Below are 46,039 nucleotides of genomic sequence, written 5' to 3' on the forward strand. Positions count from 1 at the left end.
AAAGCCACCGACTGACCTTGCGGTCACTCGGTGGCCTGGCATTGTAAAGACCTCAGGCGGCGATGGGTGTGCGCCAGTCATCAGAACCGGAGGTTCCTGAGACTTCGTGGGTCCAGACGATTTTGCGGTAGGTGAAGTAGACGTCTTCCAGGTGGGTGAAGTGCGCCATGTTCGGGTCTTGGCAGTTGGGCATTTGCGACTGCACGTCGACGATGATGGCGTCGTGCAGTTCGATGGTGAAGTAGTGCTCCTGGGTGCCGGTGGCGGAGGTGCGGTACCACTCCAGGCGGCACTTGCTCAGGCGCTCACCGGAGGTCAGGGCGTTGAAGATCAGCGGTGAGGACTTGTCGAACACCTTGGTGATCATCAGCGGCTTGTGTACGCGCTGGCCGGTGGGCTGGCCGGACTGCGGATCACGCGGGATGATGACCTGGTGGTTGTAGCCCTGGACCAGCACCTGGTCTTCGTGGCCTTCCTGGAAAATGTTGCCGACGGAGTCTTCGGTAAAGGTACCGGCGGTGATCAGGCCCTGCTTGGTGCCTTCGATGGTCAGATACGCGGGTGTTGGCATGCTGCTCTCCTTGCTTGAAATGGGGTTACCGGTTGATCCGGTTGGCCAATGACAAACAAGCGCTGTGCCAGAAATGAAAAACGCAGTTAAATCAAAGAACTAGAATCACAAGACAGGGGACGAAAAAGCCGTTTGTGATGTCGGTCACGCAAAGTTGCGCAGGATGTTGCGCAGTGCTGTGCAAGTTATTGCGCAGTGGGGTGGAGGCGCCGTAGTGCGGGGGTTGCAGGCGGTGTTAGCAGGTTGGCGGCGTGGCAGCTGCGCCAATAGTTGCCAGACTAAGCACACACACAAACCGGTAGCCGACCTCAGTGGGGAGCGGTCACCAGCGCACACAGCTTGGCCACACCTTCGACCACACGGGGAGTGGGTCGCACCAGCTGATCGCTGGCCAGCACATAAAGACGCTCATCGGCCACCGCCTTGAGCTGCGGAAAGCGTCGCCAGTCGTCCAGCCAGGGCTGAGCCGAAACAGCCTGGTCGGCCAGGGCAATGATGATATCCGGGTTGGCCGCCAGCACCCCTTCCCGACCCACCTGGGGTGCCAATCCGGGCAGCTCGGCAAACACGTTCTGCGCGCCGCAATGCTGCAAGGCATCCGACACCAGCTGGCCGCCGGCGACCGTATACAGGGGGTTATCCCAGAGCTGGATAAAGACGCGTTTAGGTAGCTGCCCCGCCGGTGGCGCAAGGGCCTGCAGCCGTTGATGATAGTCGCTCAGCACCTGCTCCGCTTGCGCCGCCTGCCCGAGCAGCTCGCCCAGGGCCTGCGTGGCGCTGGCAATATCCGCCAGGCTTTGCGGGTCGAATTCGACTACCTGGATATGCCAGCTGCGCAATCGCTGCAGCAATTCCGACGGATTGCCGGAGGTCCAGGCCAGCACCAGATCCGGGCGCTGAGCCACTATGCTCTCGGCAGATAGCGTCTGGTAAGCACCGATGCGCGGCACCTGAGCCAGCTCTGGCGACAACTGACCATCATCCAACACGCCGACCAGGCGGTCGCCAGCGCCAAGCAGTTGCACCATATCGGTGAGAAAAGGAGCGAGACTGACGATACGCTGCGCCGCTGCCTGCGCTGGCAGCGAGAACAGACAGACCAGCACGGCTGCACACAGGCAGATCCGCAGCCGGTGCAACATCTACTTCACCCAGGCAGCCGGCGGGCGATAGAGCGCCATGGCACCGAGACTGACCAGCACCAAAAGCAACAGCGGAATCCATTCGCCAGTGCAGAAGAAGTGAATAACACCTATAAAGCCAGGCAATTCCGCAGCGAGCAGTCCGAGCATCTGCTCGCGGTGCAGCACCGACCAGGCCGCCTTGGCGCCCTCTTCATTGCCCAGCGCTTCGGCCTGGATCAGCGCCAGCTTGTAGCGACGGAATCGCCATAGGGTAACAAACAGGCTAACCATGGCCAGCGTAAACAGGGGAAGGGCTGCGGATTGAAACACACCGTCCCAGTCGCCCATCACCCAGACCACAATGATGGGAATCAGCAGCGCACTGGCGCTTTGCATGCGCCAGACCGTGCGCAGGGTGCGCCACTGCGGCTTAGCGTCAAACATCGTCGGGCTCGGTTTCGGCCTGATGCAGTTGCCCCAGCATGTGACCGAGCTTGCCGGCCTTGGTCGCCAGATATTTGCTGTTGTGGGGGTTCTTGCCAAACTGTAGCGGCAACCGCTGCGCAACCTCGACACCAAAGCCCTGCATGGCCTTGACCTTACGCGGGTTGTTGGTGAGCAACTTGAGGCTGGTGATCCCCAGGTGTTCCAGCATCGGTTTGCAGATGCCGTAGTCGCGCTGATCGGCGCCAAAGCCCAGCAGCTCGTTGGCTTCGACCGTATCGGCCCCGCCGTCCTGCAGGTGATAGGCACGGATCTTGTTCATCAGGCCGATGCCACGGCCTTCCTGACGCAAGTACAGCAGCGCGCCACGTCCTTCCTTGGCGATGGCGGCAAGAGCTGCTTCGAGCTGAAAGCCGCAATCGCAGCGCAGGCTGAACAGCGCATCGCCGGTCAGGCACTCGGAGTGCAAACGGCCCAGCACCGGCTCGCCATCGGCTACGTTACCCATGGTCAGGACAACATGCTCCTTGCCGGTCTCCTGCTCGAGAAAGCCGTGCATGGTGAATGTGCCCCACTGGGTGGGTAGCTGGGATGACGCAATAAAGGTGACTGTCACACCGGTCTCCTGTACAGCTGCTGCATAAAGGGGCAGCTATATTAGCAGGAGAACGCCGTCCGGGCGATGTTCTAGAGACCTGAATCAGCCCGGTGAATGCATCCAGGCCGCCTAGAACTTGCGTTCCAGCACCAGGCTGCTGCCCTGGTCATCCATGCGCACCCGGCTGAGCCAGCTCATGCCCAGCAGTACATCCGTCGGGAAGCTGCCCTCCAGCACCAGGCCCTGCACATCGCGGAGCTCGATATCGCCGACCTTGACGCGGTCGAGTTGCACACGATAGGCCTTGACGTTGGCACTGGCGGTATTCGCTCGCACCTCGGTACCGGAAACCAGAAAGTCGATACCCAGACGCCGTGCCTGAAAGGCATTCATCGCCACGCTGGTAGCGCCGGTATCCACCATAAACTGCACGTTATGGCCATTGATGGAGCCCTGCGCGATGAAATGACCACCATCGCCCCGCGCAATGCTCACCTGCTGGGTATCACGTTCGGCGAAGCCTTCGGTGTATTCGCGTTGCAGCCCGTACTGGCGCCGCTGGCCGTTGATACTGATGGTCGCACTCTTGCTGTCGGCCGAAATCAGCGTAACGCCCTGCGGCCCCGGCTTGCCAGCCCGCAGCATATGCCGCTGACCATCAATATTCACCACCGCCGCATTGGCGAACAAACCGACCACACGTACCACCGGCTCAGCCGAGGCGACGCCGGACAACAGCACGAGCGGCAAGAGGCCGGAGGTGATCAGCTTGGTGACTGTGTTGTGCATGCGATTATCCTTTTCTGCGTGCGGGAATGCTGGCCGAAGCGCCGCGTTAGACCATAGCCAATAGGTACTCGGCAAGCAACAGCACAGCCAAGGCCATGAAACCGGCGATGATGTCATCCAGCATAATGCCAAAGCCGCCACCCACATGGTGGTCAATCCAGCGAATGGGCCAGGGCTTCCAGATATCAAACAGGCGGAAAAGCAGAAAGCCGGCCAGCAGCCAGGCCCACCCTGCCGGCGCCAGCCAGAGCGCGATCCACAGGCCGACAAACTCGTCCCAGACGATGCCACCGTGATCATGCACGCCCAGATCTACTGCGGTTTTATGGCACAACCAGATGCCCAGCAAGGTACTCAGCACCAGAACTATTTCATAGCCCCAGGGTGGCAACTGCTGCCAGAGCAGCACAAAGGGCAACGCCGCCAGCGTGCCCCAGGTACCGGGCGCCCTCGGCATGGCCCCACTGCCAAAACCGAAGGCCAGAAAGTGAATGGGGTTGCGCCATACCGAGGCGGGTGCGTGCTCCTGCGAATCAGTCATCCGAACTCCTGAAATGTTGATAACCGCGCTCACCGCTGAGCGGGGCGTAACCCTTGCCAACGTCCAGCAGCACGCCGCTGCCGGTGTGCACACTGCCAATCACGCTGACGGCATACCCGGCCGCGCGCCATTGGCTCACGCGGGATTTTTCCGCGGCTGGCAGGGTGAACAGCAGTACATAGTCGTCCCCACCGCGCAGCATCCAATCGAGTTGCTGACGCTCGGGCCAACTGACCAGCGCCTCACTGGCCGGCAGACGCGCCGCATCAATATGCAGCGCCACGCCGCTGGCCCTGGCGATATGCTCGGCATCGGCCAGCAGCCCGTCGGACACGTCCAGCCCGGCGGTAGCGACACCGCGCAGCAGTTGCCCCAGGGCCAGCTGCGGCTGCGGCCGCCAGAAGCGCTGCTGCAGATAATCCTGAGCCGCCAGCGGCAGGCCACCGGGCAGGCTGTCATCCTGCACGACCGCCAGGCCTGCTGCGCCATCACCCAGCGGGCCGCCCACACACAGCAGGTCACCAGCGCGTGCGCCGTCACGGCGCAAAGCGTGGCCACGCGGTACCTGACCGAAGACGGTCACGCCGAGGTTCAAGGGGCCACGGGTGGTATCGCCACCGATCAGGTTGATCGCAAAATCCCGAGCAGCAACCGATAGACCACGGGAGAAAGCCTGCAACCAGGCTTCATCCACCTGGGGCAGGCTCAGGGCAAGGGTAAAGGCAAGGGGGGTAGCCGCCATGGCGGCGAGATCGCTGACCGCCACGGCCAGCGCACGATAACCCAGTTCGGCGGGCGGATATTGTGCTGGGAAGTGCACGCCCGCCAGCAGCGAGTCGGTGGAAATCACCAGTTGCTGATCGGCGGCCACCTGCAACAGCGCGGCATCGTCGCCGATGCCAAGCACCACCGCAGCAGAGTCGGTAGCCCGCTCCAGCTGCGAGGTACGAAAGTAGCGGCCGATCAGCGCAAATTCATCCAATGCCATGCCGCCCTCTCCCACCGCTCTAACGGCTCAACGGTTGCGCGCGGCGCTGACCTCTGCCTTGCGCAAGCGGGGTGCCAGCTTGTCGAGGATGCCGTTGACGTATTTGTGCCCGTCAGTCGCGCCAAACGACTTTGCCATCTCGATGGCTTCGTTGATGACCACGCGGTAGGGCACGTCGATGCGCTTGAGCAGTTCGTACACGCCAATGCGCAGGACGGCCAGCTCGATCGGATCAAGCTCCTTGATGTCGCGGTCCAGCACGACGCCCAACTGGTTGTCCAGCTCGTCGAGATTGCGCGGCACGCCGGTCAGCAGTTCATGAAAATAGGCGCTGTCGACCTTGCTGAAGTCGTTGTCGGTGCGAAATTGCGCTTCGATATCCGACAGCGGCTGATCGGCCATGTGCCAGGAGTACAGCGCTTGCAGCGCAAGACTGCGGGCCTTGCGCCGGGCCGACGCCTTGGGGCGGCCGGCGGCTGCGGGTTGCTGCTCGTGGTTGTCCACTCAGGCCTCCAGCTGCTTGATCACGCTGACCATTTCATAGGCGGACATGGCGGCTTCTGCGCCCTTGTTGCCTGCCTTGGTGCCGGAACGCTCGATGGCCTGCTCGATGCTGTCGACGGTCAGTACGCCGAAGGCAACCGGAATACCGTATTCCAGCGAGACTGAGCCAACGCCCTTGACGCATTCACCGGCAACGTACTCGAAGTGTGGCGTGCCGCCACGGATAACCGCGCCCAGGGTGATGATGGCGTCGTACTTTTTCAGGTCGGCGACCTTCTTCACCATCAGGGGAATTTCAAAGGCGCCCGGTACGCGGACGATGGTGATATCGGACTCTTTCACGCCGTGACGCTTGAGTGAGTCTACGGCGCCCTCGACCAGGCTCTCGACGACAAAGCTGTTGAACCGGCCAACAACCAGTGCATAGCGGCCTTGGCCAGTTACAAAATCGCCTTCGATGGTACGGATAGTCATGGGCACTCTCTCTCAATTAAAGAACCGGCAGTGCGCTTGGGCACTGCCGTGAATCAACGCGTTTATTCGCAGGGCAGGTATTCTACTACTTCCAGGTCAAAGCCGGATATGGCATTGAACTTCATCGGCGCAGAGAGCAAGCGCATCTTGCGCACGCCCAGATCACGCAGAATCTGTGAACCGGCCCCTACGGTATTGTAGGTCGAAGGACGACGCGGCGCCGCTTTGCCTTCCCCCAGATTGCTGACGTGCGCCAGCAGCGATTCGCTATCGACCTGATTACCCAGCAGCAGCACCACACCACGGCCTTCGGCAGCCACCCGACGCATGGCGTCCTGCAGACTCCAGCGGCCACCTTCCGGGACCAGAAACAGGTCGCGCAGCGGATCCACGTTGTGTACTCGCACCAGAGTTGGCTCTTCCGGTTGAATGTCGCCCAGCGTCAACGCCATATGCACCACATCGTCGGTGCGATCACGGTAGGCGACCAGATGGAACTCGCCCAGCTCGCTTTTCAGCAATTTCTCGTCGGCGCGCTCGACGGTACGCTCATTGAGCAGACGGTAGTGAATCAGATCGGCGATGGTGCCAATCTTCAGATCGTGCTGCTTGGCAAAGTTCTCCAGATCTGGACGACGCGACATGCTGCCGTCGTCGTTCATGATCTCGCAGATCACCGCGGACTCGCCAAAGCCACCCATGCGCGCCAGATCACAGGACGCCTCGGTGTGGCCAGCCCGCGCCAGCACGCCACCGGGCTGCGCCATCAGCGGGAAGATATGGCCGGGGCTGACAATGTCCTCGGCAACCGCATTCGGCGCTGCCGCGGCCTGCACGGTACGTGCGCGATCAGCTGCGGAAATGCCGGTAGTGACACCTTCTGCCGCCTCGATGGAGACGGTGAACTTGGTACCAAAACCGGAGCCATTGCGCTGTACCATCAAGGGCAACTTGAGCCGTTCGCAATGCTCCAGACTCATTGGCATGCAAATCAGCCCACGGCCGTAGCGAGCCATGAAGTTGATGTGCTCCGCTTGGCAGGCCTCGGCGGCCATGATCAGGTCGCCTTCATTCTCGCGGTCCTCGTCATCCATGAGGATGACCATCTTGCCCGCACGAATGTCTTCAATCAGTTCTTCAATGCTGTTCAGTTTCATCCGGCCCTCCAGGGGCTGGTTAATCAGGATTTCAGAAAACCGTTCTCGGCCAGAAAAGCCATGCTGATGCCACTGGCGGTCGGCTCCGCGGCCTTCTCGCCAAGCAGCAGGCGCTCGAGATAACGGGCGATGAGGTCAACTTCAAGGTTGACCGGGCTGCCATTGGCATAATCGCCCATGATGGTTTCCTGCAGGGTATGCGGCACTATATTCAGGTGGAAGACCGCGCCTTCCACAGCGTTGACGGTCAAGCTGGTGCCGTCGACGGTGATCGAACCTTTCTCGGCGATGTACTTGGCCAGTTCCGCCGGCGCCTCGATGCGAAAAAGCCAGGAACGCGCATCCTCCTGCATCGACAGCACCTTGCCGACGCCATCCACATGACCGCTGACCAGATGTCCGCCCAGGCGCGTAGTCGGCGTCAGCGCCTTTTCCAGGTTGACTCGGCTGCCCGGCTTGAGCCGCGACAGCGCGGTACGACGGATGGTCTCCTGACTGACATCCGCCCAGAAGCCGTCGCCGGGCAACTCGACCGCCGTCAGACACACGCCGTTGACCGCAATGCTGTCACCCAGCTTGACGTCGCCCAGATCCAGCTTGCCGGTTTTTACATACAGGCGCACGTCGCCGCCACTGGGCTGCATGCTCTGAATCTGACCAACCGCTTCGATGATGCCGGTAAACATAAACTGCCTCTTGCTTGTTCAGTGCCGGTCAAGCGACCAGCAGACCCAACCCGTATACGCCAATGAAGCCGAAAGCAAAGGCCATCAACAAGAGACCAAAGCTGCGCAGGTAGGTAATGAATGTGAGGCCGGGCATCTTGCTCATGGCGACGATGCCGGCGGCGGAGCCAATTATAAGCAGGGAACCACCCACACCGACAGCGTAGGTCAACCCCATCCACTCGGCGACACTCATCTGCAGGTCGGCCTTGAGCAGCGCAGCAGTCAGCGGAACGTTATCGATCAGCGCCGAGAGCATACCCATCAGGAAGTTAGCCAGCAGGCTCGGCATCACGTCATACAACGAGGTCAGGCTCTGCAAGGTCCCGATGAACTGCAGCATACCGACCAGCAGCAACACACCAAGGAAGAACAGCAGGGTCTCGAACTCGATGACGCGGATGTATTCCAGAATCGGGTCGTTGTCGATGTCTTCATTGAAGAAGCGTGCCAGCAGGAACATGCTGGCCAGGCCGGTCAGGAAAGTCAGTACCGGTGGGATGGCGAAGAACAGACTGAGCAAAATGGTGGCGAGGATGGTCAGCAGGAAGAGCGCGCCAATCAGCTTGTCGACACCGCGCAACTCGTGCAGGGCGCTCTTTTCGATCACCACTTCACTGTTCAGCCCTACCGACAGCAGCGCCGCCAGTAACAATACCGCCAACAGGGCCGGGGCGCTGAGCAGCAGCAGGTTGGTGATCTCGACTTTATCCGCCATGAAAATCATCAGGGTGGTTACGTCGCCAGTGATCATCGCCACGCCGCCGGAGTTGACCGCGAACACCACCAGGGTGGCAAAGCGCAGCATTTTGCGCAGCTCCAGATTGAGGCTCAGCACCAGGGCAACCGACACCAGGGTCGCCGTAATATTGTCGGCGATCGAGGAGAACACGAAACAGAAGATACCGGTTAGAAACAGCAGTTTCCGCTCGGTAATCCGACCTGGCAGAATCCGGTAAATGATGTTTTCAATCAGGCCTTTCTTGTTCAGGTAGGCAACGAAGGTCATGGTTGCCAGCAGGAACAGCCAGAGGCTGGCGATGTCGGTGATGTTCTCGTTCAGCGCCTCCTGCACTCGCCCGCGCATGGCCTCGTCGGGCGCTGCGATAAACAGCACCACCCACGACAGCGCGCCGAACAGCAGCACCACCTTGGCCTTGTTTACATGGATGACTTCTTCAAGAACCACGCCCAAAAAGGCGATGACTGCCATCACCAATAGCAGTAGCTGTACGCTGCTTTGCATTGTTTAACACTCTCAGGAAGGGAAAATCGGGCGTGCGGTGATGCGCCAATCCTGGCCTATGGCTCGCATATCGGAAACGGCGACGTCCATCGCCTCGCTCATGCTCTCGAAGGGGAGCTGCATCAGGGGGCGCGCCTGGCTTCCCAGCAGGCGCGGCGCCATATACACAATCAGTTCGTCTACCAGGCCGGCACGCCAGAAGGCGCCCGACAGCGCGGCGCCGGCCTCGACCAGCACCTCGTTGCAGCCGCGCTGGGCCAGTGTGCGCAGGACGGTGGGCAGATCCACCTTGCCATCCTCACCGGGTAGCGCCAGCAGCTCGCTGCCAATGGCCTGATAGGACTCCGCAGCCTGCTCGGCACTGGTGCTGATCACCAGCGTGGGGCCGGCCTCGCGGAAGAAACGTTGTTCCAGCGGCACGCGCCGCAGGCTGTCGATCAATACGCGCAGTGGCTGCCGCTGCACGGCGGCGCGCGCCTCGTCCGCTGGCAACCCCAGTTCGCTGGCCCGCACGGTCAGTGCCGAATCATCCAGCAGCACGCTGTCGGCGCCGCTAATCACCGCGCCGCTGCGCGCGCGCAGGCGCTGCACGTCGGCGCGCGCGGCGGGGCCGGTAATCCACTTGCTTTCGCCGCTGGCCATCGCGGTGCGGCCATCCAGGCTCATGGCCAGCTTGACCCGTACCCAGGGCAGCCCCTGCTGCATGCGTTTGATAAAACCGGGGTTCAGTTCACCTGCCTGCGCCTCCAGCAGGCCGCACTCGACGGCGATGCCGGCGTCTTTCAGGCGCTGCAGGCCCTGCCCGGCGACCAGCGGATTGGGATCCTGCATGGCGGCCACCACGCGGCTGACGCCGGCCTTGATCAGCGCATCGGCGCAGGGCGGTGTCTTGCCGGTATGGCTACAGGGTTCCAGGGTGACGTAGGCGGTCGCGCCGCGCGCCAACTCGCCAGCCTGAGCCAATGCGTTGACCTCGGCATGACCTTCCCCCGACCTTACGTGCCAACCCTCACCGACCAGGGTCTCGCCCTGCACCAGCACACAGCCGACCCGCGGATTGGGTTCGGTGGTATAGAGCCCACGCGCGGCGAGCTCCAGGGCGCGGCTCATCCATTCACGGTCGACGCTACTCCACTCAGGCATCGGTATCGTCCTGCTCGCGGCGCGACAGCCGTTCGATTTCTTCGCGGAACTGGTTCAGGTCCTGGAAACGGCGGTATACGGAGGCAAAGCGGATATAGGCGACTTCGTCGAGCTGCTTGAGCTCGCGCATGACCATCTCGCCCACCACCATGGCCTTGACCTCACGCTCGCCGGTAGCGCGCAGGCGGTGCTTGATGTGGCCGATGGCGGCCTCGATCTGCTCGACGCTGACCGGGCGTTTTTCCAGCGCTCGCTGGAAGCCGGCACGCAGTTTGTCTTCATCAAAGGGCTGGCGGCGGCCATCCTGCTTGATCACACGGGGCAGCACCAGCTCAGCGGTTTCGAAGGTGGTAAAGCGTTCCTGGCAGGCAAGGCATTCACGGCGACGGCGCACCTGGTCACCCTCCGCCACGAGGCGAGAGTCGATCACCTTGGTGTCATTGGCGCCACAGAATGGACAATGCATGTAAGAATTCCCGGAAGGATAAAAGCGGCCTACATCTTACTCTCTTGTAGGCCGCGATAAAAATGTATCCTTACATTTCCAAATCAAAAGCCCGGCGGGAAGGCAGATACTCCGGGCTTTCGGGCTCAAGATGCAACAAAGCGTTCGCGCAGCCGGCGCTTGGCCACCTTGCCGTTGTCGTCACGCGGCAGCGCCTCGATCAGCTCAACCCGGCGCGGCACCTTGTAGCCGGCCAGACGTTCGCGCACGAACTGCTGCACCTGCTCTGCGCTGAGCAGCCCCTCTGGCGCGGCAACCACCGCCATCAAGGACTCACCGTACTCCGCATCGGGCATACCGACGACCGCGCAGTCGATCACCCCGGGCATGGCAATCAACACATGTTCGATCTCGGCGGGATAGATATTTACCCCGCCAGAAATCACCATGTCCGACTTGCGATCGCAAACGTAAAGATAACCTTCATCGTCCAGATAACCGATGTCGCCAACGGTCGCCAAGTCATCCAAGCCGGCTTTTTCCCGCGCGTCTTCATTGTTCAGGTAAGTAAAGTCCGGCACGGCGGGCTGACGTACGTAGATCACGCCGGGCTCACCTGGCGGACACTCGTTGCCCTGCTCGTCGACTATGCGGATGCGCGTCTGACCAATCGGCCGCCCGACGCTACCCGGCTTGCGCCGCGCCGAGGCCGGATCCTGAATGGTGATCATGCCGGTTTCACTGGAGGCATAAGTTTCGTAGATCACCGGGCCCCACCAGTCGAGCATCGCCAGCTTCACATCCGGGGCGCAGGGCGCGCCGGTAGAGGCGACAAAACGCACTGACGACAAATCGTATTTGGCTCTTGTCTCGGCCGGCAGACGCAGCAGCCGCACGTACATGATAGGCACCAGAAAGACCGTGTCGATGCGGTACTGCTCAATCAGCGCCAGCGTTTGCTCGGCGTCAAAGCGCGGCATCACCACCATCAGCTCGGCCTGCAGAATCGACTGCTGGGCAAAGGAGCTGGGGGCGCTGTGATACAGCGGTGCCGACACCAAAGTCCGCACGCCGGGCTCAATCCCCCAGGCCGCACGCGACAACCCCTGCATAGCCGCCGCCATGGCCTCGCGCTCTTCCGGTGCCGGGGCCAGGCGCTTGACGCCCTTGGGCCGGCCGGTGGTGCCCGAGGTGTAGGCCATATGCGCGCGTGGCGTGCGCGGCTCCCCGGCGTAGGGCGCCTGTTCCACCAGCCAAGGCTCGTAGGGCAGACGGCCAGCGGTCAAGCCAGCCTCAACGCCATTTACCAGCACCACCACGCCCTCGGGAATAGCACCGGCCAGCGCGTCGAGCAGATCGGCCTCGACCAGAAACACCTTGGCCGCCGAGTCCTGCAGCAGAAAGGCGACTTCATCAGCCTTGAAGTGCCAATTGACCGGACAGTAGTAACAACCTGCCGTCTGGCAACACTGAATCGCGTCGATAAAAGCCGGCCCGTTACGCAGCATCACGGCAATCACATCGCCGTCTTCCACCCCCAACCGAGCCAGACCGCCCGCCAGCTGCAGTGCACGTTGGGCTACCTGATCACCGCTACGGTCAAGCTCCCCGCAGATCAGGCGCGCCGTCATGCCTTGTCACCGGTCTTGGCAACATAGGGGCTGGCGATCTGCTGCATCCGCGCCCGGGCGGCCGCGTATTCCTGCTCCAGCTGGCTGACCGCCTCGGCGGTGGAAGTAATGGCGCCGATGCTGCCCACGCCCTGCCCCGCGCCCCAGATATCCCGCCACGCCTTGCTCTTGCTGCTGCCACCGGAGCCGAACTTCATGGTGCTCTTGTCGCCTTCCGGCAGGTTGTCGGGATCCATGCCGGCGTTCTGAATGCTAGGTTTGAGGTAGTTGCCATGCACCCCGGTAAACAGATTGCTGTAGACGATGTCGTCCGCACTGGTGTCCACCAGCATCTGCTTGTAGGCCTGGTCAGCGTTGGCTTCGTGGGTGGCGATAAAACGGGTGCCCATGTAGGCCAGGTCGGCGCCCATGGCCTGCGCCGCGAGAATCTGCTCGCCCTTGGCGATAGAGCCGGAAAGGATGATGGGACCGTCGTAGAAAGCACGAATCTCCGACACCAGGGCAAACGGGCTGAGCTGTCCGGCGTGACCACCGGCGCCAGCACAAACCAGGATCAGACCGTCCACGCCCGCCTCGATGGCTTTCTTCGCGTGCTTGACGTTGATCACATCATGGAACACCAAGCCACCGTAGCTGTGGATCGGGCCAACCACGTCATTGGGGGCGCGCAGGCTGGTAATGATGATCGGCACTTTATACTTCACGCACATTTCCACATCGTGCTGCAGGCGATCATTGCTGCTATGCACGATCTGGTTAACCGCGAAGGGCGCCACTACCGCATCCGGGTTGGCCGCCTGGTATTCAGCCAGTTCGCTGGTAATGCGTTTGAGCCAAACCTCCAATTCTTCCGCCGGCCGCGCATTGAGCGCCGGGAAGGACCCGACCACGCCAGCCTTGCACTGGGCGATGACCAGATCCGGGTTGGAAACGATGAACAGGGGTGAGCAGATAACCGGCAGCTTGAGTGAGTTCTGCAGAACGCTGGGAAGACTCATTGTTGTTCTCCTTGGATAAGTCGTGCGATGACAGCACCAGAATGTTCGAGTGCTTGGACTATAGAAGCCGACCAATTGATCTACAATACCCGCCAGCAAGCCCAAACTGTTTACAGATAGGCAACAATCAGTGGATATAAAAACCCTGCAGTTTCTCAGCGCCGTGGTGGAAGCCGGCAGCATGAGCAGTGCCGCGCGGCGCCTGGGCACCTCTCGCTCGCACGTCAGCCGGCGACTCAAGGCACTGGAGCAGAACATGCAGGTGCAACTGTTTCGCCGTACCACGCGCAGAGTAGAACCCACGCAGATCGGCTGGGCACTGTACGAGCATGCTGCGCGCATCAGTCAGGAGCTCAGTGCCCTGCAGGCCACCGTCGACGATCTGGGCCAGAACCTGCGCGGGCACATTCGCCTCAGCGTGCCGGTTGCCCTGGGCCAGCAGGTGGTCGGGCCACTGCTGCTGGAGTTCGCCGCGCTCTATCCTGAGGTTAGCCTGCAACTGACCTTCAGCAACCGCATCTTCGACCTGGTGGCTGCAGAGATCGATGTCGCCATTCGGGTGACCTCCACACCGCCCGATACCCTGGTCGCGCGTGATCTGGGGCCGGTCGACTGGGCGTTATGCGCCAGCCCAGCCTATCTGCAACAACACGGCACCCCGCAGCAGCCGGACGATCTGCTGCAACTGGATATGGTCAGCGTCAACCTGCCCGAGCAACGGCTGCCGCTGGAGCTGTTCGACGGCCGCCAGACCCGCACGCTGACGCTGCGCCCGCGCCTGCAAACCGAAGACATGCTGTTCCTCAAGCGCGCGGCACTGGCCGGCATTGGCTGCGCCCTGCTGCCGCTGTACAGCGTGCAGCAGGAACTGGACAGCGGCGAGCTGATACGCCTGCTGCCCGACCAGCGCGTGCGCGTCAGCGCCTGGGGCGACCAGCTGTACCTGCTCACCGCACCCAACCTTTATCCCACCCTGGCCACCCGCACCTTGATCGAGTTTCTGCACAGCCGGCTGCGCAGCGAGTTACCGGTCTGACAGGGCTGCCGACAGACCGCCGCCAACGTTACAATGCTGCCGAGACCACTGCGGACCAACCCATGACCCTTGCTGCCCTGAACGCCGAACTGAACAAGGTGCTGAGCGACGCGCAACTGCTGCCAGCGCGCCTGCCCGGCCTGGAAGAGCTTGAACTCTGGCTGCTCGACCCGGCGAATCTGGACCGCGCCTTCGACAGTGAAGAAACTCGCCGCCTGCTGGAGCATCCTCCTTACTGGGGCTTTTGCTGGGGCAGCGGCCTGGCGCTGGCGCGCTGGGTACTCGACAACCCGCAGCAGGTGCGCGGCAAGCGGGTACTGGATTTTGGTGCCGGCTCTGGCGTAGTTGCCCTGGCCTGCAAGCTGGCCGGCGCCCAGAGCGTGATTGCCTGTGACCTGGATCAGCCCGCGCAACTGGCCTGTGCACTGAACGCCAGACTCAACGACATGCAGGTCGAGATCGCCAGCGACTATTTTGCTGTCAGCGGCCCGCTCGACCTGATTATCGCCGCTGATGTGCTCTACGACGCCGAGAACCGCCCGTTTCTCGATCACTTTATCGACCGCGCGGCCGCCGTGCTGATTGCCGATTCACGCGTGCGCGAGCTGCACCACCCGCCCTATCAGCGCCAGCAGATACTGCCCGGTCGCACCTGGCCGGATCTGGGCGAGCCGCTGGAGTTTCGCCATGTCAGCCTCTACGCCGCCGGCGGCGCACTCGGCACTACTTGATATAGCCCCACGCCAGCCCTATAAAGGCAACCAGACTTGGGGCGCTGCTGCGCCCACCACCCCTTGTATCGGAATCGCCATGTCATCGCCCTACCTGTTTGATGTCACTACCGACACCTTCGATCGTTACGTGCTCGAAAACTCTTTCCACAAGCCGGTTCTGGTCGACTTCTGGGCCGACTGGTGCGCCCCATGCAAGGCGCTGCTGCCAACCCTCACCGCCATTACCGACAGCTACGCCGGCGAGCTGCTCATGGCCAAGGTCAACTGCGATGAAGAAGCTGCCCTGAGCGAGCGCTTTGGCATCCGCAGCCTGCCCACCGTGGTGCTGTTCAAGGACGGCCAGCCGGTAGAAGGTTTTGCCGGCATTCAGCCGGAAAGCGCCATTCGCGAACTGCTGGTGCCGCACATTGGCGCCGTGCCTGCAGCCCCAGCGGCAGCACCCGAGCCGAGCGATCCTGCAGCCCATGCCACCGAGCTGCTGGCCTCCGGCGCTGCTGCCGAGGCCATCACAGTGTTGCAGCAGGCGATTGCCGAGCAGTCGAGCGACGCGCTGCTGTTGTTGCTCGCCCACGCGCTGGCAGAAACCGGCGAGCTGGATGACGCCGAGCAGGTATTGGGCGCGATCAGCAAGCCCGACGCGCACAAGCAGGCCATCACTGAATTGCGTACCCGCCTGGTGTTCCAGCGCCAGGCCGCAGAGCTGCCTGCAGCCGAGCTGCTCACCCACCGCCTGGCCAATGACCCGGGCGACAGCGAGGCGGCTTACCAGTTGGCGATCATCAGCCTGGGCCGACAGGAATACGACACCGCCATGGGCGGGCTACTGGCACTGATGCAAAGTGATCGCGGCTATGCCGACGGCATCGCCCAGAAAACCCTGATGCAGGTGTTTGATTTGCTCGGCGCCGCCAGCCCCCTCACCATCCAGTACCGCCGCAAGCTGTATCAGATCCTGTATTGATCCAACCCGGGCGGCACCATGGCCGCCCGCCCACCTGAATTACAGACACTCGCGCCACGGCATCAAAGCAAGTCCGATCGCAAGCGGATCTTTACAAAAATGAAATAAGATAACATTATGTGGACCACCAGTTATCAGTCCAGGACCCTCACCATGACGCGCCATCTGCTCGCCCTCAGTATTGCCCTGCCACTCAGCCTCAACGCACTGGCCCACGACCATGAACATGAAGAGCACCCCAGCCTTGGCGCACACGAGCATGGCGTTGCCAGCCTGAACCTGGCAATTGAAGGTACTCTGGTGCAGCTCGAGCTGGATAGCCCCGCCATGAACCTGCTGGGCTTTGAGCATGCGGCCAGCACGCCGGAAGACATCGCCAAGGTCAAGTCAGTACAAACACAACTGCAGCAGGCAGAGCAGCTGTTCCGCTTCCCGAGCGCTGCCGGTTGCACCCTGACCTCGGCGCAGCTCGACAGCCCGCTGTTCTCAGCAGACCATGACCCTGAGCACGAGCACGATGATCATGACCACGACGCGGCGCACGACCAGCAGCATGACGAGCATGACCATAAGCAAGCGCACGACCATGCCGACATCGAGGCGAGCTACACCTTCAACTGCGCACAACCGGATGAACTCACCCGGCTGGAGCTGCCGCTCTTCGCGGTCTACCCCGGGCTGGAGCGTCTCAACCTGCAAGGCATAACCGCCAAGGGACAAATGGGTGCCGAGTTGAGCCGTGAGCGCGCCAGCGTGCAGCTCGACTGATATCCTGAACGTTGACCCACGCCCAAGGACTTTCAGTGCCATGACCCGCCCCCTGCTAGAACTCAATGAGCTGCGCTTCGCCTGGCCGCAACAGCCAGTGTTGTTGGACATCGCGCACTTTTCATTGCCGGCCGGGGAGCGGCTGTTTCTGAAAGGCCCCTCCGGCAGTGGCAAAACAACCCTGCTCGGCCTGCTCGGCGGCGTACACCTGCCGCAACAGGGCGAGGTCAGATTGCTAGGGCAGTCGCTCGCCAGTCTCTCGGCCCGCCAGCGCGACCGTTTTCGTGCCGAGCACACCGGTTATATCTTTCAGATGTTCAACCTGCTGCCCTACCTCTCGGTACAGGACAACGTGCTGCTGCCCTGCCGTTTCTCCGCTCGCCGCCGGGAACGCGCCCTACAGCGTCATGGCAGCCTGGACGCGGCTGCAGCTCACCTGTTGAGGGGGCTGGGGCTAAACGACCCGGCCTTGCTGCGTCGCCCAGCCACCGCACTGTCCATCGGCCAGCAACAGCGGGTCGCCGCGGCCCGGGCGCTGATCGGCAACCCGGAACTGGTGATCGCCGACGAGCCCACCTCGGCACTGGATGCCGATAGCCGCGAGGCTTTTCTGCAGCTGCTGTTTGCCGAGTGCAGCGAAGCCGGCAGCAGCCTGCTGTTCGTCAGCCACGATACCGCTCTGGCGCCGCTGTTCGATCGCAGCCTGGCGCTGCCCGATCTGAACCGCGCCACGCGCCTGGAGACCTTGTGATGTATCTGCTGCGCCTGGCTCTGCAGAGCCTCAACAACCGTCGTGTCACCGCCCTGCTCACCATCCTGGTGATTGCCCTCAGCGTTACGCTGTTGCTGACCGTAGAGCGCGTGCGCAGTGAAGCGCGCGCCAGCTTTGCCAGCACCATCAGCGGGACCGACCTGATCGTCGGCGCGCGCTCCGGCTCGGTGCAGTTACTGCTGTACTCGGTATTTCGCATCGGCAACGCCACCAACAATATCCGCTGGGACAGCTACAACGACATCAGCACGCTGCCCCAGGTGAAGTGGGCTATCCCCATTTCACTGGGCGATTCGCACCGCGGCTTCCGCGTCATGGGCACCGATCAGAGCTATTTCACGCATTTTCGTTTCGGCCGCGACATCCCCCTGAGCTTCGCCCAGGGCAAGCCCTTCGACGATCTTTACGACGCAGTGATTGGCGCCGACATCGCGCGTGAACTGGGTTATCAGGTTGGGACCGAGCTGGTGCTGGCGCACGGCGCCGGGGCGGTGAGCTTTGTCGAGCATGCCGACAAACCCTTTCGCGTCAGTGGCATCCTGGCCAAGACCGGCACGCCGGTTGACCGCACCATTCACGTTAGCCTGCAAGGTATTGAAGCGCTGCACGTCGACTGGCAACAGGGCATGCCGGCGCGCGGCGCCGGCCACGTCAGCGCCGCGCAGGCACGCGAGCTGGATCTCACACCCAACGCCATCACCGCCATGCTAGTGGGGCTGAACCGACGCATCGACACCTTTGCGGTGCAACGCCAGGTCAACCAGTTCAGTGGCGAGCCGCTGCTGGCGATCATGCCGGGCGTCGCACTGCAGGAGCTATGGAGCCTGCTCAGCGTGGCAGAAAAAGCGCTGCTGCTGGTGTCTGCCTGCGTGGTGCTGACCGGCCTGGTCGGCATGCTCAGTGCCATCCTTGGCAGCCTGAACGAGCGCCGCCGGGAAATGGCCATATTGCGCTCCGTTGGCGCCAAACCCTGGCATATTTTCAGCCTGCTGGTACTCGAGGCCATGGCCCTGGCCGCCGCGGGTATATTGCTCGGCCTCGGCTTGCTGTACATTGGCCTCGGGCTGGCAAGGCCAGTACTTGAGCAAGAGTACGGCCTGTTCATGCCCTTTGCCTGGCCCAGCCCGGCGGAACTGAAACTGTTGGCGGCCATCCTGCTGGCAAGCCTGTTACTGGCCTGCATCCCGGCTTGGCGCGCTTATCGCCTGGCGCTGGTAGATGGCCTATCGATCAAGACCTGAGGATGCACTATTTTGCGCGCACTGATACCGGCTTTCATGCTCTGTACCCTGCTATTGGGCAGTACCTGCGCGCAGGCGGCCCGCGAGCTTAGCTGGGAGGCACTGATTCCTCCGGGCAGCGCCGGTCAGTTCGGCATGCCGCAGCCGATGCACGACCTATCGCAACTGGCTGACGTGCTCGACGAGAACGCCAACGCAGATGCTGGCGGTAGCTCGGTCATCGAACAACAGCAGCCGCAGGCGCCAACAGTGCCCGAGCTGGATGGTCAGGAAGTGAAATTACCCGGCTACATAGTGCCGCTGACGCTAAGCGACGATAACCGGGTCACCGAGTTCTTGCTGGTGCCGTATTTTGGCGCCTGTATCCACGTACCACCGCCACCGTCCAACCAGATTGTGCTGGTGCAGAGTGAACAAGGGGTCGCGCTGGATGCGGCCTATATCCCGTTCTGGGTTACCGGCACCTTGCACGTCGAGCAAAGCGACAGCGAGCTGGCCAGCGCCGGTTACCGCCTCAGCGCCAGCCAGATCGAGATTTTCGAGTACTGATTGCAATCGCCCGCCGCACCTGCCTTGCCGAGCAACGGGCCACGTCCAGCGCTGCAAACTGGCGCTCGACCAAAGCGCCAAGCCCCCGCCCCCAACACCTTGCTTAGAACCCGGCCTGAGCCGCGGCAGCGGCGTTACGCAGTGATTGCACCTGGCGCCGCTGTTCAGCGTTAGCGGGTCGGAACTGTCCCAGCGTCGCCTGCATCGCGGCCCAGTCGTTCTGCTGGTACTGCAGATAGGCTACCTGCAGCCAGTAGCGCGCATCACCGCTTTGCCGCGCCAACTGCTGCCAGGCAGTGAGTGCCTGCTCACGGTCACGCGATGCCTGCCACAGCTGCGCCAGACGCAATTGGTGCTCGCGGTCTGCCGGTAGCAGCTTCTGCTTGAGCAAGGCATCCAGCAACCGCGCGGCCTGCCAGGGCGCCCCGGCCTGGGCATGCAGCGCGACCAGGTTATCCAAGTCCGTCGCGCGCAGCCCCACCCCGCCCTCATGCGCCAGACGCAGGGTTGCGGCAGCTTCCACCTGCTGTCCAGCCATGCTCTGCATGCTTGCCAGCTGTCGCCAGTTTTCGCTGCGCCCGGGCGCCCGGCGCACCAGCACTTGCAACCACTCGATGGCATCGCCGTAGCGCTGCAGCTCATAGTTCATGCCCGCCAGGAGCTGATACCAGACATCCTCCGCGCCCGGGTTGGCGCGCACGATCTGTTCTGCCAGCGGGATAGCCTTGCGGTATTGCTTGAGCTCACGGTACGCCTGCACCAGAAGGCGTCGGGTCTCCAGCGACAGACCATTCACGCCGCCAGCCTCCAGCAGCCTGACCGCCTCCTGATAGCGCCCCTCCTGCACCAGCAACTGAGCGAGGTTACGGCGATCCTGCTGCACTGCCTCGTCACTCAACTGCTCGTGCGCCAACCCTTGCTGCAACCAGCGGATCGCCGCGCCATAGTCCTTACGCTCAATCGCCAGATAGCCGAGGCGTTGCTGCAGCAGTGCCTGCTCAAGCGAGCCGGCACTGCTATCCGGCAGCGCTTGCTCCAGCGCACGCCGCGCGGCGCTCAGATCACCCGACTGTTGCGCCGTGCGGGCGCTTTCCAGTGCCATAAATACCTTGGGATCGATCTGTTGCGCCTGCGCCATGGGCGCCAGCAGGCACAACACCAGCAATAATCGCCTCATCTGCGCCGCCCCTTTTCCATGCGGAAATACAAGGTCTTGGTGGCGTCCCGCGCCACCGCGCGGCCGTTCTCGCGACGCGGCGAAAAGCGCCAGCGGCTGACCGCGCGGCGCGCTTCACGCTCGAACACACCCGGTGGCTCGGCCGACTCCACCCGCAGGTTCTCCACCTTGCCATCCGGAGTGATGGTAAAGCGCAGGGTAACCTCCCCCTCGATGCCGGCCTGCATCGCACGCCGCGGGTAATTGGGCGGGATATCCACCAGCGGGGTCACTTCCTCTGCGGTTCCCGGCGGCGGGGCCGCAGGTGCCGGACTCGGTGCGGGGGCCGGCGCGGGAGCAGCCGGGGCCGGACGCAAATCGCTCTGCGCGGGGGCAACACTCAGGCTCAGCGCGTTCTGCAGCTGTGGCACCTCTATCTGCAGTTGCAGGTCGGGCATCTGCTGCGCTGTAGGCGCATCAACCTGGGGTTCGGTCACCGGCTCCGGCGGCTCGGGCCGCTCCGGCCGTTGCAGCTGCTGGCTCGGGTCTTCGCTGGCGGTATCACTGACACTGCGCACCACGCCAATGCGCAGCAGCTCTTGCGGCGCCTGGGGGTCGTCATTGGGCGGCATGATCAGCAGCACCATGAGGGTGAACAGGGCCAGCGCCACCAGCACGGCGCCGAGAAAACTCAGCAGCAAGCGCATCAGCGGCTTTCCGCCGTGGCCGCCAGCGCCACCGCCTCAACACCCGCCAGCTTGGCCTGATCCATAACCCGAATGACCAGGCCACTGCGGGCATCCTTGTCGGCCTGCACCACCACGGTACTGTCGGGCTGATCTACCCGCATGCGCTCGACGGCGGCGCGTACGGCGCGGATATCTACCTGTTTGCGGTCAATCCAGATTTCACCGTCGGCACTGACCGCAATCAGGATGTTGCCCTTGGGCTGCTCCGCCGCGCTGGCAGCAGAGGGCCGCTCAACCGTAATACCTGATTCCTTGATGAAGGAGCTGGTTACGATGAAGAAAATCAGCATGATGAAGACGATATCCAGCATCGGCGTGAGGTCGATGCCGGCTTCTTCATCGGCAGTGCTGTGATGTCGGCGCATACGCATGGCGTAACTTCCTATTCGTGACGCAGGCGGTCAGACAACCGCTGCAGGGCCCGACGCGACTGCTGATCAAGCCGCGCCAGACAAAATAATCCACTGATGGCAATCACCATCCCGGCCATGGTCGGCACGGTGGCGCGCGACACGCCGGCCGCCATCGCCCGTGGGTTGCCGTTACCACTCAAGGCCATGACGTCGAACACCTCGATCATGCCGCTGACGGTACCCAGCAAACCGAGCAGCGGGCATAGCGCAATCAGTACTCGCACCATCGGCAGATAGCGGTTGAGCCGCTGCTGCGCCTGCGACAACCAGGCGCTGCGAATGTGCCGTGCGGCCAGGCTGCGACGTTCGCCACGCGCCAGCCAGGCTTGCTGATAATCCTTGGCCTCGGTGGGAAACACCCGCCCCAAAAACCACAACCGTTCCAGCATCAGGGTCCACAGCAGTACGGTGGCGAGCAGGATGCTCCAGAGCACCCAGCCGCCGCTGTCGAGGAAATCCTGCAGATGCCAGAAGGCGTCAATCACGCGGCTTGTCTCCACCACCCAGATGCAGGGCGATCAGCCCCGCGCTCTGCTGTTCCAGTAACTGGATCAAGGCTTTGCTGCGCGCCGCTACCAGGCTGTGCAGAAACAGCAGCGGAATGGCCGCCACCAGACCCAGTACCGTGGTGACCAGAGCCTGGGAAATACCATCGGCCATGAGTTTCGGGTCACCGGTGCCGTACTGAGTGATGGCCTGGAAAGTGGCGATCATCCCGGTCACGGTACCCAGCAGGCCGAGCAGTGGCGCTACCGCCGCCAGCAACTTGATCAGTCCCTGCCAACGCTCCAGCGCGGGCGTTTCCTTGAGGATTGCCTCATCCAGCTTGAGCTCCAGGGTGTCCAGCTCTTCCAGCCGCGGGTTGCTGCCGATGACGCTGAGCACACGGCCCAGGGGGTTGTTGGCCTGCAGGTTATCGAGGTCGGCAGCCTGACGGTCGACCCGACTCTGCACTTTCTGCAACCAGGCCAGGCGCGCCAGCGCCAGCAGAATACCCAGCACACCCAGTGCAATGATCACGTAGCCAACGATACCGCCCTGCATGACTCGCTCAAGCAACTGCGGCTTACGTTGCAACTGGTCAAGCACGCTGCCGCGCGAGGGATCCAGCCAGAGGTCAGCCAGCCCTTCACGCGGGCCGACAAAATCAGCAATCAACCCCGTGCCGTCAGGCTGGCGCTCAAGGGTAACAAGTTGTTGGCTGTCCGGCTGGTAACTCAGGTACTGCTGCTCGCTGAGCGCCACAAAGGGCCCCACGCTGATCACCTGTTGGACGCGCGTCTGTCCGTGACGGTCGACCACTGGGGCGTTATCGCGGCTGATCTCGCCACTGGCGGTCATGTCCTGCTGCAGGCGATACCAGAACTGCTCAAGCTGCTCGACCTGCGGAATACGTTGGCTTTGCGCCAAGGCATCCAGCTCTTTCAGGCGCTCGGGAAAGCGGCTATTGAGCAGTGAATCCTGCCACTGGCTGCGGGTGTCACCGGCGCCTTGACGTACCACGCCAAAGAGTTCACCAAGATTGCCACTGCGCTCGTTCAACTCAGCCTTGACTGCCGCCAGCGCTTCGCTCTGTTGCTGGAACTTAGCATCCAGGGCATCGGCGGCAGCCTGCAACTGATCACGTTCGCGCACGGCAGCGGCCATACGCTGTTGCTGCCGGCCCTGCTCCTGCACAAAGGCCTGCTCGCGGGCGCGCATCTGCGCTTCTTCAGCGCTGCGGGTTTCGCGAATGCTGCGCAGCAAATCCTGTTTGCTGGGCGCTTGCGCCTGCGCCTGACCCAGCGGTAGCAGCGTCAACAACAGACAACCTAGCCATAGCCGCTTCATGGCGTTTCCTCCTGACTGACCGCAGGCAACGGCAAGCGCAACATCACCGGCATCTGTTCGGTACGGGCGATTGCCAACCCCTGATCCAGCGTGCGCCGGTAGCCACTGGGCAATACCTGCCAACTGCGCGCTGCGCTGTCCCAGTAACCCTGTTCCTGGCCATCCAGCGTTTGGTAAAACAGCATCAGGCGACCCAGGCGCAGAAACTCGACCACCCGCGCCTCGTCGCCCTGCACCAGCTCACCGCGCCAGGCTTCCAGCGTGCGGCCGTAGTCACTCTCGATCTGGTACGCCTCGAGCACTCGACGGTAGAGCTCGGCGATGCTGACCTCGGGGTCCACCAGCAGGTCCTGCAAACGTGCGACCCGATCCTCGCGCTCTTCGGGCAGAAAAGGCAGATCTACGGCGATAAACTGCTCCAGCGACTCGACCATACGCCGAATCAATGGACGCATCTCCGCCTGAGTGTGCTCAATGCTCCCCAGTTGCGCCTGAAGGCTGGCTAGCTCTTGCTGCTGCTGCGCCACCACCTTTTCCATACGGCTGTTGTATTCGCCCAATTGGCTAATTTGCTGGTTGGCCTGCCGGTAGGTCTCCAGGGCGCTGCGCGTAGCGTCGTCCAGTTGGTCGATACGCTGCTGGGAGTCCACCGCGGCGGCGGCCAGCTCACTGCTTTGCTGCTGCGCTTGCTGAACCGACTGCGCCTGCACCGCCATCGGCAGGCTCAGCAATGCCGTTAGCCACACTGCTCTCATTCACATTCTCCCCAGAGGGTGATGGCCGAACCCGGCCTAAAAGAGAACCATTATCATCTTTGCGCCAGCATACTTCAACCGCACTGCGGCAGCCCGCCGCAGGCGGTGATGCGTGTCTCTTGCTCCAAATCAATATCTGCTTCGTGCCGACTGATTAAAGTCGTCCCTGTTCACTTATCGAGGAGACTGACCATGTCACGCTTTGCCACCCAATTGTCCGCCAGCCTGTTGCTTGCTCCCGCACTCCTGGCGGTGTCAATTACCGCTCAGGCTCACCAGGCCGGCGACATTCTTGTGCGCGCCGGTGCGATCACCGTCGACCCACATGAAGACAGCTCCGGTATCAAGAGTGCCGCGCTGGGCGATCTGGGCGGCAATGCCACCCTGGACAGCGACACCCAGCTGGGTTTGAACTTTGCCTACATGGTGACCGATCACGTCGGCATCGAGTTGCTCGCCGCTACCCCCTTCAGCCACGATGTTGGCGTCAGCGGATCACCAGCTGGCATTTCTGCGCTGAATGGCAAACTCGGCACCCTGAAGCACCTGCCACCCACCCTCAGCGCCATCTGGTATCCAATGCACAGCAGTTCGGCTTTCCAGCCGTACCTTGGCGGCGGTATCAACTTCACCTGGTTCTTTGATGAAGACGTCAGCAGCTCGGCCGAGGCCAAGGGCTTCGATGGCCTGAGCATGGATAACTCCTGGGGACTGGCGGCGCAGGTCGGCGCAGATTACATGCTGAACGACAAACTGATGCTCAACGCACAGGTACGCTATATCGACATCGAGACCACCGGCCACACCAACCTGGCCGGCGTCGGACGCCTCAAGGTCGATGTTGACGTCGATCCAATGGTCTACATGGTGGGGTTGGGCTACAAGTTCTGATCAGAACGAAAGGGGCAATACAGCTCACTCGGCAAGGGGTTGCAGCAAATCGCTCAACCCCGCACGCCAGGCTCGGGGCTTGATGCCAAATACGTGCAACAGACGCCGTCCGTTCAGGGCGGCGTTTTGCGGTTCAAACTGCGCAGCCACCTGCTCGCTGTAGGCAACCGGCTCAATAACCGGTTCCTGCGGCAAACGCTCCAGCAGGCGCAGCTCCTGCCCCAGGCCCATGGCCAAACTGATCCAACTGGAGACTTCGGCGCTGCCATAGTGGTAGACGCCGTAGACCTCCGACTCGCAGTCCAGCTGCTTGATCGCCGCCAGTATCACCCGCGCAGCATCGTGCACCGGCGTCGGATTGCCACGCCACTCTTCCGCTAGCGCGACCTGCTGACTGGCCTGCAGCTGACTGATCAAACGCCCCAGCAACCCATCGACCGAGGCATCCAGCAACCAGCTGAACCGCAGCAGTAGGTGCCGCCGGCAACGTTCGCGCAGCAGCGCATCCAATGCCGCTTGGGTGGCGCCCTGCTCACCGATGGGAGTCAGCTCATCCTTTTCCGTGTACGCGGTGCTTTTCTCGCCGTCAAATACACGGGTATTGGACAACATGCACAGCAACAGATCGCGCTGCGCACAGGCCTCGATCAGCCGTTCACTGAAAGCCTGCAACACGGCCAACTGCTCAGTGCTGGGTTGCACCAACTGGAACTGCTGATGGTAGTGCGCCAGATTGATCACCGCATCGGGGGCCAGCTCATCCAGCCAGCCGTCAATCGCCTCCGGATGGCAACTTTCATCACCGCCAACCTGCAGAAAAACAATATCCTCCGCCGCCGCTTGGCTAAGCAGGGACTGACCCAGCAGTGTTTCCTCTCCCAGCAGCAGAACCCGCATGCGCATGCTTGATTGACCCTTTTATCCCGATATCTGGCTATGACGCGTATTGTGCAGTGTGAATCGCCGCGCGTCACCTGCCGCACCGGCAAGCATCAGGTATAGGTGATCAGCTCGCGACGCTCGGGCGCGTCCAAATGCGGAACGCTGTTGAAGCTGCTTAGGCGCATGGAGCGCTGATTGAACACGCAGTGAATCAACCCGGTATTGCGCGTCTGCAGATTCAGCTCGACCATAGTCTTGCTCGGCGCCTCCAGCAGCTGGCGCACCAGCATGGCAATGGCGCCTCCAGAGCTGACCGCCAACACCCGCTGCCCCTTGTAGTTTTGCATGATGTGCTCACGCGCATGCACAAGGCGCTCTTCGAAATGCGCCCAGGTTTCCGGCAACGAACCTTCCAGCCGGCCCTCTGACCAGAGCACAATCCCTTGTTTGAGTCGCTTGAAATAATCCGCCACCACTGGCTTGTCGGGCAGCGCCTGATCCGGATGCTGAGCCAGAAAGGCGTGCAGTACAGAGTGGAAATCAAACTCATTGAGCTCGGGTAACACTTCAAAGTTCGGCTCGACAATCCCCAACCCCTCGCAGATGCCCTGCGCGGTTTCGCGGTGACGCACCATGTCGCCAGTGATCATGTGATCAAACTGCATGCCCTGCGCGCGGAAGTAAGCCCCTAGCAAGCGAGCCTGCTGATGGCCCTTTTCGGACAGCAGGTCATAATTATCGGAACCAAATGAGGCCTGGCCGTGGCGCACAAAATACACTTCTGACATAGATGAACCCTTCTTGCTTGCAACCCAAAGGCAACCCGCCCACGCCTGCATACCTGATCGGGTCACAGCGCTTTCCACGAGCCATAAAAAAACCCGGCAGACCGGGGAAATTCATCCTAGGTCATGCCGGGTTCTGGCGACAGCTACATTCTAGAAGGGAATGTCATCATCAAAGCTGTCGTAATCCGGGGCGGACTGCTGCGGCGCCTGTTGCGGCTGGGCAGCAGGCTGTTGCTGCGGCGCCGGACGCGATGGCTGCTGCTGACGCGGCGCCATGTTCTGCTCGCCACCGGAGGGGCGGCCGTCGAGCAGCTGCATCTGACCACCCATGTCGACTACCACTTCCGTGGTGTAGCGCTTCACGCCGTCCTTTTCCCACTCACGGGTTTGCAGGCGACCTTCGACATAGAGCTTGGAACCCTTGCGTGCGTACTCGCCCACCACTTCCGCGATACGACCGAAAAACACCACACGGTGCCATTCGGTACGTTCTTGCTGCTGACCGGTCTGCTTGTCTTTCCAGCTGTCCGTGGTCGCCAGGGTGACATTGGCCACCGCGTTGCCGTTGGGCATATAGCGCACTTCTGGATCACCACCGACATTACCGATCAAAATTACTTTATTGACGCCTCTGGCCATTCCTCTTCTCCTCTCATGTCTGGGGTGATCAAACGGGTGCAACAACCCGGTCCAGCGCCTCACGATCCAGCTCTTTGCTATCGACTTTCAAATAGGCTGCGGCGTCTTCGGCCACAATGATTGCTTCTGCCACCCCCGGCACGGCCAGCAATCTGGCCGACAACGCTGCATCCTCAACCTGCTCGGCGGACAGCGCCAGGCGGTAGCTGGTCACATAAGGCGGTTCGTTCATGGTAACACCAATCAACCACCACGACAGTGCCAAGAGCCCGCAACCGATGAACACGCCAGCCAACCCGAAGTGGCCAAACATCCAGCCGCCCATAACACCGCCAAAGGCCGCGCCAGCGAACTGGCTGGTGGAGTAAACGCCCATCGCCGTGCCCTTGCCGCCGGCCGGCGCAATCTTGCTGAGTAGTGATGGCAAGGTCGCTTCCAACAGGTTAAAACCGATAAAAAATACCACTATGGTTGCGACCAGCCAGGGCAGCGAGTCCATGCTCAGCCAGAATAACGGCTGCACCAGCACCAGCACCGCCACCGCCCCCAACACTACCCGCTTCATCTGCCGCTGTTTTTCGGCATAGATGATAAAGGGCACCATGGCGAAGAAGGAGATCAGCAGCGCCGCAAGATAGACCCACCAATGCTCTTCCTTTGGCAGGTGAGCATGCTGCTGCAGGGCAAGCGGTACGGCAATGAAGGTAGCCATGAGAATGGCATGCAGCGCGGCAATGCCGTAGTTGAGCCGCAGCAGGTCGGGGTTACGCAGCGCGGGCAAGAAAGCCGCCTTGACCACCCCCGCCTCACGATGACGCAACGGGATTTGCGGGGTCGGCACACAGAAGATCACCAGCAGCATGCCTACCACCGCCAGAGCGCTGGTGGTCAGAAACACGCCATGCAAACCCGCCATACCCGCAATCACCGGTCCGGCGACCATGGCCACCGCAAAGGCACTGCCAATACTCATGCCGATCATGGCCATCGCCTTGGTACGATTCTGTTCCTGGGTCAGGTCGGCCACCAGGGCCATCACCGCTGCCGCTATCGCGCCCGCGCCCTGCAGGATACGCCCAGCGATTACCTGATGAATGCTGTCGGCCTGCGCTGCCAACACGCCGCCCAGTGCAAACAACAGCAAGCCGAAGAGGATGACCGGCTTGCGGCCAATACGGTCGGACAACATGCCAAAGGGGATTTGCAGAAAGGCCTGGGTCAGCCCGTAGCAACCAATCGCCATGCCGATCAGCACCGGCGTCGCGCCAGCCAGACCCTGCCCGTAGGTCGCCAGCACCGGCAACACCATGAACAAACCCAGCATGCGAAAAGCGAACACCAACGCCAGCGAAATAGCTGCGCGGCGCTCCAACGGGCTCATGGAATCGGCCTGATGCATGACTGCTCCAAAAAAAGCGCGATTTTACCACGGCTCAAAGACCGTGCGCCGTATTTGCCGGTGACTTTATGACACACCCCGTTACAACCGCTGCAGTGCTGACCTTTTTGCCGCCGCCTTTGCTCGCGCTACCCCGGAACCCGTATACTTGGCTGCTTTGCTGGCTGAGGGTAAATGGGCTGTGGATACCATCCTGATACGTGGGGCTCGCACCCACAACCTGAAGAACATCGACCTCGATCTGCCGCGCGATAAACTGATCGTGATTACCGGCTTGTCTGGCTCTGGCAAGTCTTCGCTGGCCTTCGACACACTCTACGCTGAAGGGCAACGCCGTTACGTCGAGTCGCTGTCGGCTTACGCCCGCCAGTTTTTGTCGATGATGGAGAAACCCGACGTCGACCACATCGAGGGGCTGTCCCCCGCCATCTCCATCGAACAGAAATCGACTTCGCACAATCCGCGCTCCACCGTCGGCACCATCACCGAGATCTACGATTACCTGCGCCTGCTGTTTGCCCGTGTCGGCACCCCCATGTGCCCGGACCACAACCTGCCATTGGCTGCACAGACCATCAGCCAGATGGTCGACCAGGTACTGGCAATGCCCGAGGGCAGCAAGCTGATGCTGCTGGCGCCCGTCATGCGCGAGCGCAAGGGCGAACACCTGGCACTGATCGACGAGCTGCGCGCGCAGGGCTTCGTGCGCGCGCGCATCGACGGCCGCATTTACGAGCTGGATGAAGCGCCCGCGCTGGACAAGAAACGCAAGCACAGCATTGACGTTGTAGTGGACCGCTTCAAGGTGCGCGAAGACCTCCAACAACGGCTGGCCGAATCCTTTGAAACTGCGATTGGTTTGGCGGACGGCATCGCCATCATCGCGCCAATGGAAGGCGAAGCCGGCGACGAAGTGACTTTCAGCGCGCGCTTCGCTTGCCCCGAGTGTGGCCATTCAATCAGCGAACTCGAGCCCCGCCTGTTCTCGTTCAACAACCCGGCGGGAGCCTGCCCCGGCTGCGACGGCCTGGGCGTTAAACAGTTCTTTGATCGCAAGCGTCTGGTCAACGGCGAACTGACACTGGCCGAGGGTGCGATCCGCGGCTGGGATAGGCGCAATGTCTATTATTTCCAGATGCTCAGCTCATTGGCTGAGCATTACGGTATCAACCTCGACCTCGCCTTTGACGACCTGCAGGAGCAGCACCGCAAGCTGGTACTCAACGGCACCGGCACTGACAAGGTGCCCTTCCGCTACCTGAATGACCGCGGCGATGTGGTCCGCCGGGAACACCCCTTTGAAGGCATACTGCCGAACCTGGAACGACGCTACCGCGAAACCGAATCGCAAAGCGTGCGCGAGGAGCTGGCCAAATACCTGAGCACCCAACCCTGCCCAGATTGCCACGGCACCCGTCTGCGCCGCGAAGCGCGTCACGTGTTCATTGATGATCGCAACCTACCGGGCGTTACTACCATGCCGGTAGGCGCCGCAGCCGAATACTTCAGCCAACTGACCCTGCAGGGCAATCGGGGGGAAATCGCCGAGAAGATCCTCAAGGAGATACGCGCGCGCCTGATGTTTCTGGTCAACGTGGGGTTGGACTACCTTACGCTCGATCGCAGCGCCGACACCCTCTCCGGTGGCGAGGCGCAGCGCATTCGGCTCGCCAGCCAGATTGGCGCTGGCCTGGTGGGCGTCATGTACATTCTGGATGAACCGTCCATCGGCTTGCATCAACGCGATAACGAACGCCTGCTGAAAACACTCATCCACCTACGCGAACTGGGCAACACCGTGATCGTCGTCGAACACGACGAAGACGCGATCCGGCTAGCCGATTATGTGGTTGATATTGGCCCAGGCGCCGGTGTGCACGGCGGCCAGATCGTCGCCAAGGGCACCCCCGACGAGGTGATGAACAACCCAGACTCGCTGACCGGCAAGTACCTTTCCGGTCGGGTCAAGATTCCGGTCCCGGCCAAGCGTACCCCGCTGCGCAAGGACCAGTGGCTAAAACTCAAGGGCGCCTGCGGCAACAACCTGCAAAAGGTGGACCTGGAGATTCCGGTGGGCCTGCTCACCTGTGTGACCGGCGTGTCTGGCTCCGGCAAATCTACCCTGATCAACAACACCCTGTTCCCGCTGGCGGCCACCGCACTGAACGGCGCTACCACCCTGGACGCAGCGCCGCATGACAGCTTTGATGGCCTTCAGCATCTCGACAAGGTGGTGGATATAGACCAAAGCCCGATTGGTCGTACGCCACGCTCCAACCCGGCGACTTACACCGGGTTGTTCACGCCGATACGCGAGTTGTTTGCCGGCACCCAGGAAGCGCGCTCGCGCGGCTACAAAGCGGGGCGCTTCTCCTTCAACGTCAAAGGCGGGCGCTGCGAGGCCTGCCAAGGCGACGGTTTGATCAAGGTCGAAATGCACTTTCTGCCTGACATCTACGTGCCCTGCGATGTATGCAAGAGCAAGCGTTACAATCGCGAGACGCTCGAGATAAAGTACAAGGGCAAGAACATCCACGAAGTGCTGGAAATGACCATCGAGGAGGCTCGCGAGTTTTTCGAAGCGGTCCCCGCACTGGCGCGCAAGCTGCAGACCCTGATTGATGTAGGCCTGACCTACATTCGCCTCGGCCAATCAGCCACGACCCTGTCCGGCGGTGAAGCGCAACGCGTCAAGCTCGCCCGCGAGCTGTCCAAGCGCGATACCGGTAAAACGCTCTATATCCTCGACGAGCCCACTACCGGGCTGCACTTCGCCGACATTCAACAGCTGCTCGACGTACTGCACCGGCTGCGCGATCACGGCAACACCGTCGTGGTAATCGAACACAACCTCGACGTGATCAAGACGGCAGACTGGCTGGTCGATCTCGGGCCTGAAGGCGGTTCCAAGGGTGGTCAGATCATCGCCACCGGGACGCCAGAACAGGTAGCCGGCATGGAGGTTTCGCACACCGGCCGCTTTCTTGGCCCGTTGCTGGAGCGCGACCGGGACTGACACGCCCCGCCGCCACCCTAGAAAGCAAAAGGCCCTGTGTACAGGGCCTTTTGCTTTTGCTCTTCCAACCACCGCACACAGCAAACGCCAATGACTCAACGCGACCATATAAACATCAATGGTTTTACAGGCACAAAAAAACCGGCCAATAGGCCGGTTTTTTTGAGTTGATTACTGCTTACTCGTCAGCTGTTGCCAGCTCAGGACGATCAACCAGCTCAACATACGCCATGGGGGCTGCATCGCCAGCGCGGAAACCGCACTTGAGGATACGCACATAACCACCCGGACGGGTTGCATAACGCTTGCCCAGATCGTTGAACAGCTTGCCGACCGCTTCCTTGCTGCGGGTACGGTCGAAAGCCAGACGACGGTTGGCAACAGTATCTTCCTTGGCCAGGGTGATCAGCGGCTCGGCAACGCGGCGCAGCTCCTTGGCTTTTGGCAGAGTAGTTTTGATCAGTTCATTTTCGAACAGCGACACAGCCATATTCTGGAACATGGCCTTACGGTGTGCGCTGGTCCGACTCAGGTGACGACCACTTTTACGATGACGCATCTCTCAATTCCTCGGTGTCGAGACGATCAGGCCGAAACCTTATCGTCCTTCTTCAAGCTTGCAGGCGGCCAGTTGTCCAAACGCATACCCAGAGACAGACCACGAGAGGCCAGAACATCCTTGATTTCAGTCAGGGATTTCTTGCCTAAGTTCGGGGTCTTCAGCAGCTCAACTTCGGTACGCTGGATCAGATCGCCAATATAGTAAATGTTTTCAGCCTTCAGGCAGTTGGCCGAACGGACAGTCAGCTCAAGATCGTCCACCGGACGCAGCAGGATAGGATCAATTTCATCTTCCTGTTGCTCTACCACCGGCTCCTGATCACCTTTCAGATCAACAAAGGCAGCCAGTTGCTGTTGCAGGATAGTCGCGGCACGACGGATGGCCTCTTCAGGGTCCAGGGTACCGTTGGTCTCCAGGTCAATAACCAGCTTGTCCAGGTTGGTGCGTTGCTCTACGCGAGCGCTTTCAACTACGTACGCAACCCGGCGAACCGGAGTATAGGTAGCGTCCAGCTGCAAACGACCAATCGAGCGGCTCTCGTCTTCATCAGACTGGCGCGCATCGGACGGCTCGTAGCCGCGGCCACGGGCAACAGTCAGCTTCATGTTCAGCTCACCGTTATCGGACAGCGTCGCAATAGCGTGCTCCGGATTAACGATCTCGACATCATGGTCCAGCTGGATATCGGCTGCAGTCACCAACCCTGGGCCTTTCTTGGAAAGGCTCAGGGTAACGTGATCGCGACCGTGCATGTTGATCGCCAACCCTTTCAGGTTAAGCAGGATCTCGATGACATCCTCCTGAACGCCCTCGATGGCGCTGTACTCATGCAAAACGCCGTCGATTTCCGCCTCTACCACGGCACAGCCGGGCATGGAGGAGAGCAAAATGCGACGCAGCGCATTGCCCAAGGTATGACCGAAACCACGCTCCAGCGGCTCAAGAGTAATCTTGGCGCGCATGGGCGAAGTTTCCTGTACGTCGATGTGACGTGGTGTTAGAAACTCGGTAACCGAACTCTGCATGGGGGCACCTTTTGCTGTCTGTCGCTTACTTGGAGTAAAGCTCGACGATCAAGTTTTCGTTGATGTCAGCGTACAAATCACTCCGTGAGGGCAGGCTCTTGAACACGCCTTCTTTCTTGGCAGAGTCCACTTCAACCCACTCAGCCATACCGCGCTGAGCCGCCTGCTCCAGTGCACTGTTGATGCGCAGCTGGTTCTTCGACTTTTCACGGACAGCGACCACATCGCCCGGAGCTACCAGGTAAGATGCGATATTAACTGTTTTGCCGTTAACGCTGATTGACTTGTGGGAAACCAGCTGACGCGCTTCTGCGCGAGTGGCACCAAAGCCCATACGATAAACGACGTTGTCCAGGCGACGCTCAAGCAGTTGCAGCAGGTTCTCGCCGGTCGCACCCTTCAGACGGGCAGCTTCCTTGTAGTAATTGCTGAACTGACGTTCGAGAACGCCATACATACGACGTACTTTTTGCTTCTCACGCAGCTGAGTGCCGTATTCCGACAGACGACCGCGACGCTGACCATGGACGCCCGGAGGGCTTTCCAGGTTGCACTTGGATTCGAGAGCTCGCACGCCGCTCTTGAGGAACAGATCAGTGCCTTCGCGACGAGACAGCTTACACTTCGGACCAATATATCTAGCCATTATACCGTCTCCTGATTAAACGCGACGCTTCTTGGGCGGGCGGCAGCCGTTGTGTGGGATAGGGGTGACATCAGTGATGCTGCTGATCTTGTAACCACAAGAGTTCAGAGCACGGACAGCTGATTCACGACCCGGGCCAGGGCCCTTCACACAAACGTCGAGATTTTTCAAACCATAATCCAGAGCTGCGTTACCAGCACGCTCAGCTGCAACCTGGGCAGCAAACGGGGTGCTTTTACGCGAACCACGGAAACCAGAACCACCAGAGGTAGCCCAGCTCAGAGCATTGCCCTGACGGTCAGTAATGGTAATGATGGTGTTATTGAAAGACGCATGGATGTGGGCGATCCCATCAACCACTGTCTTTTTTACTTTCTTACGAACACGAGCAGCAGGCTTAGCCATATCTGTATATTCCTTCGCAATTACTTACGGATCGGCTTGCGCGGACCCTTACGGGTGCGAGCGTTGGTCTTGGTGCGCTGGCCGCGGACCGGAAGGCCACGACGATGACGCAGACCGCGATAGCAGCCAAGATCCATGAGGCGCTTGACGTTCATATTGATCGTCCGGCGCAAGTCACCTTCAGTCGTGCTCTTGGCAACTTCATTGCGCAGAGTATCAATCTGCTCTTCGCTCAGATCCTTGATTTTCGCATCTGGCGCAATGCCAGTGGACGCACAGATCTGCTGTGCTTTGGTCTGACCAATACCAAAAATATAGGTCAGAGAGATAACAGTATGTTTGTTATCCGGGATGTTGACGCCTGCAATACGGGCCATCCAATTTACTCCGTCTGACAGCTACCTGACTCAACCCACAACAATGAAGGTTGCTCGAAAAAGGGTGCAGTAGGGTAGCGCTAACAAAAACAAAATTCAACCACCCAGCCAAATTAATGGCCGGGTGGCGGTTATCCTGAGACGTAGTCTTAAATCAGAACCGGGGGATTAACCCTGGCGCTGCTTATGACGGGGCTCAGCGCTGCAAATCACACGTACGCAACCGTTGCGACGGATGACTTTGCAGTTACGGCAAAGCTTCTTTACTGATGCTGCAACTTTCATAGCCGACTCCTGAAACCTGAATACTCAGCGAACCATGCCGCTGCCGTAACCTTTCAGGTTAGATTTCTTCAAAAGAGACTCGTACTGCTGAGAAACGAGGTGCGATTGTACTTGGGACATGAAGTCCATCACAACCACTACAACGATCAACAGCGAGGTCCCACCCAAATAGAAGGGCACATTAGCCGATACCACCAAAAACTGCGGCAACAGGCAGACAGCCGTCATATACAGGGCACCGAACAGGGTAAGCCGTGTCAGCACGCTATCGATGTAGCGAGCAGACTGCTCACCTGGGCGAATACCCGGGATAAATGCACCTGACTTCTTGAGGTTTTCCGCTACATCCTTCGGATTGAACATCAGCGCTGTATAGAAGAAGCAGAAGAAAATAATCCCTGCACTAAACAGAATGATGTTCAGCGGCTTACCCGGCCCAATAGCCTGGGTCACGGTCTGCAGCCACTCCATGTTGTCGCCCTGGGCAAACCAGGTACCCAGCGAAGCCGGGAACAACAGGATACTGCTGGCGAAGATCGCCGGGATCACACCTGCCATGTTTACCTTGAGCGGCAAATGACTGGTTTGAGCCGCGAAGACCTTGCGACCTTGCTGACGCTTGGCGTAATTGACCGTAATTCTGCGCTGGCCACGCTCAACGAAGACGATGAACGCGATCATGGCAATAGCCACCAGGCCAACACCGATCAGCGCGAAAATATTGATGGTGCCCAAACGCGCACCCTCAAAGGACTGCCCGATGGCGCTCGGCAACCCGGCAACAATACCGGCAAAGATCAACATCGAGATGCCGTTACCGACGCCCCGCTCGGTGATCTGTTCACCAAGCCACATCATGAACATCGCACCCGATACGAAGGTGGTTACAGCAATGAAGTAAAAGCTGAAACCGGTATCGAAGGCGACACCCTGACTGGCCAGGCCAACCGACATGCCGATGGCTTGGATAAACGCCAGCACCAGCGTCAGATAACGCGTGTACTGACTGATTTTCCGGCGACCGGACTCCCCTTCCTTCTTCAACTGCTCCAGCGACGGGCTCACCGCCGTCATCAGCTGCATGATGATCGATGCAGAGATGTACGGCATGATGCCCAGGGCGAAGATACTCATCCGCTCCAAGGCACCGCCGGAAAACATATTGAACAGACTAAGGATCGTCTCTTCATTCTGTTTGAACAGATCAGCCAGACGATCAGGGTTTATCCCGGGAACCGGAATATGCGCCCCGATACGGTAAACGATGATCGCGAGGAACAGAAAGCGCAGGCGCCCCCAGAGTTCACTCAAGCCACCTTGATTCATTCCAGAAAGAGCGCCTTGCTTAGCCATTTATTCCTCGATCTTGCCGCCAGCTGCTTCGATCGCTGCACGCGCACCCTTGGTCAGCGCCAGGCCTTTGACAGTAACCGCTTTGGTCACGTCGCCAGACAGCACGATCTTGGCACGTACAAACTTGTTGCCGATGATGTTGGCATCTTTCAACGCTTGCAGGTCGATGACCGCAGCATCAACACCATTCAGCTCGCTGGTGCGAACTTCAGCAGTCACCATTGCCAGCTTGGAGGTAAAGCCAAACTTGGGCAGACGGCGATGCAAAGGCTGCTGACCACCCTCGAAACCGGGGGCTACAGTGCCACCGGAACGAGAAGTCAGACCCTTGTGACCACGGCCGGCAGTCTTACCCAGACCGCTACCGATACCACGACCAACGCGCAGCTTTTCACGGCGTGCACCTGGCGCAGAACGCAGATCATTCAATTTCATGTCTTAACCCTCTACCCGAACCATGTAGGAGACCTTGTTGATCATCCCACGAACAGCCGGGGTATCTTCGACCTCGACAGTGTGGCCGATGCGGCGCAAACCAAGACCTTTAACGCAGGCCTTGTGCTTGGGCAGGCGACCGACAACGCTTTTGAACAGGGTCACTTTGATTGTTTCGTTAGCCATGTCCGTTTACCCCACGATGTCTTCAACGGTCTTGCCGCGCTTGGCCGCTACAGACTCGGGAGACTGCATCGACTTCAGACCCTTGTAGGTAGCCTGAACGACGTTAACCGGATTGGTGGAACCGTAACACTTGGCCAGAACGTTATGAACGCCAGCGGCTTCGAGGACGGCGCGCATTGCACCACCGGCAATAACACCGGTACCTTCAGACGCAGGCTGCATGAATACCTTGGAAGCGCCGTGTGCAGCGCGAACAGGGTATTGCAGCGTAGTGCCGTTCAGGTCAACCTGAATCATGTTACGACGAGCGGCTTCCATGGCTTTCTGGATGGCAGCAGGCACTTCACGTGCCTTACCGCGACCGAAACCCACACGACCTTTACCGTCGCCCACTACAGTCAGAGCAGTGAAAGCGAAAATACGGCCGCCTTTTACAACTTTGGCAACGCGGTTAACTTGAACAAGCTTCTCAATGTAACCTTCGTCGCGCTTCTGATCGAAATTAGCCATAGATCTACCCTTAGAATTCCAGCCCGCCTTCACGAGCGGCGTCGGCCAGCGCTTTTACGCGACCATGATACTTGAAGCCGGAACGGTCGAAGGAGACCTGAGTTACACCGGCGGCCTTGGCGCGCTCAGCAACCAGAAGGCCGACTTTCTTGGCGGCTTCGATATTGCCGGTACTACCGCTGCGCAGATCCGAGTCCAGCGTGGAGGCGCTAGCCAACACGGTGGCGCCGTCTGCAGAGATCACTTGTGCGTACATGTGCTGCGAAGAACGGTACACGCACAGACGAACGGCTTCCAGTTCACGCATTTTCAAGCGCGAACGGCGAGCGCGACGGAGACGAATAACTTTTTTATCGCTCATTTGCTATGCCCTACTTCTTCTTGGCTTCTTTACGACGCACGACCTCATCGGCGTAGCGAACACCCTTGCCCTTATAGGGCTCTGGGCGACGGAAATCACGAATTTCCGCGGCTACCTGGCCGACCAGCTGCTTGTCGATACCTTTAATGATAATGTCAGTCTGGCTCGGGGTTTCAGCAGAAACGCCCTCAGGCAGCTGATAGTCGATTGGATGGGAGAAACCCAGCGCCAGGTTCAGAACCTGACCTTTTGCCTGAGCTTTGTAACCCACACCAACCAGCTGCAGCTTGCGCTCGAAGCCCTGGCTGACGCCGACAACCATGTTGTTGACCAGCGCGCGAGTGGTACCGGCCATGGCCATGTTCACACTGCCTGGACGTGCTGCGAATTTCAGCAGACCGTCTTCGTGGACAACTTCAACCAGCGGATGCAGGCTCAAATCCAGGCTGCCCTTGGCACCCTTGATCGACAATTCCTGACCATCCAGCTTTACTTCTACACCCTGTGGCAATTTGACAGGGTCCTTAGCGACGCGAGACATCGTAACCCCCTATCAGAATACGGTGCAGAGTACTTCGCCGCCGATACCGGCAGCGCGAGCAGCGCGATCCGTCATCACACCTTTATTGGTGGAGACGATGGAAACACCCAGTCCACCCTTGACCTTCGGAAGCTGGTCGACGGACTTGTACTGGCGTAGGCCGGGACGGCTTACGCGCTTCAGATCTTCGATAACCGGCTTGCCTTCGAAGTACTTGAGCTCGATGGACAGAGTAGGCTTGACCTCACCTGCCACTTCGTAACCGGCTACATAGCCTTCTTCTTTAAGTACTTTGGCGACAGCCACCTTCAGCTTTGCCGCAGGCATGCTGACGCTGGACTTCTCAGCCATCTGGGCATTACGGATACGGGTCAGCATATCTGCTAACGGGTCCTGCATACTCATGGGCTTTGTGCTCCTGAAACTGAGTAATTAAGGTTTGGTTTACCAGCTGGCCTTGACCAGGCCTGGTACGTCACCGCGCATGGCTGCTTCGCGCAGCTTAATGCGGCTCAGACCAAACTTGCGGTATACACCGTGCGGACGACCAGTGATGCGGCAGCGGTTACGCTGACGAACCGGGCTGGCATCGCGCGGCAATTTTTGCAGAGCAACCTGGGCAGCCCAACGCTCTTCAACAGAGGCGTTGACGTTGCCGATGGTAGCCTTGAGCTCAGCACGCTTGGTAGCGTACTTGGCAACCAGACGAGCGCGCTTGGCCTCGCGGTTTTTCATACTGACTTTAGCCATTTACCTGACTCCTAGTTACGGAACGGGAAGTTGAACGCACGCAGCAGCGCACGACCTTCGTCGTCAGTCCGAGCTGTGGTAGTCAAGGTAATGTCCAGACCACGCAGAGCGTCGATTTTATCGTAATCGATCTCCGGGAAAATGATCTGTTCCTTGACGCCCATGCTGTAGTTGCCCCGGCCGTCAAACGACTTGGCGTTCAGACCACGAAAGTCACGAACACGCGGCAGGGAAATCGACAGCAGACGGTCGAGGAATTCGTACATCTGTTCGCGGCGCAGAGTTACCTTCACGCCAATCGGCCAGCCGTCACGAATTTTGAAGCCAGCAATGGACTTGCGAGCGTAGGTCACGATGCCTTTACGGCCAGTGATCTTCTCGAGGTCAGCCATTGCATTTTCGATGATCTTCTTGTCACCGACAGCTTCGCCAAGGCCCATGTTCAGGGTGATCTTGGTGATTTTCGGCACTTCCATTACGTTCTTCAGGCCCAGTTCTTCCTGGAGCTTGGGAACAATGGTAGTGCTATATGTTTCTTTCAATCTCGCCATGGTAAGCACCTAGATTCTCAAGCGTCGACGGCTTTTTGCGTCGACTTGAAAATACGAACCTTCTTACCGTCTTCGACCTTAAAACCGATACGATCGGCTTTGCTGGTCTCCGGGTTGAAGATAGCCACGTTGGAGACGTGGATTGGCGCCTCCTTCTCAACAATACCGCCCTGCGAACCAGCCATGGGGTTACCCTTGGTGTGGCGCTTGACAATGTTGACGCCGGAAATCAGCAGGCGGGAGTCATCCCCAACTTTCAGGACTTTACCGCGCTTGCCTTTGTCTTTACCGGCGATGACGATTACGTCGTCGTCACGTTTAATCTTTTGCATGACCGGGCTCCTTACAGCACTTCGGGCGCGAGGGAAACGATCTTCATGAACTGCTCATTACGCAACTCACGCGTCACTGGCCCAAAGATGCGGGTACCGATCGGCTCATTCTTGTTGTTGAGCAGAACGGCTGCGTTGCCATCAAAACGGATCAGCGAACCGTCAGTACGGCGTACGCCGTGACGGGTACGCACGATGACCGCATTGAGCACCTGGCCTTTCTTTACTTTGCCGCGCGGAATCGCTTCCTTCACGGTCACCTTGATGATATCGCCAATGCCGGCGTAGCGACGGTGAGAACCGCCCAGAACCTTGATACACATAACGCGACGTGCACCACTGTTATCAGCTACATCCAACATGGATTGAGTCTGAATCATAACTTTCTCCGACCCTTAAATAATCCGCTAAACAGCGCGGGGCTTTAAACTTGCGCCGCGCGCTCGTCGATCTGTACCAGATCCCAGCTCTTGGTTTTGGCCAAGGGACGGGTTTCCCGGATAGTAACCAGATCGCCAATGCGGCAGTCGTTGTTCTCATCGTGCGCTTTGAGCTTGGTAGAGCGCATCACGTACTTACCGTACAGTGGGTGCTTTTCCTGGCGCTCGACGAGCACGGTGACGGTCTTGTCCATCTTGTCGCTGACCACGCGGCCAGTAACGGTACGTACTGTTTTGTTCTCGGCCATGATCAGTTACCACCCTTCTGATTGAGCACAGTCTTGACGCGAGCGATGTCGCGCTTGGTCTGCTTCAGCAGATGGGACTGACCGAGCTGACCAGTTGCCTTCTGCATGCGCAGGTTGAACTGATCGCGCAGCAGGGTGAGCAGCTGTTCGTTCAGCTGCTCAGCAGATTTTTCACGAAGTTCTGTCGCTTTCATTACATCACCGTCCGCTTAACAAAGGTGGTAGCGAGAGGCAGCTTGGCAGCGGCAAGGGCAAATGCCTCGCGAGCCAGCTCTTCGGAAACACCTTCAATCTCGTAAAGGACCTTGCCCGGACGAATCTGAGCAACCCAATACTCGACGTTACCCTTACCTTTACCCATCCGCACCTCAAGAGGCTTCTTGGAGATGGGCTTGTCTGGGAAAACTCGAATCCAGATTTTACCGCCACGCTTTACGTGACGAGTCAGGGCGCGACGAGCCGCTTCGATCTGACGTGCAGTCAGTCGACCACGACCCACGGCTTTCAGTGCGAACTCACCGAAGCTCACCTTGCTACCACGATGCGCCAAGCCACGGTTGTGGCCGGTCATCTGCTTGCGGAACTTCGTACGCTTTGGTTGTAACATGTGCGTACCCCTTACTTAGCAGCTTTTTTCTTGGTCGCGACGGCTTTGGTTTCTTCCTGGAGACCACCAATGATCTCACCCTTGAAGATCCAAACCTTCACACCGATCACACCATAAGTGGTGTGGGCTTCAGCCGTTGCGTAATCAATGTCAGCGCGCAGGGTGTGCAGCGGCACACGACCTTCACGATACCATTCGGTGCGGGCGATCTCGGCGCCGCCAAGACGGCCGCTAACCTGGATCTTGATACCCTTGGCACCAATGCGCATGGCGTTCTGTACGGCGCGCTTCATGGCACGACGGAACATCACACGACGCTCGAGCTGCTGAGCAACACTCTGTGCAACCAGGGCACCGTCGAGCTCCGGCTTGCGGATCTCTTCGATGTTGATGTGCACGGGCACGCCCATCTGACTGGTCAGTTCCTGACGCAGCTTTTCAACGTCTTCACCCTTCTTGCCAATCACGATGCCTGGACGGGCGGTGTGAATGGTAATGCGGGCAGTCTGAGCCGGACGCTGAATATCAACGCGGCTGACCGAAGCGCTTTTCAATTTCTTCTGAATGTACTCACGTACTTTCAGATCATTAAACAGATAGTCAGCGTATTGGCGACCATCTGCGTACCACACCGAAGTGTGCTCTTTGACGATTCCGAGGCGAATGCCAATCGGATGTACTTTCTGACCCATGATCGACTCCTACTTGTCAGCAACCTTGACCGTGATATGACAAGACCGCTTAACGATGCGATCAGCACGGCCTTTGGCACGTGGCATGATGCGCTTCAGGGAGCGACCTTCGTTAACAAACACGGTGGAGACCTTCAGGTCATCCACGTCCGCGCCATCATTGTGCTCAGCATTGGCAATCGCCGATTCGAGCACTTTCTTGATGACTTCAGCGGCCTTCTTGTTGCTGAAAGACAGCAGGTTCAGAGCCTCATCCACTTTCTTGCCGCGGATTTGGTCGGCGACCAAGCGTGCCTTCTGGGCAGAGAGTCGGGCGCCCTTATGAGTAGCGGCTACTTCCATCTTCTAACCCCTTAGCGCTTGGCTTTCTTGTCTGCTACGTGACCACGATAGGTACGAGTAGCAGAGAATTCGCCCAACTTGTGGCCGACCATGTCTTCGGAAATAATGACCGGGACATGCTGACGACCGTTATGTACAGCGATGGTCAGACCAACCATCTGAGGCAGAATCATGGAACGGCGAGACCAGGTCTTGATCGGCTTACGCTCATTCTTTTCTACTGCCACTTCGATCTTCTTTAACAGGTGAAGATCGATAAAAGGACCTTTCTTCAGAGAACGCGGCACTGTCGTATCCCCTCTAATTACTTGCTGCGACGACGGACAATCATCTTGTCAGTGCGCTTGTTGGAACGAGTCTTGGCACCCTTGGTGGGGAAGCCCCACGGCGATACGGGATGACGACCACCAGAAGTACGACCTTCACCACCACCATGCGGGTGATCAACCGGGTTCATGGCAACACCACGAACGGTCGGACGAACACCGCGCCAGCGCTTGGCACCAGCCTTACCCAGAGAGCGCAAGCTGTGCTCACCGTTGGACACTTCGCCCAGGGTAGCGCGGCACTCGCCGAGAACCTTGCGCATCTCGCCGGAGCGTAGACGAACGGTTACATAGGCGCCTTCGCGGGCAACCAGCTGAACGGCAGCGCCTGCACTGCGAGCAACCTGAGCGCCTTTACCGGGCTTCAGCTCGATCGCGTGGATGGTGCTACCCACTGGGATGTTACGCAGTGGCAGTGAGTTACCGGCCTTGATCGGCGCTTCTGCACCAGAGACCAGCTGATCGCCAGCACGCACGCCCTTGGGGGCGATGATGTAGCGACGCTCACCGTCGGCATACTTCAGCAGAGCAATATGAGCGGTACGGTTCGGATCATATTCGACGCGCTCAACGGTGGCAGGAATGCCATCCTTGTTGCGACGAAAATCGACCATACGGTAATGCTGTTTATGTCCGCCCCCACGATGACGCGTGGTGATGCGGCCATTATTGTTACGACCACCAGACTTGCCTTGCTTCTCTACCAGCGGGGCGTACGGGGCGCCCTTGTGCAGGTCAGAGTTGACGACCTTGACAACGAAGCGGCGGCCAGCGGAAGTAGGTTTACATTTAACAATAGCCATGATGTATCCCTCTCTTATTCAGCGCTGGCGAAGTCGATGTCTTGACCGGGCTGCAGGCTGACATAAGCCTTTTTCCAGTCATTACGCTTGCCCAGGCCGCGAACGGTTCGCTTGGTCTTGCCTTTGACGTTCAAGGTCGATACTGCCTTGACCTTGACGCTGAACAGCTGCTCAACGGCTTTCTTGATTTCCAGCTTGGTCGCGGTAGTGTCTACCTTGAACACGAACTGGTTCTTGCCGTCGGCCAACACAGTAGCCTTCTCGGATACATGCGGGCCAAGCAGTACTTTGAAAATGCGCTCTTGGTTCATCCCAGCATCTCCTCGAACTTCTTAACAGCAGGTACGGTAATCAGTACCTTGTCGTAAGCGATCAGGCTAACTGGGTCGGAACCCTGTACGTCACGTACATCGACGTGCGGCAGGTTGCGCGCTGCCAGGTACAGATTTTCGTCAATGTTGTCGGTAACGATCAGCACGTTCTGCAGATCGAGATCCTTCAACTTGCCGGCCAGAGCCTTGGTTTTCGGTACATCGACGGAGAAGCTCTCAACTACGACCAAACGGTCCAGGCGTACCAGCTCGGACAGGATGGAGCGCAGGGCACCGCGGTACATCTTGCGGTTCAGCTTCTGCTCGTGATTCTGTGGACGCGCAGCGAAAGTAGTACCACCGGAGCGCCAGATCGGGCTGCGGATAGTACCGGCACGGGCACGGCCAGTACCTTTCTGACGCCAGGGCTTCTTGCCACCGCCGGAAACATCAGAACGATTCTTCTGCTGCTTGGTACCCTGACGAGCACCAGCCATGTATGCAACTACGGCCTGGTGAACGAGGGTCTCGTTAAACTCGGTCGCAAAGGTCAGATCGGAAACTTCGATCGCGCTTGCGCCAGCTACATTCAAATTCATGGTAACTCCCCCTTAACCCTTGGCCTTGACTGCCGGGCGAACGATTACGTCGCTACCGGTCGCGCCAGGTACCGCGCCCTTGATGAGCAGCAGGTTACGTTCGGCATCAACACGAACAACCTCGAGAGTCTGCACAGTCACCTGTTCGGCACCCATGTGACCAGACATCTTCTTGCCCTTGAATACACGACCAGGGGTCTGACACTGACCAATGGAACCGGGTACGCGGTGGGAGATCGAGTTACCGTGAGTTGCATCTTGGCCACGGAAGTTCCAGCGCTTGATAGTACCTGCGAAGCCCTTACCTTTGGACTGCCCAGTAACATCAACCTTCTGGCCCGCTTCAAAAATGCTAACGGTCAGCTCTGCACCAGCTTCGTACTGCGAGCTGTCATCCAGGCGGAACTCCATAACCTGACGACCTGCAGCAGTGTTAGCTTTGGCAAAGTGCCCCGCCATAGGCTTGCTGACGCGACTAGCGCGACGCTCGCCCACGGTTACCTGAATGGCCTGATAGCCATCGGTATCCAGGGATTTAACCTGTGTGACGCGGTTCGGTTCTACTTCTACAACCGTAACCGGGATAGATACACCATCTTCAGTGAAAACGCGGGTCATACCGCATTTCCGGCCGACTAAACCAATAGTCATTTTGTAAACCTCATGAGTGCACGGGGCTATCACCCGCTATGGCCGCCCAACACAGGGCGTTACACGACCTATAGCCCCCGTCTTGTGGGGCTATCAGCCGAGGCTGATCTGAACTTCGACACCAGCTGCCAAGTCCAGCTTCATCAGCGCATCGACAGTCTTGTCGGTGGGCTGAACGATATCCAGAACCCGTTTATGGGTACGGATTTCGTACTGATCGCGCGCGTCTTTGTTGACGTGCGGAGAAACCAGTACAGTAAAACGCTCTTTGCGCGTCGGCAAAGGGATCGGACCACGCACCTGAGCCCCAGTACGTTTCGCGGTATCCACGATTTCCTGGGTAGATTGATCAATCAGGCGATGGTCAAAAGCCTTCAACCGAATACGGATCTGTTGGTTCTGCATTTGACCAGAAACTCCAAGCTACTATTTTCAGAGCCTTCCCCGAAAACCGGGTGAGCCCATCCAAGGGAGGCGCAATTCTACTGATGCACCTCCCCACTGTCAACCAAAATACAAAAGCCCCCGTTAAACGGGGGCTTTTGCGTATGGCGTCAGATCATTATTCGATGATCTTGGCAACAACGCCGGCACCAACGGTGCGGCCGCCTTCACGAATCGCAAAGCGCAGACCGTCTTCCATCGCAATCGGAGCGATCAAAGTGACGTCCAGCTTGACGTTATCGCCAGGCATTACCATTTCGATACCTTCCGGCAGTTCGCAGGAACCGGTAACGTCAGTGG

The 46,039-nt window shown here is 59.7% G+C and carries 63 protein-coding genes and 1 pseudogene; 9 read left to right on the forward strand and 55 right to left on the reverse strand.

Translation table 11 applies throughout. The annotated features are described in order from the left end of the window. Positions 1-52 precede the first annotated feature (52 nt). The 16 genes from V7747_RS17720 to V7747_RS17795 form a co-directional block, all read right to left on the reverse strand. Positions 53-571 carry an Hcp family type VI secretion system effector gene (locus tag V7747_RS17720; RefSeq protein WP_092282965.1) on the reverse strand — a complete coding sequence of 173 codons (519 nt, stop codon included), beginning with the start codon at positions 569-571 and terminating at the stop codon, positions 53-55. Positions 572-879: 308 nt separating this feature from the next. Beyond that, positions 880-1,713 carry a cobalamin-binding protein gene (locus V7747_RS17725; protein WP_335617339.1) on the reverse strand — a complete coding sequence of 278 codons (834 nt, stop codon included), beginning with the start codon at positions 1,711-1,713 and terminating at the stop codon, positions 880-882. Next, entirely contained in the window at positions 1,714-2,139 is a 426-nt protein-coding gene (locus V7747_RS17730; protein ID WP_335617340.1) for a hypothetical protein, read from the reverse strand. It abuts the gene before it with no gap. Then, the gene (ribA, locus tag V7747_RS17735) at positions 2,132-2,755 is read right to left on the reverse strand and encodes a GTP cyclohydrolase II (RefSeq protein WP_092287519.1); all 624 of its coding nucleotides are present in this window, start codon (positions 2,753-2,755) and stop codon (positions 2,132-2,134) included. Before ribA ends, V7747_RS17730 begins: the two co-directional genes overlap by 8 nt. 111 nt (positions 2,756-2,866) lie before the next feature. Further along, on the reverse strand, positions 2,867-3,526 hold the full coding sequence (locus tag V7747_RS17740; RefSeq protein WP_335617341.1) for a retropepsin-like aspartic protease family protein: 660 nt from the start codon (positions 3,524-3,526) through the stop codon (positions 2,867-2,869). 46 nt (positions 3,527-3,572) lie between these two features. Beyond that, positions 3,573-4,067, reverse strand: a complete 495-nt coding sequence (locus V7747_RS17745) for a phosphatidylglycerophosphatase A family protein (protein ID WP_335617342.1) — start codon at positions 4,065-4,067, stop codon at positions 3,573-3,575. Then, the gene (gene thiL, locus V7747_RS17750; protein ID WP_335617343.1) at positions 4,060-5,055 is read right to left on the reverse strand and encodes a thiamine-phosphate kinase; all 996 of its coding nucleotides are present in this window, start codon (positions 5,053-5,055) and stop codon (positions 4,060-4,062) included. The genes V7747_RS17745 and thiL overlap by 8 nt, the downstream gene beginning before the upstream one ends. A 27-nt stretch (positions 5,056-5,082) precedes the next feature. Further along, complete coding sequence (nusB, locus tag V7747_RS17755; protein WP_335617344.1) at positions 5,083-5,559, reverse strand: transcription antitermination factor NusB; 477 nt, start codon at positions 5,557-5,559, stop codon at positions 5,083-5,085. Then, positions 5,560-6,033 (reverse strand): 6,7-dimethyl-8-ribityllumazine synthase, encoded by a 474-nt coding sequence (gene ribH, locus V7747_RS17760; protein WP_092287515.1) that lies wholly within the window; start codon positions 6,031-6,033, stop codon positions 5,560-5,562. 62 nt (positions 6,034-6,095) lie between these two features. Continuing rightward, on the reverse strand, positions 6,096-7,190 hold the full coding sequence (gene ribBA, locus V7747_RS17765; RefSeq protein WP_335617345.1) for a bifunctional 3,4-dihydroxy-2-butanone-4-phosphate synthase/GTP cyclohydrolase II: 1,095 nt from the start codon (positions 7,188-7,190) through the stop codon (positions 6,096-6,098). 23 nt (positions 7,191-7,213) lie between these two features. Next, the gene (locus V7747_RS17770; RefSeq protein WP_335617346.1) at positions 7,214-7,876 is read right to left on the reverse strand and encodes a riboflavin synthase; all 663 of its coding nucleotides are present in this window, start codon (positions 7,874-7,876) and stop codon (positions 7,214-7,216) included. A gap of 28 nt (positions 7,877-7,904) precedes the next feature. After that, the gene (gene nhaD, locus V7747_RS17775) at positions 7,905-9,161 is read right to left on the reverse strand and encodes a sodium:proton antiporter NhaD (protein ID WP_335617347.1); all 1,257 of its coding nucleotides are present in this window, start codon (positions 9,159-9,161) and stop codon (positions 7,905-7,907) included. Positions 9,162-9,173: 12 nt separating this feature from the next. Next, positions 9,174-10,304, reverse strand: coding sequence for a bifunctional diaminohydroxyphosphoribosylaminopyrimidine deaminase/5-amino-6-(5-phosphoribosylamino)uracil reductase RibD (gene ribD, locus V7747_RS17780; protein ID WP_335617348.1), 1,131 nt, complete (start codon positions 10,302-10,304; stop codon positions 9,174-9,176). Continuing rightward, positions 10,297-10,770, reverse strand: a complete 474-nt coding sequence (nrdR, locus tag V7747_RS17785; protein WP_335617349.1) for a transcriptional regulator NrdR — start codon at positions 10,768-10,770, stop codon at positions 10,297-10,299. Before nrdR ends, ribD begins: the two co-directional genes overlap by 8 nt. A 125-nt stretch (positions 10,771-10,895) precedes the next feature. Next, a complete protein-coding gene (locus V7747_RS17790; RefSeq protein WP_335617350.1) occupies positions 10,896-12,380 on the reverse strand; it encodes an AMP-binding protein in 1,485 nt (494 codons plus the stop codon). Continuing rightward, complete coding sequence (locus V7747_RS17795; protein ID WP_335617351.1) at positions 12,377-13,378, reverse strand: NAD(P)H-dependent flavin oxidoreductase; 1,002 nt, start codon at positions 13,376-13,378, stop codon at positions 12,377-12,379. The genes V7747_RS17790 and V7747_RS17795 overlap by 4 nt, the downstream gene beginning before the upstream one ends. Positions 13,379-13,508: 130 nt before the next feature. On the opposite strand from V7747_RS17795, the gene V7747_RS17800 reads away from it, so the two are divergent. The 7 genes from V7747_RS17800 to V7747_RS17830 all read left to right on the forward strand — a co-directional run bounded on the left by V7747_RS17800 (position 13,509) and on the right by V7747_RS17830 (position 19,439). Beyond that, a complete protein-coding gene (locus tag V7747_RS17800) occupies positions 13,509-14,414 on the forward strand; it encodes a LysR family transcriptional regulator (protein WP_335617352.1) in 906 nt (301 codons plus the stop codon). Positions 14,415-14,476: 62 nt separating this feature from the next. Then, complete coding sequence (locus V7747_RS17805; protein WP_335617353.1) at positions 14,477-15,145, forward strand: class I SAM-dependent methyltransferase; 669 nt, start codon at positions 14,477-14,479, stop codon at positions 15,143-15,145. Positions 15,146-15,224: 79 nt separating this feature from the next. Continuing rightward, positions 15,225-16,109: a thioredoxin gene (gene trxA / locus V7747_RS17810; protein WP_335617377.1), complete on the forward strand. Its 885-nt coding sequence runs from the start codon at positions 15,225-15,227 to the stop codon at positions 16,107-16,109. Positions 16,110-16,262: 153 nt separating this feature from the next. Further along, positions 16,263-16,877 carry a DUF2796 domain-containing protein gene (locus V7747_RS17815; RefSeq protein WP_335617354.1) on the forward strand — a complete coding sequence of 205 codons (615 nt, stop codon included), beginning with the start codon at positions 16,263-16,265 and terminating at the stop codon, positions 16,875-16,877. A gap of 40 nt (positions 16,878-16,917) precedes the next feature. After that, on the forward strand, positions 16,918-17,628 hold the full coding sequence (locus V7747_RS17820; RefSeq protein ID WP_335617355.1) for an ATP-binding cassette domain-containing protein: 711 nt from the start codon (positions 16,918-16,920) through the stop codon (positions 17,626-17,628). Next, entirely contained in the window at positions 17,628-18,890 is a 1,263-nt protein-coding gene (locus V7747_RS17825; RefSeq protein ID WP_335617356.1) for an ABC transporter permease, read from the forward strand. Before V7747_RS17820 ends, V7747_RS17825 begins: the two co-directional genes overlap by 1 nt. 9 nt (positions 18,891-18,899) lie before the next feature. Beyond that, on the forward strand, positions 18,900-19,439 hold the full coding sequence (locus tag V7747_RS17830; RefSeq protein WP_442909296.1) for a DUF3299 domain-containing protein: 540 nt from the start codon (positions 18,900-18,902) through the stop codon (positions 19,437-19,439). 103 nt (positions 19,440-19,542) lie between these two features. On the opposite strand, the gene V7747_RS17835 is transcribed toward V7747_RS17830, so the two are convergent. From V7747_RS17835 to V7747_RS17860, 6 genes are read right to left on the reverse strand one after another with little or no spacing between them, the layout of a single operon-like run. Beyond that, entirely contained in the window at positions 19,543-20,616 is a 1,074-nt protein-coding gene (locus V7747_RS17835) for a tetratricopeptide repeat protein (RefSeq protein WP_335617357.1), read from the reverse strand. Beyond that, positions 20,613-21,302: an energy transducer TonB gene (locus tag V7747_RS17840; protein ID WP_335617358.1), complete on the reverse strand. Its 690-nt coding sequence runs from the start codon at positions 21,300-21,302 to the stop codon at positions 20,613-20,615. The genes V7747_RS17835 and V7747_RS17840 overlap by 4 nt, the downstream gene beginning before the upstream one ends. After that, positions 21,302-21,715 (reverse strand): ExbD/TolR family protein, encoded by a 414-nt coding sequence (locus V7747_RS17845; RefSeq protein ID WP_335617359.1) that lies wholly within the window; start codon positions 21,713-21,715, stop codon positions 21,302-21,304. The genes V7747_RS17840 and V7747_RS17845 overlap by 1 nt, the downstream gene beginning before the upstream one ends. A gap of 11 nt (positions 21,716-21,726) precedes the next feature. Further along, entirely contained in the window at positions 21,727-22,242 is a 516-nt protein-coding gene (locus V7747_RS17850; RefSeq protein WP_335617360.1) for a MotA/TolQ/ExbB proton channel family protein, read from the reverse strand. After that, a complete protein-coding gene (locus V7747_RS17855) occupies positions 22,235-23,587 on the reverse strand; it encodes a MotA/TolQ/ExbB proton channel family protein (protein WP_335617361.1) in 1,353 nt (450 codons plus the stop codon). Before V7747_RS17855 ends, V7747_RS17850 begins: the two co-directional genes overlap by 8 nt. Further along, positions 23,584-24,342 carry a DUF3450 domain-containing protein gene (locus V7747_RS17860; protein WP_335617362.1) on the reverse strand — a complete coding sequence of 253 codons (759 nt, stop codon included), beginning with the start codon at positions 24,340-24,342 and terminating at the stop codon, positions 23,584-23,586. Before V7747_RS17860 ends, V7747_RS17855 begins: the two co-directional genes overlap by 4 nt. Before the next feature lie 192 nt (positions 24,343-24,534). Between V7747_RS17860 and V7747_RS17865 the strand changes: the two genes are divergently transcribed. Next, a complete protein-coding gene (locus tag V7747_RS17865) occupies positions 24,535-25,233 on the forward strand; it encodes an OmpW/AlkL family protein (RefSeq protein ID WP_335617363.1) in 699 nt (232 codons plus the stop codon). A 24-nt stretch (positions 25,234-25,257) separates the two neighbouring features. On the opposite strand, the gene V7747_RS17870 is transcribed toward V7747_RS17865, so the two are convergent. The 4 genes from V7747_RS17870 to V7747_RS17885 all read right to left on the reverse strand — a co-directional run bounded on the left by V7747_RS17870 (position 25,258) and on the right by V7747_RS17885 (position 28,941). Beyond that, positions 25,258-26,136 carry a sugar nucleotide-binding protein gene (locus V7747_RS17870; RefSeq protein ID WP_335617364.1) on the reverse strand — a complete coding sequence of 293 codons (879 nt, stop codon included), beginning with the start codon at positions 26,134-26,136 and terminating at the stop codon, positions 25,258-25,260. An 89-nt stretch (positions 26,137-26,225) separates the two neighbouring features. Next, the gene (locus tag V7747_RS17875) at positions 26,226-26,903 is read right to left on the reverse strand and encodes a histidine phosphatase family protein (protein ID WP_335617365.1); all 678 of its coding nucleotides are present in this window, start codon (positions 26,901-26,903) and stop codon (positions 26,226-26,228) included. A gap of 150 nt (positions 26,904-27,053) precedes the next feature. Then, positions 27,054-27,542, reverse strand: coding sequence for a single-stranded DNA-binding protein (gene ssb / locus V7747_RS17880; protein WP_335617366.1), 489 nt, complete (start codon positions 27,540-27,542; stop codon positions 27,054-27,056). Positions 27,543-27,570: 28 nt separating this feature from the next. Next, positions 27,571-28,941: an MFS transporter gene (locus tag V7747_RS17885; RefSeq protein WP_335617367.1), complete on the reverse strand. Its 1,371-nt coding sequence runs from the start codon at positions 28,939-28,941 to the stop codon at positions 27,571-27,573. Positions 28,942-29,122: 181 nt separating this feature from the next. Here V7747_RS17885 and uvrA point away from each other — a divergent pair, with 181 nt between their 5' ends. After that, positions 29,123-31,957, forward strand: coding sequence for an excinuclease ABC subunit UvrA (gene uvrA, locus V7747_RS17890; RefSeq protein WP_335617379.1), 2,835 nt, complete (start codon positions 29,123-29,125; stop codon positions 31,955-31,957). 178 nt (positions 31,958-32,135) lie between these two features. Here uvrA and rplQ read toward each other — a convergent pair whose 3' ends face one another. From rplQ to tuf, 29 genes and pseudogenes are all read right to left on the reverse strand, one after another. After that, positions 32,136-32,516, reverse strand: a complete 381-nt coding sequence (gene rplQ / locus V7747_RS17895; protein WP_092287490.1) for a 50S ribosomal protein L17 — start codon at positions 32,514-32,516, stop codon at positions 32,136-32,138. 26 nt (positions 32,517-32,542) lie between these two features. Continuing rightward, positions 32,543-33,544: a DNA-directed RNA polymerase subunit alpha gene (locus tag V7747_RS17900; protein ID WP_335617368.1), complete on the reverse strand. Its 1,002-nt coding sequence runs from the start codon at positions 33,542-33,544 to the stop codon at positions 32,543-32,545. Between the two features lie 25 nt (positions 33,545-33,569). Continuing rightward, positions 33,570-34,190 (reverse strand): 30S ribosomal protein S4, encoded by a 621-nt coding sequence (gene rpsD, locus V7747_RS17905; protein WP_335617369.1) that lies wholly within the window; start codon positions 34,188-34,190, stop codon positions 33,570-33,572. A gap of 15 nt (positions 34,191-34,205) precedes the next feature. Continuing rightward, positions 34,206-34,595, reverse strand: a complete 390-nt coding sequence (rpsK, locus tag V7747_RS17910) for a 30S ribosomal protein S11 (RefSeq protein WP_092287487.1) — start codon at positions 34,593-34,595, stop codon at positions 34,206-34,208. A gap of 20 nt (positions 34,596-34,615) precedes the next feature. Then, positions 34,616-34,972 (reverse strand): 30S ribosomal protein S13, encoded by a 357-nt coding sequence (gene rpsM / locus V7747_RS17915; protein ID WP_092287486.1) that lies wholly within the window; start codon positions 34,970-34,972, stop codon positions 34,616-34,618. A gap of 168 nt (positions 34,973-35,140) precedes the next feature. Beyond that, positions 35,141-35,257, reverse strand: coding sequence for a 50S ribosomal protein L36 (gene rpmJ / locus V7747_RS17920; RefSeq protein WP_088277373.1), 117 nt, complete (start codon positions 35,255-35,257; stop codon positions 35,141-35,143). A 24-nt stretch (positions 35,258-35,281) separates the two neighbouring features. Further along, a complete protein-coding gene (gene secY, locus V7747_RS17925; protein ID WP_092287485.1) occupies positions 35,282-36,610 on the reverse strand; it encodes a preprotein translocase subunit SecY in 1,329 nt (442 codons plus the stop codon). After that, a complete protein-coding gene (gene rplO, locus V7747_RS17930) occupies positions 36,611-37,045 on the reverse strand; it encodes a 50S ribosomal protein L15 (protein ID WP_335617370.1) in 435 nt (144 codons plus the stop codon). Between the two features lie 3 nt (positions 37,046-37,048). Next, positions 37,049-37,231, reverse strand: coding sequence for a 50S ribosomal protein L30 (gene rpmD, locus V7747_RS17935; protein ID WP_092287483.1), 183 nt, complete (start codon positions 37,229-37,231; stop codon positions 37,049-37,051). A gap of 6 nt (positions 37,232-37,237) precedes the next feature. Then, a complete protein-coding gene (rpsE, locus tag V7747_RS17940; protein WP_092287482.1) occupies positions 37,238-37,741 on the reverse strand; it encodes a 30S ribosomal protein S5 in 504 nt (167 codons plus the stop codon). A gap of 10 nt (positions 37,742-37,751) precedes the next feature. Next, a complete protein-coding gene (gene rplR, locus V7747_RS17945; RefSeq protein ID WP_092287481.1) occupies positions 37,752-38,102 on the reverse strand; it encodes a 50S ribosomal protein L18 in 351 nt (116 codons plus the stop codon). A gap of 10 nt (positions 38,103-38,112) precedes the next feature. After that, positions 38,113-38,643 carry a 50S ribosomal protein L6 gene (gene rplF, locus V7747_RS17950; RefSeq protein WP_335617371.1) on the reverse strand — a complete coding sequence of 177 codons (531 nt, stop codon included), beginning with the start codon at positions 38,641-38,643 and terminating at the stop codon, positions 38,113-38,115. A gap of 12 nt (positions 38,644-38,655) precedes the next feature. After that, positions 38,656-39,048, reverse strand: a complete 393-nt coding sequence (gene rpsH / locus V7747_RS17955) for a 30S ribosomal protein S8 (protein WP_335617372.1) — start codon at positions 39,046-39,048, stop codon at positions 38,656-38,658. Positions 39,049-39,087: 39 nt separating this feature from the next. Next, positions 39,088-39,393: a 30S ribosomal protein S14 gene (gene rpsN / locus V7747_RS17960; RefSeq protein WP_092287478.1), complete on the reverse strand. Its 306-nt coding sequence runs from the start codon at positions 39,391-39,393 to the stop codon at positions 39,088-39,090. 11 nt (positions 39,394-39,404) lie between these two features. Continuing rightward, positions 39,405-39,944: a 50S ribosomal protein L5 gene (gene rplE, locus V7747_RS17965; RefSeq protein WP_092287477.1), complete on the reverse strand. Its 540-nt coding sequence runs from the start codon at positions 39,942-39,944 to the stop codon at positions 39,405-39,407. A 17-nt stretch (positions 39,945-39,961) separates the two neighbouring features. Continuing rightward, positions 39,962-40,276 (reverse strand): 50S ribosomal protein L24, encoded by a 315-nt coding sequence (rplX, locus tag V7747_RS17970; RefSeq protein WP_092287476.1) that lies wholly within the window; start codon positions 40,274-40,276, stop codon positions 39,962-39,964. A gap of 11 nt (positions 40,277-40,287) precedes the next feature. Next, positions 40,288-40,656, reverse strand: a complete 369-nt coding sequence (gene rplN, locus V7747_RS17975; RefSeq protein WP_088277353.1) for a 50S ribosomal protein L14 — start codon at positions 40,654-40,656, stop codon at positions 40,288-40,290. 44 nt (positions 40,657-40,700) lie between these two features. Further along, positions 40,701-40,964 carry a 30S ribosomal protein S17 gene (gene rpsQ / locus V7747_RS17980; protein WP_335617373.1) on the reverse strand — a complete coding sequence of 88 codons (264 nt, stop codon included), beginning with the start codon at positions 40,962-40,964 and terminating at the stop codon, positions 40,701-40,703. Positions 40,965-40,966: 2 nt separating this feature from the next. Next, positions 40,967-41,158, reverse strand: a complete 192-nt coding sequence (gene rpmC, locus V7747_RS17985; protein ID WP_036993711.1) for a 50S ribosomal protein L29 — start codon at positions 41,156-41,158, stop codon at positions 40,967-40,969. After that, complete coding sequence (gene rplP / locus V7747_RS17990) at positions 41,158-41,571, reverse strand: 50S ribosomal protein L16 (RefSeq protein ID WP_083728636.1); 414 nt, start codon at positions 41,569-41,571, stop codon at positions 41,158-41,160. Before rplP ends, rpmC begins: the two co-directional genes overlap by 1 nt. 11 nt (positions 41,572-41,582) lie before the next feature. Further along, positions 41,583-42,263, reverse strand: coding sequence for a 30S ribosomal protein S3 (gene rpsC / locus V7747_RS17995; RefSeq protein WP_092287474.1), 681 nt, complete (start codon positions 42,261-42,263; stop codon positions 41,583-41,585). 9 nt (positions 42,264-42,272) lie between these two features. Next, positions 42,273-42,605 (reverse strand): 50S ribosomal protein L22, encoded by a 333-nt coding sequence (gene rplV / locus V7747_RS18000; RefSeq protein WP_092287473.1) that lies wholly within the window; start codon positions 42,603-42,605, stop codon positions 42,273-42,275. Positions 42,606-42,616: 11 nt separating this feature from the next. Continuing rightward, on the reverse strand, positions 42,617-42,892 hold the full coding sequence (gene rpsS, locus V7747_RS18005) for a 30S ribosomal protein S19 (protein WP_335617374.1): 276 nt from the start codon (positions 42,890-42,892) through the stop codon (positions 42,617-42,619). Positions 42,893-42,909: 17 nt separating this feature from the next. Then, positions 42,910-43,734, reverse strand: a complete 825-nt coding sequence (rplB, locus tag V7747_RS18010; protein ID WP_335617375.1) for a 50S ribosomal protein L2 — start codon at positions 43,732-43,734, stop codon at positions 42,910-42,912. A 14-nt stretch (positions 43,735-43,748) separates the two neighbouring features. Next, positions 43,749-44,045, reverse strand: coding sequence for a 50S ribosomal protein L23 (rplW, locus tag V7747_RS18015; RefSeq protein WP_092287470.1), 297 nt, complete (start codon positions 44,043-44,045; stop codon positions 43,749-43,751). After that, positions 44,042-44,644, reverse strand: a complete 603-nt coding sequence (gene rplD / locus V7747_RS18020; RefSeq protein ID WP_335617376.1) for a 50S ribosomal protein L4 — start codon at positions 44,642-44,644, stop codon at positions 44,042-44,044. Before rplD ends, rplW begins: the two co-directional genes overlap by 4 nt. Before the next feature lie 12 nt (positions 44,645-44,656). After that, positions 44,657-45,295 carry a 50S ribosomal protein L3 gene (rplC, locus tag V7747_RS18025; RefSeq protein ID WP_092287468.1) on the reverse strand — a complete coding sequence of 213 codons (639 nt, stop codon included), beginning with the start codon at positions 45,293-45,295 and terminating at the stop codon, positions 44,657-44,659. A gap of 93 nt (positions 45,296-45,388) precedes the next feature. After that, positions 45,389-45,700 carry a 30S ribosomal protein S10 gene (gene rpsJ / locus V7747_RS18030; protein ID WP_028614853.1) on the reverse strand — a complete coding sequence of 104 codons (312 nt, stop codon included), beginning with the start codon at positions 45,698-45,700 and terminating at the stop codon, positions 45,389-45,391. A 157-nt stretch (positions 45,701-45,857) separates the two neighbouring features. Then, positions 45,858-46,039 (reverse strand): annotated as a pseudogene (tuf, locus tag V7747_RS18035) (elongation factor Tu); the annotation flags it as partial.

It is taken from the genome of Halopseudomonas sp. (genome assembly GCF_036960865.1).
Taxonomy (GTDB): Bacteria; Pseudomonadota; Gammaproteobacteria; order Pseudomonadales; family Pseudomonadaceae; genus Halopseudomonas.

Coding starts and splice junctions, on each gene's coding strand:
- V7747_RS17720 (WP_092282965.1), bottom strand. CDS start 571: ATGCCAACACCCGCGTATCTGACCATCGAAGGCACCAAGCAGGGCCTG.
- V7747_RS17725 (WP_335617339.1), bottom strand. CDS start 1,713: ATGTTGCACCGGCTGCGGATCTGCCTGTGTGCAGCCGTGCTGGTCTGT.
- V7747_RS17730 (WP_335617340.1), bottom strand. CDS start 2,139: ATGTTTGACGCTAAGCCGCAGTGGCGCACCCTGCGCACGGTCTGGCGC.
- V7747_RS17740 (WP_335617341.1), bottom strand. CDS start 3,526: ATGCACAACACAGTCACCAAGCTGATCACCTCCGGCCTCTTGCCGCTC.
- V7747_RS17745 (WP_335617342.1), bottom strand. CDS start 4,067: ATGACTGATTCGCAGGAGCACGCACCCGCCTCGGTATGGCGCAACCCC.
- thiL (WP_335617343.1), bottom strand. CDS start 5,055: ATGGCATTGGATGAATTTGCGCTGATCGGCCGCTACTTTCGTACCTCG.
- ribH (WP_092287515.1), bottom strand. CDS start 6,033: ATGACTATCCGTACCATCGAAGGCGATTTTGTAACTGGCCAAGGCCGC.
- ribBA (WP_335617345.1), bottom strand. CDS start 7,190: ATGAAACTGAACAGCATTGAAGAACTGATTGAAGACATTCGTGCGGGC.
- V7747_RS17770 (WP_335617346.1), bottom strand. CDS start 7,876: ATGTTTACCGGCATCATCGAAGCGGTTGGTCAGATTCAGAGCATGCAG.
- nhaD (WP_335617347.1), bottom strand. CDS start 9,161: ATGCAAAGCAGCGTACAGCTACTGCTATTGGTGATGGCAGTCATCGCC.
- ribD (WP_335617348.1), bottom strand. CDS start 10,304: ATGCCTGAGTGGAGTAGCGTCGACCGTGAATGGATGAGCCGCGCCCTG.
- nrdR (WP_335617349.1), bottom strand. CDS start 10,770: ATGCATTGTCCATTCTGTGGCGCCAATGACACCAAGGTGATCGACTCT.
- V7747_RS17790 (WP_335617350.1), bottom strand. CDS start 12,380: ATGACGGCGCGCCTGATCTGCGGGGAGCTTGACCGTAGCGGTGATCAG.
- V7747_RS17795 (WP_335617351.1), bottom strand. CDS start 13,378: ATGAGTCTTCCCAGCGTTCTGCAGAACTCACTCAAGCTGCCGGTTATC.
- V7747_RS17805 (WP_335617353.1), top strand. CDS start 14,477: ATGACCCTTGCTGCCCTGAACGCCGAACTGAACAAGGTGCTGAGCGAC.
- trxA (WP_335617377.1), top strand. CDS start 15,225: ATGTCATCGCCCTACCTGTTTGATGTCACTACCGACACCTTCGATCGT.
- V7747_RS17815 (WP_335617354.1), top strand. CDS start 16,263: ATGACGCGCCATCTGCTCGCCCTCAGTATTGCCCTGCCACTCAGCCTC.
- V7747_RS17820 (WP_335617355.1), top strand. CDS start 16,918: ATGACCCGCCCCCTGCTAGAACTCAATGAGCTGCGCTTCGCCTGGCCG.
- V7747_RS17825 (WP_335617356.1), top strand. CDS start 17,628: ATGTATCTGCTGCGCCTGGCTCTGCAGAGCCTCAACAACCGTCGTGTC.
- V7747_RS17835 (WP_335617357.1), bottom strand. CDS start 20,616: ATGAGGCGATTATTGCTGGTGTTGTGCCTGCTGGCGCCCATGGCGCAG.
- V7747_RS17840 (WP_335617358.1), bottom strand. CDS start 21,302: ATGCGCTTGCTGCTGAGTTTTCTCGGCGCCGTGCTGGTGGCGCTGGCC.
- V7747_RS17845 (WP_335617359.1), bottom strand. CDS start 21,715: ATGCGTATGCGCCGACATCACAGCACTGCCGATGAAGAAGCCGGCATC.
- V7747_RS17855 (WP_335617361.1), bottom strand. CDS start 23,587: ATGAAGCGGCTATGGCTAGGTTGTCTGTTGTTGACGCTGCTACCGCTG.
- V7747_RS17860 (WP_335617362.1), bottom strand. CDS start 24,342: ATGAGAGCAGTGTGGCTAACGGCATTGCTGAGCCTGCCGATGGCGGTG.
- V7747_RS17865 (WP_335617363.1), top strand. CDS start 24,535: ATGTCACGCTTTGCCACCCAATTGTCCGCCAGCCTGTTGCTTGCTCCC.
- V7747_RS17870 (WP_335617364.1), bottom strand. CDS start 26,136: ATGCGCATGCGGGTTCTGCTGCTGGGAGAGGAAACACTGCTGGGTCAG.
- V7747_RS17875 (WP_335617365.1), bottom strand. CDS start 26,903: ATGTCAGAAGTGTATTTTGTGCGCCACGGCCAGGCCTCATTTGGTTCC.
- ssb (WP_335617366.1), bottom strand. CDS start 27,542: ATGGCCAGAGGCGTCAATAAAGTAATTTTGATCGGTAATGTCGGTGGT.
- V7747_RS17885 (WP_335617367.1), bottom strand. CDS start 28,941: ATGCATCAGGCCGATTCCATGAGCCCGTTGGAGCGCCGCGCAGCTATT.
- rplQ (WP_092287490.1), bottom strand. CDS start 32,516: ATGCGTCATCGTAAAAGTGGTCGTCACCTGAGTCGGACCAGCGCACAC.
- V7747_RS17900 (WP_335617368.1), bottom strand. CDS start 33,544: ATGCAGAGTTCGGTTACCGAGTTTCTAACACCACGTCACATCGACGTA.
- rpsD (WP_335617369.1), bottom strand. CDS start 34,190: ATGGCTAGATATATTGGTCCGAAGTGTAAGCTGTCTCGTCGCGAAGGC.
- rpsK (WP_092287487.1), bottom strand. CDS start 34,595: ATGGCTAAGCCTGCTGCTCGTGTTCGTAAGAAAGTAAAAAAGACAGTG.
- rpsM (WP_092287486.1), bottom strand. CDS start 34,972: ATGGCCCGTATTGCAGGCGTCAACATCCCGGATAACAAACATACTGTT.
- rpmJ (WP_088277373.1), bottom strand. CDS start 35,257: ATGAAAGTTGCAGCATCAGTAAAGAAGCTTTGCCGTAACTGCAAAGTC.
- secY (WP_092287485.1), bottom strand. CDS start 36,610: ATGGCTAAGCAAGGCGCTCTTTCTGGAATGAATCAAGGTGGCTTGAGT.
- rplO (WP_335617370.1), bottom strand. CDS start 37,045: ATGAAATTGAATGATCTGCGTTCTGCGCCAGGTGCACGCCGTGAAAAG.
- rpmD (WP_092287483.1), bottom strand. CDS start 37,231: ATGGCTAACGAAACAATCAAAGTGACCCTGTTCAAAAGCGTTGTCGGT.
- rpsE (WP_092287482.1), bottom strand. CDS start 37,741: ATGGCTAATTTCGATCAGAAGCGCGACGAAGGTTACATTGAGAAGCTT.
- rplR (WP_092287481.1), bottom strand. CDS start 38,102: ATGAGCGATAAAAAAGTTATTCGTCTCCGTCGCGCTCGCCGTTCGCGC.
- rplF (WP_335617371.1), bottom strand. CDS start 38,643: ATGTCTCGCGTCGCTAAGGACCCTGTCAAATTGCCACAGGGTGTAGAA.
- rpsH (WP_335617372.1), bottom strand. CDS start 39,048: ATGAGTATGCAGGACCCGTTAGCAGATATGCTGACCCGTATCCGTAAT.
- rpsN (WP_092287478.1), bottom strand. CDS start 39,393: ATGGCTAAAGTCAGTATGAAAAACCGCGAGGCCAAGCGCGCTCGTCTG.
- rplE (WP_092287477.1), bottom strand. CDS start 39,944: ATGGCGAGATTGAAAGAAACATATAGCACTACCATTGTTCCCAAGCTC.
- rplX (WP_092287476.1), bottom strand. CDS start 40,276: ATGCAAAAGATTAAACGTGACGACGACGTAATCGTCATCGCCGGTAAA.
- rplN (WP_088277353.1), bottom strand. CDS start 40,656: ATGATTCAGACTCAATCCATGTTGGATGTAGCTGATAACAGTGGTGCA.
- rpsQ (WP_335617373.1), bottom strand. CDS start 40,964: ATGGCCGAGAACAAAACAGTACGTACCGTTACTGGCCGCGTGGTCAGC.
- rpmC (WP_036993711.1), bottom strand. CDS start 41,158: ATGAAAGCGACAGAACTTCGTGAAAAATCTGCTGAGCAGCTGAACGAA.
- rplP (WP_083728636.1), bottom strand. CDS start 41,571: ATGTTACAACCAAAGCGTACGAAGTTCCGCAAGCAGATGACCGGCCAC.
- rpsC (WP_092287474.1), bottom strand. CDS start 42,263: ATGGGTCAGAAAGTACATCCGATTGGCATTCGCCTCGGAATCGTCAAA.
- rplV (WP_092287473.1), bottom strand. CDS start 42,605: ATGGAAGTAGCCGCTACTCATAAGGGCGCCCGACTCTCTGCCCAGAAG.
- rplB (WP_335617375.1), bottom strand. CDS start 43,734: ATGGCTATTGTTAAATGTAAACCTACTTCCGCTGGCCGCCGCTTCGTT.
- rplW (WP_092287470.1), bottom strand. CDS start 44,045: ATGAACCAAGAGCGCATTTTCAAAGTACTGCTTGGCCCGCATGTATCC.
- rplD (WP_335617376.1), bottom strand. CDS start 44,644: ATGAATTTGAATGTAGCTGGCGCAAGCGCGATCGAAGTTTCCGATCTG.
- rplC (WP_092287468.1), bottom strand. CDS start 45,295: ATGACTATTGGTTTAGTCGGCCGGAAATGCGGTATGACCCGCGTTTTC.
- rpsJ (WP_028614853.1), bottom strand. CDS start 45,700: ATGCAGAACCAACAGATCCGTATTCGGTTGAAGGCTTTTGACCATCGC.